51 protein-coding genes (2 of these 51 cut by a window edge) are annotated in these 56,706 nt (G+C 59.8%); 27 read left to right on the top strand and 24 right to left on the bottom strand.

The window, feature by feature from the left end; genetic code table 11:
* The 6 genes from ACYZT6_RS27140 to ACYZT6_RS27115 form a co-directional block, all read left to right on the top strand.
* Nucleotides 1–544, top strand: partial view of a glycosyltransferase gene (locus ACYZT6_RS27140; RefSeq protein ID WP_462029340.1) — the 3' end only. The gene continues 1,034 nt to the left of window position 1, outside the view; only the last 544 of its 1,578 coding nucleotides appear in the window; the start codon falls outside the window, past its left edge; its stop codon occupies nucleotides 542–544.
* A complete protein-coding gene (locus tag ACYZT6_RS27135; RefSeq protein ID WP_462029339.1) occupies nucleotides 538–1,836 on the top strand; it encodes a glycosyltransferase in 1,299 nt (432 codons plus the stop codon). The genes ACYZT6_RS27140 and ACYZT6_RS27135 overlap by 7 nt, the downstream gene beginning before the upstream one ends.
* Before the next feature lie 52 nt (nucleotides 1,837–1,888).
* A complete protein-coding gene (locus ACYZT6_RS27130) occupies nucleotides 1,889–3,046 on the top strand; it encodes an acyltransferase family protein (RefSeq protein WP_462029338.1) in 1,158 nt (385 codons plus the stop codon).
* Entirely contained in the window at nucleotides 3,040–3,867 is an 828-nt protein-coding gene (locus tag ACYZT6_RS27125; RefSeq protein ID WP_462029337.1) for a class I SAM-dependent methyltransferase, read from the top strand. The genes ACYZT6_RS27130 and ACYZT6_RS27125 overlap by 7 nt, the downstream gene beginning before the upstream one ends.
* A 199-nt stretch (nucleotides 3,868–4,066) precedes the next feature.
* The gene (locus tag ACYZT6_RS27120) at nucleotides 4,067–5,263 is read left to right on the top strand and encodes a DUF3142 domain-containing protein (protein WP_462029336.1); all 1,197 of its coding nucleotides are present in this window, start codon (nucleotides 4,067–4,069) and stop codon (nucleotides 5,261–5,263) included.
* Entirely contained in the window at nucleotides 5,250–7,370 is a 2,121-nt protein-coding gene (locus ACYZT6_RS27115; protein ID WP_462029335.1) for a hypothetical protein, read from the top strand. Before ACYZT6_RS27120 ends, ACYZT6_RS27115 begins: the two co-directional genes overlap by 14 nt.
* A 3-nt stretch (nucleotides 7,371–7,373) precedes the next feature.
* On the opposite strand, the gene ACYZT6_RS27110 is transcribed toward ACYZT6_RS27115, so the two are convergent.
* On the bottom strand, nucleotides 7,374–8,003 hold the full coding sequence (locus tag ACYZT6_RS27110) for a LysE family translocator (protein ID WP_462029334.1): 630 nt from the start codon (nucleotides 8,001–8,003) through the stop codon (nucleotides 7,374–7,376).
* A 145-nt stretch (nucleotides 8,004–8,148) separates the two neighbouring features.
* Here ACYZT6_RS27110 and ACYZT6_RS27105 point away from each other — a divergent pair, with 145 nt between their 5' ends.
* Nucleotides 8,149–8,622, top strand: coding sequence for an Lrp/AsnC family transcriptional regulator (locus ACYZT6_RS27105; protein WP_461956409.1), 474 nt, complete (start codon nucleotides 8,149–8,151; stop codon nucleotides 8,620–8,622).
* A gap of 72 nt (nucleotides 8,623–8,694) precedes the next feature.
* Here the strand turns inward: ACYZT6_RS27105 and lpdA are convergent, their stop codons facing one another.
* Complete coding sequence (gene lpdA / locus ACYZT6_RS27100) at nucleotides 8,695–10,095, bottom strand: dihydrolipoyl dehydrogenase (protein WP_462029333.1); 1,401 nt, start codon at nucleotides 10,093–10,095, stop codon at nucleotides 8,695–8,697.
* 216 nt (nucleotides 10,096–10,311) lie between these two features.
* On the opposite strand from lpdA, the gene hflK (ACYZT6_RS27095) reads away from it, so the two are divergent.
* The 5 genes from hflK (ACYZT6_RS27095) (at nucleotide 10,312) to cfaB (ending at nucleotide 17,654) form a co-directional block, all read left to right on the top strand.
* Nucleotides 10,312–12,270, top strand: a complete 1,959-nt coding sequence (gene hflK / locus ACYZT6_RS27095; protein ID WP_462030022.1) for a protease modulator HflK — start codon at nucleotides 10,312–10,314, stop codon at nucleotides 12,268–12,270.
* Entirely contained in the window at nucleotides 12,267–13,304 is a 1,038-nt protein-coding gene (hflC, locus tag ACYZT6_RS27090) for a protease modulator HflC (protein ID WP_462029332.1), read from the top strand. Before hflK (ACYZT6_RS27095) ends, hflC begins: the two co-directional genes overlap by 4 nt.
* Nucleotides 13,301–14,359 (top strand): protease modulator HflK, encoded by a 1,059-nt coding sequence (gene hflK / locus ACYZT6_RS27085; protein ID WP_462029331.1) that lies wholly within the window; start codon nucleotides 13,301–13,303, stop codon nucleotides 14,357–14,359. Before hflC ends, hflK (ACYZT6_RS27085) begins: the two co-directional genes overlap by 4 nt.
* Nucleotides 14,356–16,266, top strand: a complete 1,911-nt coding sequence (locus ACYZT6_RS27080) for a cation-translocating P-type ATPase (RefSeq protein ID WP_462029330.1) — start codon at nucleotides 14,356–14,358, stop codon at nucleotides 16,264–16,266. The genes hflK (ACYZT6_RS27085) and ACYZT6_RS27080 overlap by 4 nt, the downstream gene beginning before the upstream one ends.
* 206 nt (nucleotides 16,267–16,472) lie before the next feature.
* Nucleotides 16,473–17,654 (top strand): C17 cyclopropane fatty acid synthase CfaB, encoded by a 1,182-nt coding sequence (cfaB, locus tag ACYZT6_RS27075; protein ID WP_462029329.1) that lies wholly within the window; start codon nucleotides 16,473–16,475, stop codon nucleotides 17,652–17,654.
* Here the strand turns inward: cfaB and cls are convergent.
* Nucleotides 17,651–19,090 (bottom strand): cardiolipin synthase, encoded by a 1,440-nt coding sequence (gene cls, locus ACYZT6_RS27070; RefSeq protein WP_462029328.1) that lies wholly within the window; start codon nucleotides 19,088–19,090, stop codon nucleotides 17,651–17,653. The two genes, cfaB and cls, sit on opposite strands and share 4 nt — an antisense overlap.
* 131 nt (nucleotides 19,091–19,221) lie before the next feature.
* Here cls and ACYZT6_RS27065 point away from each other — a divergent pair, with 131 nt between their 5' ends.
* A complete protein-coding gene (locus ACYZT6_RS27065) occupies nucleotides 19,222–19,743 on the top strand; it encodes a DUF3617 domain-containing protein (RefSeq protein WP_462029327.1) in 522 nt (173 codons plus the stop codon).
* 73 nt (nucleotides 19,744–19,816) lie between these two features.
* Here the strand turns inward: ACYZT6_RS27065 and ACYZT6_RS27060 are convergent, their stop codons facing one another.
* The 7 genes from ACYZT6_RS27060 to folE2 are packed head-to-tail and all read right to left on the bottom strand — an operon-like array spanning nucleotide 19,817 to nucleotide 25,965.
* Nucleotides 19,817–20,722, bottom strand: coding sequence for a His/Gly/Thr/Pro-type tRNA ligase C-terminal domain-containing protein (locus tag ACYZT6_RS27060; RefSeq protein WP_462029326.1), 906 nt, complete (start codon nucleotides 20,720–20,722; stop codon nucleotides 19,817–19,819).
* Between the two features lie 31 nt (nucleotides 20,723–20,753).
* The gene (locus ACYZT6_RS27055; RefSeq protein ID WP_462029325.1) at nucleotides 20,754–22,091 is read right to left on the bottom strand and encodes a dihydroorotase; all 1,338 of its coding nucleotides are present in this window, start codon (nucleotides 22,089–22,091) and stop codon (nucleotides 20,754–20,756) included.
* A 2-nt stretch (nucleotides 22,092–22,093) separates the two neighbouring features.
* Nucleotides 22,094–22,654 (bottom strand): gamma carbonic anhydrase family protein, encoded by a 561-nt coding sequence (locus ACYZT6_RS27050; protein WP_077748526.1) that lies wholly within the window; start codon nucleotides 22,652–22,654, stop codon nucleotides 22,094–22,096.
* Nucleotides 22,651–23,526: a metal ABC transporter substrate-binding protein gene (locus ACYZT6_RS27045; RefSeq protein WP_462029324.1), complete on the bottom strand. Its 876-nt coding sequence runs from the start codon at nucleotides 23,524–23,526 to the stop codon at nucleotides 22,651–22,653. Before ACYZT6_RS27045 ends, ACYZT6_RS27050 begins: the two co-directional genes overlap by 4 nt.
* Nucleotides 23,527–23,537: 11 nt before the next feature.
* Complete coding sequence (locus tag ACYZT6_RS27040; RefSeq protein WP_462029323.1) at nucleotides 23,538–24,404, bottom strand: metal ABC transporter permease; 867 nt, start codon at nucleotides 24,402–24,404, stop codon at nucleotides 23,538–23,540.
* A complete protein-coding gene (locus tag ACYZT6_RS27035) occupies nucleotides 24,404–25,072 on the bottom strand; it encodes a metal ABC transporter ATP-binding protein (protein ID WP_462029322.1) in 669 nt (222 codons plus the stop codon). The genes ACYZT6_RS27040 and ACYZT6_RS27035 overlap by 1 nt, the downstream gene beginning before the upstream one ends.
* Nucleotides 25,069–25,965: a GTP cyclohydrolase FolE2 gene (folE2, locus tag ACYZT6_RS27030; RefSeq protein ID WP_462029321.1), complete on the bottom strand. Its 897-nt coding sequence runs from the start codon at nucleotides 25,963–25,965 to the stop codon at nucleotides 25,069–25,071. The genes ACYZT6_RS27035 and folE2 overlap by 4 nt, the downstream gene beginning before the upstream one ends.
* Nucleotides 25,966–26,050: 85 nt before the next feature.
* Here folE2 and ACYZT6_RS27025 point away from each other — a divergent pair, with 85 nt between their 5' ends.
* The gene (locus ACYZT6_RS27025; RefSeq protein WP_462029320.1) at nucleotides 26,051–27,247 is read left to right on the top strand and encodes an N-acetylmuramoyl-L-alanine amidase; all 1,197 of its coding nucleotides are present in this window, start codon (nucleotides 26,051–26,053) and stop codon (nucleotides 27,245–27,247) included.
* On the opposite strand, the gene ACYZT6_RS27020 is transcribed toward ACYZT6_RS27025, so the two are convergent.
* Nucleotides 27,244–27,621, bottom strand: coding sequence for a glutamine synthetase (locus tag ACYZT6_RS27020; protein WP_462029319.1), 378 nt, complete (start codon nucleotides 27,619–27,621; stop codon nucleotides 27,244–27,246). The genes ACYZT6_RS27025 and ACYZT6_RS27020 overlap by 4 nt on opposite strands.
* 143 nt (nucleotides 27,622–27,764) lie before the next feature.
* On the opposite strand from ACYZT6_RS27020, the gene zigA reads away from it, so the two are divergent.
* Both zigA and ACYZT6_RS27010 read left to right on the top strand, forming a co-directional pair.
* Nucleotides 27,765–28,973, top strand: a complete 1,209-nt coding sequence (gene zigA, locus ACYZT6_RS27015; protein WP_462029318.1) for a zinc metallochaperone GTPase ZigA — start codon at nucleotides 27,765–27,767, stop codon at nucleotides 28,971–28,973.
* Nucleotides 28,973–29,623, top strand: a complete 651-nt coding sequence (locus ACYZT6_RS27010) for a DUF1826 domain-containing protein (RefSeq protein WP_462029317.1) — start codon at nucleotides 28,973–28,975, stop codon at nucleotides 29,621–29,623. The genes zigA and ACYZT6_RS27010 overlap by 1 nt, the downstream gene beginning before the upstream one ends.
* Here ACYZT6_RS27010 and ACYZT6_RS27005 read toward each other — a convergent pair.
* Nucleotides 29,620–29,976 (bottom strand): NADH:ubiquinone oxidoreductase, encoded by a 357-nt coding sequence (locus tag ACYZT6_RS27005; RefSeq protein ID WP_462029316.1) that lies wholly within the window; start codon nucleotides 29,974–29,976, stop codon nucleotides 29,620–29,622. The two genes, ACYZT6_RS27010 and ACYZT6_RS27005, sit on opposite strands and share 4 nt — an antisense overlap.
* A 27-nt stretch (nucleotides 29,977–30,003) precedes the next feature.
* On the opposite strand from ACYZT6_RS27005, the gene ACYZT6_RS27000 reads away from it, so the two are divergent.
* Entirely contained in the window at nucleotides 30,004–30,969 is a 966-nt protein-coding gene (locus ACYZT6_RS27000) for a CobW family GTP-binding protein (RefSeq protein ID WP_462029315.1), read from the top strand.
* Here the strand turns inward: ACYZT6_RS27000 and ACYZT6_RS26995 are convergent.
* A complete protein-coding gene (locus ACYZT6_RS26995) occupies nucleotides 30,966–31,379 on the bottom strand; it encodes a DUF3301 domain-containing protein (RefSeq protein ID WP_462029314.1) in 414 nt (137 codons plus the stop codon). The genes ACYZT6_RS27000 and ACYZT6_RS26995 overlap by 4 nt on opposite strands.
* 120 nt (nucleotides 31,380–31,499) lie before the next feature.
* Here ACYZT6_RS26995 and pdxY point away from each other — a divergent pair, with 120 nt between their 5' ends.
* The gene (gene pdxY, locus ACYZT6_RS26990; RefSeq protein WP_461956386.1) at nucleotides 31,500–32,372 is read left to right on the top strand and encodes a pyridoxal kinase PdxY; all 873 of its coding nucleotides are present in this window, start codon (nucleotides 31,500–31,502) and stop codon (nucleotides 32,370–32,372) included.
* Between the two features lie 118 nt (nucleotides 32,373–32,490).
* Here pdxY and ACYZT6_RS26985 read toward each other — a convergent pair whose 3' ends face one another.
* On the bottom strand, nucleotides 32,491–32,973 hold the full coding sequence (locus ACYZT6_RS26985) for an acyl-CoA thioesterase (RefSeq protein WP_438659653.1): 483 nt from the start codon (nucleotides 32,971–32,973) through the stop codon (nucleotides 32,491–32,493).
* A gap of 204 nt (nucleotides 32,974–33,177) precedes the next feature.
* Here ACYZT6_RS26985 and ACYZT6_RS26980 point away from each other — a divergent pair, with 204 nt between their 5' ends.
* Entirely contained in the window at nucleotides 33,178–34,941 is a 1,764-nt protein-coding gene (locus ACYZT6_RS26980) for a cation:proton antiporter (protein WP_462029313.1), read from the top strand.
* A gap of 21 nt (nucleotides 34,942–34,962) precedes the next feature.
* On the opposite strand, the gene ACYZT6_RS26975 is transcribed toward ACYZT6_RS26980, so the two are convergent.
* The 3 genes from ACYZT6_RS26975 to uvrD form a co-directional block, all read right to left on the bottom strand.
* On the bottom strand, nucleotides 34,963–35,370 hold the full coding sequence (locus ACYZT6_RS26975) for an SMI1/KNR4 family protein (protein WP_007943369.1): 408 nt from the start codon (nucleotides 35,368–35,370) through the stop codon (nucleotides 34,963–34,965).
* Nucleotides 35,371–35,506: 136 nt separating this feature from the next.
* Entirely contained in the window at nucleotides 35,507–36,382 is an 876-nt protein-coding gene (locus ACYZT6_RS26970; RefSeq protein WP_462029312.1) for a Tim44 domain-containing protein, read from the bottom strand.
* A 300-nt stretch (nucleotides 36,383–36,682) separates the two neighbouring features.
* Nucleotides 36,683–38,866 (bottom strand): DNA helicase II, encoded by a 2,184-nt coding sequence (uvrD, locus tag ACYZT6_RS26965; RefSeq protein ID WP_462029311.1) that lies wholly within the window; start codon nucleotides 38,864–38,866, stop codon nucleotides 36,683–36,685.
* 258 nt (nucleotides 38,867–39,124) lie between these two features.
* Between uvrD and ACYZT6_RS26960 the strand changes: the two genes are divergently transcribed.
* From ACYZT6_RS26960 to ACYZT6_RS26950, 3 genes are all read left to right on the top strand, one after another.
* Nucleotides 39,125–41,998 carry a putative bifunctional diguanylate cyclase/phosphodiesterase gene (locus ACYZT6_RS26960; RefSeq protein WP_462029310.1) on the top strand — a complete coding sequence of 958 codons (2,874 nt, stop codon included), beginning with the start codon at nucleotides 39,125–39,127 and terminating at the stop codon, nucleotides 41,996–41,998.
* 281 nt (nucleotides 41,999–42,279) lie between these two features.
* The gene (hexR, locus tag ACYZT6_RS26955) at nucleotides 42,280–43,146 is read left to right on the top strand and encodes a transcriptional regulator HexR (RefSeq protein WP_008027445.1); all 867 of its coding nucleotides are present in this window, start codon (nucleotides 42,280–42,282) and stop codon (nucleotides 43,144–43,146) included.
* A gap of 217 nt (nucleotides 43,147–43,363) precedes the next feature.
* On the top strand, nucleotides 43,364–43,573 hold the full coding sequence (locus ACYZT6_RS26950; RefSeq protein WP_438659658.1) for a PA3496 family putative envelope integrity protein: 210 nt from the start codon (nucleotides 43,364–43,366) through the stop codon (nucleotides 43,571–43,573).
* On the opposite strand, the gene ACYZT6_RS26945 is transcribed toward ACYZT6_RS26950, so the two are convergent.
* The gene (locus ACYZT6_RS26945) at nucleotides 43,515–44,477 is read right to left on the bottom strand and encodes a LysR family transcriptional regulator (protein WP_131058980.1); all 963 of its coding nucleotides are present in this window, start codon (nucleotides 44,475–44,477) and stop codon (nucleotides 43,515–43,517) included. The genes ACYZT6_RS26950 and ACYZT6_RS26945 overlap by 59 nt on opposite strands.
* Nucleotides 44,478–44,667: 190 nt before the next feature.
* Here ACYZT6_RS26945 and ACYZT6_RS26940 point away from each other — a divergent pair, with 190 nt between their 5' ends.
* Entirely contained in the window at nucleotides 44,668–46,083 is a 1,416-nt protein-coding gene (locus ACYZT6_RS26940) for an acetyl-CoA carboxylase biotin carboxylase subunit (protein ID WP_046030798.1), read from the top strand.
* Nucleotides 46,084–46,094: 11 nt separating this feature from the next.
* Complete coding sequence (gene oadA, locus ACYZT6_RS26935; RefSeq protein WP_462029309.1) at nucleotides 46,095–47,903, top strand: sodium-extruding oxaloacetate decarboxylase subunit alpha; 1,809 nt, start codon at nucleotides 46,095–46,097, stop codon at nucleotides 47,901–47,903.
* Nucleotides 47,904–48,033: 130 nt separating this feature from the next.
* Here the strand turns inward: oadA and ACYZT6_RS26930 are convergent, their stop codons facing one another.
* Entirely contained in the window at nucleotides 48,034–50,466 is a 2,433-nt protein-coding gene (locus ACYZT6_RS26930) for an autotransporter outer membrane beta-barrel domain-containing protein (protein WP_462029308.1), read from the bottom strand.
* A 540-nt stretch (nucleotides 50,467–51,006) separates the two neighbouring features.
* Here ACYZT6_RS26930 and ACYZT6_RS26925 point away from each other — a divergent pair.
* Together ACYZT6_RS26925 and ACYZT6_RS26920 are read left to right on the top strand one after the other, a co-directional pair.
* Entirely contained in the window at nucleotides 51,007–52,359 is a 1,353-nt protein-coding gene (locus tag ACYZT6_RS26925; protein ID WP_462029307.1) for a HipA domain-containing protein, read from the top strand.
* Nucleotides 52,356–52,634 carry a helix-turn-helix domain-containing protein gene (locus tag ACYZT6_RS26920; protein ID WP_462029306.1) on the top strand — a complete coding sequence of 93 codons (279 nt, stop codon included), beginning with the start codon at nucleotides 52,356–52,358 and terminating at the stop codon, nucleotides 52,632–52,634. The genes ACYZT6_RS26925 and ACYZT6_RS26920 overlap by 4 nt, the downstream gene beginning before the upstream one ends.
* Before the next feature lie 78 nt (nucleotides 52,635–52,712).
* Here ACYZT6_RS26920 and ACYZT6_RS26915 read toward each other — a convergent pair whose 3' ends face one another.
* Both ACYZT6_RS26915 and ACYZT6_RS26910 read right to left on the bottom strand, forming a co-directional pair.
* Nucleotides 52,713–53,549, bottom strand: a complete 837-nt coding sequence (locus ACYZT6_RS26915) for an amino acid ABC transporter permease (RefSeq protein ID WP_462029305.1) — start codon at nucleotides 53,547–53,549, stop codon at nucleotides 52,713–52,715.
* Nucleotides 53,546–54,367, bottom strand: coding sequence for an ABC transporter substrate-binding protein (locus ACYZT6_RS26910; protein ID WP_462029304.1), 822 nt, complete (start codon nucleotides 54,365–54,367; stop codon nucleotides 53,546–53,548). Before ACYZT6_RS26910 ends, ACYZT6_RS26915 begins: the two co-directional genes overlap by 4 nt.
* A 112-nt stretch (nucleotides 54,368–54,479) precedes the next feature.
* Between ACYZT6_RS26910 and ACYZT6_RS26905 the strand changes: the two genes are divergently transcribed.
* Nucleotides 54,480–55,379, top strand: coding sequence for a homocysteine S-methyltransferase family protein (locus ACYZT6_RS26905; RefSeq protein WP_462029303.1), 900 nt, complete (start codon nucleotides 54,480–54,482; stop codon nucleotides 55,377–55,379).
* A 132-nt stretch (nucleotides 55,380–55,511) separates the two neighbouring features.
* Here ACYZT6_RS26905 and ACYZT6_RS26900 read toward each other — a convergent pair whose 3' ends face one another.
* The 3 genes in view from ACYZT6_RS26900 to ACYZT6_RS26890 are tightly spaced (at most 17 nt apart) and all read right to left on the bottom strand, a layout consistent with a single transcriptional unit that may run on beyond the window.
* The gene (locus ACYZT6_RS26900) at nucleotides 55,512–56,183 is read right to left on the bottom strand and encodes a GNAT family N-acetyltransferase (RefSeq protein WP_462029302.1); all 672 of its coding nucleotides are present in this window, start codon (nucleotides 56,181–56,183) and stop codon (nucleotides 55,512–55,514) included.
* Nucleotides 56,184–56,200: 17 nt separating this feature from the next.
* Nucleotides 56,201–56,647 carry a GNAT family N-acetyltransferase gene (locus tag ACYZT6_RS26895; protein ID WP_462029301.1) on the bottom strand — a complete coding sequence of 149 codons (447 nt, stop codon included), beginning with the start codon at nucleotides 56,645–56,647 and terminating at the stop codon, nucleotides 56,201–56,203.
* 9 nt (nucleotides 56,648–56,656) lie between these two features.
* Nucleotides 56,657–56,706 carry the 3' portion of an FMN-binding negative transcriptional regulator gene (locus ACYZT6_RS26890; protein ID WP_462029300.1) on the bottom strand. It continues 574 nt past the right edge of the window, so 50 of the gene's 624 nt are visible here — the last part of the coding sequence; its start codon lies off the right edge, out of view; the stop codon is at nucleotides 56,657–56,659.

Genomic DNA, 56,706 nt, shown 5'->3' with positions numbered 1-56,706 from the left:
TCTTTCGTCCTACTACGACGAGCTGATGACCTTGCTCGCGCAACTCTCGCCGTTCGCCTGTCGGGTGGTGGTGATGCACGGTTATCTGGACGATCCGCAATACGCCCGGCTGTACGAAGCGGCCAGTTATTACGTCAATGCATCGCGCTGCGAGGGTTTGTGCCTGCCGTTGATGGAGTTCATGGCCAGCGGTAAACCGGTGATCGCGCCGGACCACACCGCCATGGAGGATTACATCGATGAGCGCGTGGCGTTTGTGGTCAAGTCCAGCGAAGAGCTGACCATCTGGCCGCAGGACACCCGGATCATCTACCGGACCCTGCGTTATCGCCCGGACTGGGGTTCGCTGAAAACTGCCTACGAAAACAGCTACCGGATGGCCAAGGAGCAACCGCTGGAGTACCAGCGCATGTCTCGCGACGCGGTCGAGCGCATGCACGACTACTGCGCCTTCGCCCCGGTGCAAAAGCGCCTGGCGGATTTTTTCGGGCTGACGCCGCAGGCTTTGCCGGCAGCGGCCGTGACGGATAACGCCTCATGCTGATCATCATTCATTCGGAAACCAACCAGCACACGATTGCCCAGAACCTTGGCCGTTCGGAGTACAGCTATTACTTCGTGCTCAAGGAGTATCGGCCGGTGCTGGAGCGTCTGGGGCGCGTGGTGGAAGTCAGCGACCCGCAGACGGAAGTCGACGCCTTGTACCTCGACGCGCTGTCCCGCGGTGAAGACTGCGTGTTCCTGTCGTTCTCGCCGCCGCATTGCACACCCGTGCACTTCGCCTGTCCGACCTTGCCGGTGTTCGCGTGGGAATTCAGCACCATTCCCAACGAATCCTTTGCCGGTGAGCCGCGCAATGACTGGCGCACGGTTTTGCGCGACTCAGGTGCGGCGATTACCCATTCCGGCTACACCGTTAACGCCGTGCGCGAGGCGATGGGCGTCGACTATCCGATCGTCGCGGTGCCGGCGCCGGTATGGGATCGATTCTCGGCGCGTGGCGTCCAGTTGCAACGTCAACCCCTGGCCAGTCAGGTGCATCTGAAGATCAAAGGCTTGGTGGCGGACAGCCGCACGCTGGACTTGCGGGCTTTTGGGCCGGCGCAGTTGCGAGAGGGTGAGGGGATCGATTTTGAAGCGCCGCCCCGTGAGCTCGAGTTGGTACTCGACGGCGTGATCTACACCTCGGTGTTCAACCCGGGTGACGGGCGCAAGAATTGGGAAGACATGCTCAGTGCCTTCTGCGTGACGTTCCGCGAGGTGGATGACGCGACGCTGGTACTCAAACTGACCCACCACGACGCCGAAGAAGCGCTGACCGACATCCTTCACCATTTGTACAAAAACCAGTCCTATCGCTGCCGCATCGTGCTGATTTATGGCTACCTCGCGGATGCGGACTACGAGCAACTGGTGCAGGCGACCAGCTACGTGGTCAACACCTCCTACGGCGAAGGCCAGTGCCTGCCACTGATGGAGTTCATGTCCTGCGGAAAACCGGCGGTGGCGCCACGCACCACGGCGATGATCGATTACCTGGATGCCGATAACGCGTTCCTGATCGACTCCACCGACGAGCTGACAGCCTGGCCTCACGACCCACGCCGGGCGTTCCGAACCCTGCGTTACGTCACGAACTGGGCGTCGTTGTGCCGCGCTTATCAGGCCAGCTATGACGTCGCCAAAAACGATGCCGGGCGTTATGCGCAGATGTCCACGCATTCGGTGGCCAGCCTCGAAAAATTCTGCAGCCAGGCCATCGCCGAGCAACGATTGAAAGCCTTCTTCGCGCAGCTCCTCGAAACCCGCGTCGCTTTGGAGACCCCCGAAGCATGATCCGCGCCGTGTTGAATTGGGTGGACAACGGAGCAGCGTCCAGGAGGACGACATGAGTAACGACCGACGGATTATGGACATCGAGTTGCTGCGCGGCATTGCGGTGCTCGGTGTGTTGTTTCATCACCTGCACGACAGCCTGTTTGCGGCCCCGGTGCCGCTGTTGCAAGCCATCACCGCGTGGGGTCAGCCGTGGTGGGGCGTGGATCTGTTTTTTGCGATCTCCGGATTCGTCATCGCGCGCAGCCTGATCCCGGCGCTGCATGGTTGCAGCACGCGCCAGGAATACTGGCAGCAGACGCGCAATTTCTGGCTGCGCCGAGCCTTTCGATTGCTGCCGTCGGCGTGGTTGTGGCTGGCGCTGATGTTGCTGGCGTGTATTTTCCTCAATCGCTCCGGGGCGTTCGGGACGCTGCATGCCAACCTGCAAGCGACCCTGGCTGGGGTCGCGCAGTACGCCAACTTCCGCTTCGCCGACAGCTTCTATAACTACGAGTACGGCACCAGTTTCGTGTACTGGAGCCTGTCGCTGGAGGAGCAGTTCTACCTGCTGTTCCCGCTGTTGATTCTGATCTGTCGCAAGCATCTGGTCTGGGCCCTGCTGGCGCTGGTCGCGGTGCAATTGTTCACGGTGCGCACGCCGATCCTGATGATGGTTCGCACCGATGCGCTGGCCCTCGGCATCCTGTTGGCGATGTGGAGTGTGCAACCCTCATATCTGCGCTGGGAGCCGACGTTTTTGCGCCGTCCATGGGCCGGTGTGACGGCGCTGGTCGTGCTGTCGCTGGTGCTCAGTTTCATGGCGACGGATCGCTTCACCCTCACCCACTACCGCATCGGCGCGATTGCCGTGTTGTGCGCGGTGCTGGTGTGGATCGCTTCCTACCATCGCGATTACCTGATGCCACGGGGCGTGTTCAAGAACCTGATGACGTGGGTCGGCAGTCGCTCCTACGGGATCTACCTGATCCACATTCCGGCGTATTTGCTGGTGCGCGAAATTACTTTCCGTTTGCAGGCTGCCGGGCTGCCCAATCCGGCGGGTCACCCGATCCTGACGCTGATGATTGCTGGCGGGCTGATCGCCTTGTTGAGCGAACTCAACTACCGCTTTATCGAAATGCCCATGCGTAACCGCGGTGCCTCGCTGGTCACACGCCTGGGCACGTTCCGAACAGCCGCCCAAACCTCTGGAGCTACCTCATGCTGAGCCTTTTGAAGAAACTCACGACGGGTACGCCCGCTCCCGCGCAGCCGGTAGCGGACAAGGTCGAGAAGGTCGATCCGTACATGCTCGGCCTGCACGACGCGATGCTCAGTGGCTGGTTCAATCAGCAAACCGGCGAGCTGTTCACAGGGTTCCCGGTCACTGCCGAGGACACGCTGCTGGACGTCGGCTGCGGTGACGGCGGCAACGTGCATTTCTGCGGCATGCGCGGGGCAAAGATCATCATCGCCGACATCGACGCGGCCAAGGTCGAAGCCACCCGTCAGCGCCTGAGCGACACGCCGGCGCGGGACGTCGAATGCCACGTCACCGACTGCAATCCGCTGCCGATTGCCGATGCAACGGCCACCCGCGTGGTGTCCACCGAAGTCATCGAACACGTGGACGATCCGGCGCAGTTCCTCGCTGAATTGGTTCGAGTTGGCAAACCGGGCGCGCTGTATCTGCTCAGCGTCCCGCACCCAAGTTCCGAAGACCTGCAAAAAGACATCGCGGCGCCCGAGTATTTCCAGAAGCCCAACCACATTCGCATCATCAGTGAAGAACAGTTCAAGGCGATGGTCAGCGACGCCGGCCTGGAAGTGCTCAGCCACAGCCAGTACGGGTTTTACTGGTCGATGTGGATGCTGTTGTTCTGGGAAGCCAAGGTCGACTTCAGCAATCCCGACCACCCGTTGCTCAACCACTGGGCCGACACGTGGCAGGCCATTCTGGCGTCGCCGCGGGGTGCGCAGATCAAGCAGGCGCTGGACGCGGTCGTGGCGAAAAGTCAGGTGATCATTGCCCGCAAGCCACTGGTGTAGGCACTCTTTGTAGCAGCTGCCGAGCAGCGTGAGGCTGCGTTCGGTTCGGGCCGCGTTCGGACGAAGCAGTCGTAAAATCAGGCGACGCGGTTTTTCAGGTAAACCGTGCATTCAGGATTTACGACTGCTGCGTCCGAACGCGGCCCGAACCGAACGCAGCCTCGCGCTGCTCGGCAGCTGCTACAGAGAAAGGGGATTCATGGATTTTTTTGTTCGACTGGCGGCGGTGCTTGCCGCATTGGTGCTGCTCAACGGTTGTGAGCAAAAGGACGCGCCAGCGCTCGATCAGCAACTCTACGTCTGGCAACGGCAATGGACGTCGGCGCATGACGCTGCACTGCGGGACAGTCGCGCTGACTTCTCGACCTTGCGGGTACTGGCCTTGCAGGCATTTCCTCAGGCGGGCTGGAGCCGGGCGCGAATAGATCCGGCGCTGCTCAAACGTGATGGCCGACCGCTGATTGCGGTGATTCGTCTTGATGGCCAGCTCAAGGCACTGGATCAGGACGACGTCACGGCGCAAATCCAGCAAGTACTCAGCGATTGGCAAGGGCAGGGGCTGACGCTCTCCGGCGTGGAAATCGACCACGATGCGGGCAGCGCTCGGCTACCGGCTTATCGGGAATTTCTGATGCACCTGCGCGGCGCGCTGCCAGCCTCGTTGCCGCTGAGCATCACCGCATTACCGGCCTGGCTCGACAGCCCCGAGTTGCCGGCACTGTTGGCGACCGTCGACAGCAGCGTATTGCAGGTGCACGCGGTGAGCGATCCGCGTCGTGGCTTGTTTGACCCCGATCAAGCCAGGCAATGGGCCATGGCCTGGAGCCGTATCACCTCGAAACCCTTTTACCTGGCGCTGCCCGCCTATGGCGTGGCCCTGTTGCCGGGGGCCAGTGGAACCCCAGTCGTGGAAAGCGAAGTGCCTGTCGAGCGCACCGGCCAACGTCGAGAATTGCTGGCGGACCCCTTGCAGCTGAGCAAACTCGCCGCCGAGCTGCGCGCCGACCCACCGGCGCATCTGGCCGGCCTGATCTGGTTTCGCCTGCCGCTGGCGGGTGATCGCCGGGCCTGGAGTCTGGCCACGCTGAGTGCTGTCGCTCGCGGAGATTCGCTCGACAGTCGCTTGAGTTTGAAACTCAGCGCGCAAGACGACCTCTATGACATCAGCGTCAGCAATCAAGGCAACCTCGACAGCGCCTGGCCTGAACGCGTAACGCTGGCGGTTCGCGGTTGCGACGGTGCCGATGCACTGGCCGGTTATGCGTTGCAACAAAGCCCGGATCTGCTTACCTTCACCCGCCTGCGCGACGGCCGGATACCGGCCGGCGAGCAGCGCGCCATCGGTTGGGCACGCTGCGCACACATTGATCAAGGAGGTTCGAATGTTCACCCGTAACTGGCCCCGCCATTTTCTTTGCCTGAGCCTCAGCCTGCCGCTGGGTTCGGCGCTGGCCTGTGGGCCGGACTTCCCGATGCGCTTGCTGGACAACCGCGCCCAGTCGCTGGCGGAGCTGCCGGAAGGCAACTTCCAGTTCGAGATCAACCGACTCGGGCACATGATCGCAGGGCTCAAGAACGTCGAGGCGTCCCCTTACAGCATGGAGGCGATCGACTACGCAGAGCAGCGGGACAAGGCCGAGCAGGCCGGTTTGACGGAGCAGCAGCAAGCGCTGGTCAAACAACTGCGCGCGCTGACCGATGCCCATCAAGTCGAAACCGAGGGCGCGAGCCTGGCGGCCGAGCTCAGGTTCTATCTGGCGGGTGCGGTGGCGTTTAACGCCGGTGATCACGCACTGGCCGCCGAATATTTCCAGAAAGTACTGGCGCTGCCAGCGGATCAACGCGCATTGCGCAGCACTTGGGCAGCGTATTCGCTGGGTCGGGCGTTGTTTGCCATGAGCGCCGAAGCAGACGCAACGCCCGACCTGCTGGCGCAGTCGCGAAAGGCTTTCGAGCAGACCCGTCAGCTGAGCATCGACGGCTTCAGCGACCCGCTGGAACTGGGTGTCGCCAGCCTCGGCGAAGAAGCCCGCGTGGCACGCACCGCTGGCGACTGGAACCGCGCCATCAACCTGTACGCCACGCAAAATCGTCACGGCTCGGCGGTGGGTTACACCTCGCTAAAGCTGTTGATGGCGGATCTGCTGGCGATGCCTGAGGCTCAGTTGACCGAGTTGCTCAAGGGCAAACCGGTGCAGCAACTGGTGACAGCGTCGCTGATCAGTCGCCTGGGCTGGTCATTCGGTGATCAACCGCCAAACGAACTGAAACTGATCAAACTTTTGCAAAGCAGCACGCGCGGCAGTCTGGACAACGCTGACCGCTTGGCGGCGATGAATTATCAACAGGGCGATTACGCCAGCGCCAAGGCGTTCCTTGAACACGCCGGGGACGGTGGTCTGGCGTGGTGGCTGCGGGCGAAACTGGCGCTGCGTGAGGGCGACAAAAACGCAGCGGCTGCGGCGTATGCCAAGGCAGCCCAGGCCTTCCCGCAGAGCGAGTCATGGGGCGAGCGACGCACGCCCGATTACGATTTTGAAAGCCTCCAGCCCAAGTGCCGGGTCGAGGGTGAAAGCGCGATTCTGGCGCTGCAACGCGGGGATTATCTGCAAGCGTTCGATCAGCTTTATCGCAGCCAAAGCATCTATTGGTTCGATGCCGCGACCGTTGCCGAGCGCGTGCTGACCGTCGATGAACTCAAGCATTACGTCGACACCCAGGTGCCGGCGCCGCCAGCTCTCAGTCAGCAGGACCGCGACAATTACGTGCCGTTGCCGGTGGCGGCGCAACTGCGCAATCTGCTCGGGCGTCGGTTGTTGCGCGAAGAGCGCTACGACGAAGCGCTGGCCTACTTCGATAACCCGGATCTACAGAAAAAAGCCCGGTTGTATGCGCAACAGCGGCAGCTTGCCGATGCGGCGTGGTGGCCGACCACGCGCGCCGCTGCTCTATTCAATGCTGCCTGGACGGCACGCGAGTGGGGCATGGACATACTGGGTTATGAAATGGCCCCGGACTACGCCACGTTTGGCGGCAATTACAGCCTGGAGACGGCTGAACTCAAGGTAGGCCCGTTGGTGGCCGAAGGTGAGGTCCAGCGCCAACAGGCCAGTGCCGCCAAGCCCGACGAGCGCTACCACTATCGATTCGTCGCCACGGCCTTGGCCAGTCGCGCCGCCGATAACCTGCCTCACACCAGCCAGGCCTTTGCGGCGGTGTTGTGCTCGGCGGCGGGATGGAACAGCAGCCTTGAAGACCAAAGTGCGCTTTACCAGCGCTACGTCAAAGAGGGGCCGTACGTGGAGTGGGCGGTGGATTTCGGCCATCAGTGCCCGTATCCCGACTTCGAGAATGCCAGCAAACGTTATGTGACCCAGGCGACTGATGCCACCCGTACGGTTCTGCGGCCGTATAAATGGCCGTTGCAGATCGGTGGCGTCATCGCGGTGGCGGCAGCGGCGCTATTGCTGATCAACCGGCGCCGCCGTCGTAAGACGCAGTAAGGTTCAGGCCTGTTGAACAAAGGTCAGCCGCACAGCGAAACCGATCAACAGGCTGCCGAACAACCACTGTTGCAGGCGCTGGGCCGAGGGACTGCGTTGCAGCCAGCGGCCCAGAGCGGCGCCGGTCAAGGCGTAGGCGCTGTCGAAGAGCAAACCGACGCCGACCAGCAGCACGCCCAATACCGCAAATTGCGCGAGCACCGGTCCGGCGTGAGGGTTGATGAACTGCGGCAGCAACACTGAGCAGAACAGCAACGCCTTGGGGTTGAGCAGGTTGGTCAGCAAGCCACGCTGGATCGCGTCCTGCCAGCGAGGTTTTTCGAGGGCGGCGTCGTTGCCATTCAGGTTCGGCAACATCGTGGTTCGCAGGCACTGAATGCCAATCCACAGCAGGTACGCGGCCCCCGCCAGCCGCACCACGTCGAAGGTCCACGGCGCGGCTTTGAACAGCGCCGCCAGCCCCAACGCGGCCAACGCCACATGACAACCACGGGCAATGCCCAGACCCACCGCCGTCGCCAATGCCGCGCCTTTGCCCTGACGGGCGCCGGTTTGCAGCAGCAGGATCATGTCCGGGCCGGGCAACAGATACACCACCGCCAGCGCCATGAAAAATAGCCAGAGTCCTTCCACGTTGCACCCCATTCGTTGTCGATTCGGTAGCGCCAGTCTAGGGCTGAAGAGTGAGGCAGGTGCTTGCGTAGTCAGCTTCTAAAGGATCGATAATTGGCATAACCTGCCACTTCACGACGACCAAACCATCAGGATCTGCCAAACCATGAAACTGGACGCCTACGACCGGAAAATCCTCGCAGCCCTGCAACGGGACGGGCGCCTGAGCAATGTGCAACTGGCCGATGAGATCGGTTTGTCCGCTTCGCCGTGTTTGCGCCGGGTGCGGATGTTGGAGGAGGCTGGCGTGATTCGCGGCTATCAGGCCAATCTTGATCGGGATGAAGTGGGGCTTGGGTTGACGGTGTTTGTCGGGGTCAAGGTGGAGCGCCACAACGATGAACAGGCCGAAGCCTTTCGCCAGGCCGTGACGGCACTGCCCGAAGTGATTTCGGCGTTTCTGGTGTCAGGGGAATCGGATTTTCTGCTGCAAGTGGTGGTGCCGGATTTGCGCGGGTATGACCGCTTTCTTACGGAGCGATTGCTGAAACTGCCGGGCGTGAGCGACATCCGCAGCAACTTTGCGATTCACACGGTGAAGACGCCGGGGGCGTTGCCGTTGGGGCATTTGCCAGGTTGAGACCGAGTCGACCCCATCGCGAGCCTGCTCGCGATGGCGGCATGATGGGCGACAACAATTTGCCAGTCTGTCTTACATCTGCGTCGCCATCCCCTCAACATTCATCGCCGCCTGGCGCAACGCCTCGGACCGCGTCGGATGCGGATGGCACGTCAACGCAATGTCTTCCGCCGAAGCGCTGAATTCCATCGCCACGCAATATTCACCAATCATTTCACTGACACTCGGCCCCACAAGGTGCACGCCGAGTATCTCGTCGGTGCGCTCATCGGCTAGCACTTTGGCGAAACCTTCGGTCTCGTGGTTGATCTTCGCCCGGCTGTTGGCAGTGAAGGGGAATTTGCCGACTTTGTACGCGCGGCCTTCAGCCTTAAGCTGCTCTTCAGTCTTGCCGACGCTGGCCAGCTCAGGCTTGGTGTAAATGACGTTGGGAATCAGGTCGTAGTTGACCTCGCCCGCCTTGCCGACGATCTGCTCGATGCAGGCCATGGCTTCATCTTCGGCCTTGTGGGCGAGCATCGGCCCGGACGTGACGTCGCCGATCACCCACACGCCAGCGGCTTCGGTGCGGTGGCCCTTGTTGGCGAGCATGCCGCGCTTGTCGGTGGTGAGGCCGACGTTTTCCAGACCCAGACCTTGGGTATAAGGACGACGACCGATGGACACCAGCACGTAATCGGCCTCTATCGTTTCGGCCGTGCCACCGGCTGCGGGTTCGACGCTGAGCAGAACGCCGGTTGCCGAGGGGGTGGCACGGGTGACTTTTGAGCTCAATTTGAAGCCGATGCCCTGTTTGCTCAGCGAGCGCTGCAGGGTTTTGCCGGCTTCACCATCGACGCCAGGGCAGATCCGGTCGAGAAATTCGACCACCGTCACCTGAGCGCCCAGGCGCCGCCATACCGAGCCCAGTTCCAGGCCGATCACGCCGGCACCGATCACCACCAGGTGCTTCGGCACTTCGGCCAGTGACAGCGCGCCGGTGGAGTCGAGGATGCGCTTGTTGTCGATCTCGACGCCGGGCAGGGGAGTGGGCTCGGAGCCGGTGGCGATGATGATGTCCTTGGCGCTCAGTTCGGTCTTGCCACCCTGGTTATCGGTCACCGTCACTTTGCCCGGCCCGTCGATGTGCCCCCAGCCCTTGATCCAGTCGACTTTGTTTTTGCGAAACAGAAATTCGATGCCCTTGGTCAGCCCGGTCACGCTTTCATCTTTCTGTTTCATCATCTGGGCGAGGTTGAGGGTGGGTTTGACCTCGATCCCCAGGTTGGCGAATTCCGTGCCCATGGCCGCGTCGTAGAGTTCCGAGGCATGCAGAAGCGCCTTGGAGGGCATGCAACCGACGTTAAGGCAGGTCCCGCCGAGCGTCGCGCGACCTTCCACGCACGCCGCTTTCAGGCCCAACTGACCAGCGCGGATCGCTGCGTTGTATCCGCCGGGGCCACCGCCCAGAATCACGACGTCATAAGTGCTCATGGATGTACTCCTGGACTGAAAGGGAAATGGCTGGGTAACCGTAGCCTTTGATTAAAATTACGGACGTAATATGTGCGTTCCGGGCTATTTCGGTCAAGGCTTCAGCAAGGCGACAGGTTGAGCGTCTTTAGATAGAACGAATTAGTACAAAAATTTCACCGCTTTCGTTATATCGTAACGAACTTCGATGTGGCCAATGATAAGCACTGGGGTGGTATGCAAGTCGATCTCGAAGTCGATGAAACACAGGTAGCAGGGCTGCCGCGCTTTCAGCAGGCGGTCTTTCAAGGGCGGCGATTGCGGCAGTTCGCCATCGGCCTGGGCGCCTTGGCGGCGCTCGGTTTGCTGCTGGCGTTTTTCGTGGGGCTGTTTGCACCGCTGTCGCTGTGGGCTCCGTTGCTGGTCAGTCAGAGCGCCGGTTTGCTGGTGCTGATTGCCGGTCTGCAATCGGCGTGGTGGGTCACTCAGTGGCGCGCACGGGCGATGAGTCCGACGCTGCCGGTGGTGGTAACAGAAGAAGCCGTTGCTCCTGAAGGCTGGTATGAGCGCCTGCTGGAACGACTCAGTCAGCGCTGGGTGCGCATGCTCGGGCAGATCGGCACGTCGACCTTGTGGCTCGCTGGTTGGGCGCTGTTGACGATCTTCAGCATCAGTCAGTTCTGGAACCTCGCGTTGCCGCCCGCTGCGTTGGGCCTGTCGGCGAGCGTCGGCGCCGCGTTGTCGTTATTGCTGGCCTTCGGTTTGCTGGTACTTGAGCGTCAACTCGCCCAGGAAAACGTCGCCCAATGGCCAGAGGCGGGGCAGTTGGCGCAACTGAGCCGGGTGGCGATCATTTGCCTGGTGTTAAGCGCTTTGTGTCTGTTGTTCAGCAGCGAAGCATCGGTCTGGCCGGCGCGGTTGGCAGTGCTGATCGGCTTGCTACCGGGGCTGGTCGCGGTCGAGTTGCTGTTGCGCGCCGTGCTGTCGCTGTTCAGTCCTCGCCGTGAACAACTTGAACCGACGTTGCTGGCACGCAGCTTCGTCGCCGACATGCTGCGCTGGCCGCCACAACCGTTGCTGGCATTGCAGCATGAACTGCATAACCGCTTCGGCATCGACTTGCGGCAAATTTGGGCTTTCACCTATATGCGCCGGGCATTTTTGCCGGTGATGGCGGTGGTGGCGATTGTTGGGTGGTCGCTCACCGGCATTCACGAAATACCGCTGCAAGGGCGGGGCATCTACGAGCGTTTCGGCAAACCGGTGGAAGTGTTCGGTCCGGGTTTGCACGCCGGTTTGCCGTGGCCGTTGGGTCGGGTGTTGAGCGTTGAAAACGGCGTGGTTCACGAGTTGGCGACCAGCGTTGGCGAAACGTCGGCGCCGGTTGTGTTGGAGCCTGCGGAAGGCCCGGCACCGGCAATTGCCAATCGCTTATGGGACGCCAGCCATGTGAACGATAAATCCCAGGTCATCGCCAGCAGCCGTGCCGAAAAACAGAGCTTTCAGATCGTCAACATGGACGTGCGTTTTGTCTATCGCATCGGCCTGACCGATCAAGCGGCGTTGGCCGCGACGTACAACAGCGCCGATGTACCGACGCTGATTCGCAGCACCGCCAGCCGGATTCTGGTTCACGACTTTGCTTCGCGAACCCTCGATGGTTTGCTGGGCGAAGACAGGGTAGGGCTGGCCGAAGAGATCGGCCGCGCCGTTCAATCTGATCTGCAGAAACTCGACAGCGGCGTTGAGATTCTCGCCACGGTGGTTGAGGCGATTCACCCGCCGGCCGGTGCGGCCAATGCTTATCACGGTGTTCAGGCGGCGCAGATTGGTGCCCAGGCATTGATCTCACGCGAGCGCGGTGCGGCAGCGGAGGCGACCAATCAGGCGCAGTTGCAGGCCAGCATCGCTCGCGATCAAGCGACAGCCAGTGCGCATGAAATCAACTCCACCGCCCAAGCGGCGGATCTGAAATTCACAGCCGAACAAAAAGCGTATGCCAGTGCCGGCCAGGCGTTCGTGCTGGAACAGTATTTCAGCCAACTGACCCAAGGCCTGGCCAACGCCAAACTGCTGGTCCTCGATCATCGACTGGGTGGCAGCAACAATGCACCGACCATCGACCTACGTACTTTCACGCTGCCGGCCGATCCTGCGTCGCCGCGCAATAGCGCTCAGCCAGGAGCTGCCAATTGAGCCAGTCGCACACTCACGATCACGATGACCACGCCGGCCACGATCACGGCCATGGCGGACATCACCACGGTCACCACCATCATCACGGTGATCCCCAAGAAGCCGGCCCGTTCCCGTGGCGGCGCATGGGCTGGGCGGCGTTGCTCGTGGCATTCGCCATCGCGGCAGCGAGTCTGGTTCAAGTGCGCTCGGGGGAGGCCACGGTGATCACTCGCTTCGGCAATCCGTCGCGGGTGTTGCTGGAGCCGGGCCTTGGCTGGCGTTGGCCGGCACCGTTTGAGGCGGCCATTCCTGTCGATTTGCGGCTGCGCACCACCTCCAGCGGTTTGCAGGATGTGGGGACGCGCGACGGTTTGCGCATCATTGTTCAGGCGTATGTGGCGTGGCAGGTGCAGGGCGATCCGGACAACGTGCAGCGCTTTATGCGAGCCGTGCAGAATCAGCCGGACGAAGCGGCGCGGCAGATTCGTACGTTTGTGGGCTCTGCACTGGAAACCACGGCGAGCAGTTTCGATCTGGCAAACCTGGTGAACACCGACGCCAGTCAGGTCCACATTGCCGACTTCGAAGCGCAGCTGCGTAAGCAGATCGATCAGCAGTTGCTGACCACGTATGGCGTTCGAGTGCTGCAAGTGGGTATCGAGCGTTTGACCCTGCCGTCGGTGACGCTCACCGCCACCGTCGACCGCATGCGCGCCGAGCGTGAAACAATTGCCACGGAACGCACCGCCATCGGCAAGCGAGAAGCTGCGCAAATCCGCTCGGCTGCCGAACGTGATGCGCGCATCGTGCAAGCCGATGCGACGGTGAAAGCCGCTGACATCGAAGCCCAATCACGGGTCGAAGCTGCGCAGATTTATGGCCGTGCCTACGCCGGTTCACCGCAGCTCTACAACTTGCTGCGCTCCCTCGATACCTTGGGCACGATCGTCACCCCGGGCACCAAACTGATATTGCGCACCGATGCCGCGCCTTTCCGGGTGTTGGTGGATGGTCCGCCGACCCTCGATAACAAGTCCGGGTCGCAGCCATGAATTTAGTTCCACGTGGAACACATGAGTTAAGTAGCCCTTGGATTCAGGCCGGGCGATTGGCGTTTCTGGCGCTGTATGCGGTGACAGTTCTCGCCGCGTTGGCCTGGGCATTCTCCAATGTGCGGCAGATTGATCCACAGAATCGTGCGGTGGTTTTGCATTTTGGCGCTTTGGATCGCATCCAGAATGCCGGGTTGCTGCTGGCTTGGCCGCGTCCTTTTGAACAGGTGATTTTGTTGCCCGCAGCCGACCGGGTGATCGAGCGTCGGGTCGAAAACCTGCTTCGCAGCGACGCCGCATCGCAGGCTGATCGGTTGGCCTCTTTCGCTACACCGCTGAGCGATGCGCTTGCGGGGTCGGGTTATTTGCTGACCGGTGATGCAGGTGTGGTGCAGCTGGATGTGCGGGTTTTCTACAAGGTCACCGAGCCCTACGCGTTCGTGCTCCAAGGTGAACATGTGCTGCCGGCACTCGATCGGTTGGTCACTCGCAGCGCTGTTGCCCTGACTGCTGCGCGAGACCTGGACACCATTCTGGTGGCGCGACCCGAGCTGATCGGCACCGACAATCAGGCGGCCGAACGCCGCGAACGCCTGCGGGGTGATTTGGTGCAAGGCATCAATCAGCGTCTGGCAGAGCTGACCGCGACGGGGCAGGGACTGGGTATCGAAGTGTCGCGAGTCGACGTGCAATCGAGCCTGCCCGGCCCAGCGGTGAATGCGTTCAATGCGGTATTAACCGCCAGCCAACAAGCCGATAAAGCCGTCGCCAATGCGCGCACCGAGGCCGAGAAACTGACCCAGGCGGCCAATGAAAAAGGTGACCGAACGCTGCAAGTCGCCCATGCCCAGGCGAGCGAACGGCTGGCCAAAGCCTCGGCCGATACCGCCACAGTGTTGAGCTTGGCCAAGGCGCAACAACAGGGCACCGACCCGCAAATGTTGCTGCGCATTTACCGCGAACGGATGCCGAAGATTCTCGGCCAGGCCGGCTCGGTGACGACGGTCAACCCGAAAGACGATTCCCGCCTGATCATTCAGGGAGCAGCACAATGACCGCCCACACCGCCGCCGCACCGAGCCTGTTGTCCTCGGCTGAACAACGCAGCGCTGCACGCCAATTGACCCTGGCCATGCTCGCACTGGGCTTGCTCAGCCTCGGTTTGGTCTGGCGCTGGCTGTCGCCGGAGCAGACCGGCGTCAGTCAATTGCTGTTGGGTTTTGCTTCGTTACTGGTGGCCGTGCCGGTGATGCGTTCGGCGTGGTACAGCCTGCGTTATCCGAGCCTGCACGGGATCACCGATCAGCTGATCGCCCTCGCCATGCTCGGCGCCTGGGCCACGGGCGATCTGCTGACCGCCGCGCTGCTGCCGATCATCATGATCTTCGGCCACGTATTGGAAGAGCGCAGTGTGATCGGTTCCCAGGAAGCGATTCGTGCCCTCGGCAAACTGACACGCAGTCACGCGCGCAAGGTTGAGGCTGACGGAGCCATCGTCGAAGTCGACAACGGCACACTCAAGCCCGGCGACATTGTGGAAGTGCGTGCGGGTGATCGGGTGCCGGCCGATGGTCGGGTGTTGTCCGGTCAGGCGAGCCTCGACACGGCGTCGATTACCGGCGAGTCGGTGCCGATCGAGGCCGGCGTCGGCATGCAGGTGTTTGGCGGGGCAATCAACCTCGACGGTCTGCTGCGCATCGAAGTGACGCGCACCGGCAACGAATCGACCCTCGGTAAAGTCATTGCCCTGATGCAAAGCGCCGAGCGCTCCAAGCCGCCGATTACGCGTTTGCTCGAACGCTACGCCGGCAGCTACATGGTGCTGGTGTTGCTGTTGGCCGCGGTGACCTGGTTCGTCACCAACGATGCTCAGGCAATGCTCGCGGTGTTGGTGGCGGCGTGTCCTTGCGCGTTGGTGTTATCGGCTCCGGCCACGGCGATTGCCGGCGTGGCGGTGGCGGCGCGGCACGGGATTCTGATCCGCAGTTCGGCGTTTCTTGAAGAGCTGGCGGACCTGACTTCGCTGGTGGTCGACAAGACCGGAACCCTGACGTTTGGCACCTTGCGGTTGCAGTCCATCGACAGCCCGCTGGAGGACCGCAGCCACGTACTCAAACTCGCCGCCAGCCTCGGCTCGGCCAGCAGTCATCCGGTCAGCCGTGCGCTCGCCGGGTTGGTCCCGCAGGAACATTTTCTGCTGCTCTCGGACATCCGTGAACGCCAGGGTCTGGGCGTGGTGGCGATGACGGAGCAGGGCGAGGCAGCGCTCGGTCGTCCGGAATTGTTCGCGCAACTGGGCATCGCCACTTCGGCCGTTCCCGAACACGATGGCCCGATTGCCGGGCTTGCACTCAACGGTGAATTCCTTGCCTGGCTCTTGCTGGCCGACAGCGTCAAACCTGAGGCGCGTTTTGCCTTGAGCGAATTACGTGAGCTGGGTTTGGGTCGCCAGTTGCTGCTCACTGGAGATCGGCAAAGCGTGGCGCACACGCTGGCGCGCGATGTCGGTATCAGTGATGTTGAGGCGCAGGCCTTGCCTGAGGACAAACTCAATCGCGTACTGGCGGAAATCGGCAACGGGTTCCGGCCGATGGTGGTGGGGGATGGCATCAACGATTCGCTGGCACTCAAGGCCGGCGTGGTGGGTGTGGCCATGGGCGCGGGAGGTGCGGACATCGCATTGGCGTCGGCGGACATTGTGCTGATTGGCAGCGACCTGCGTCGTCTTGGAACCTGTGTACGGTTGAGTCGCCAATGCCGGCAGACCTTGCAGGTCAACGTGATCATCGGCCTGGGCTGGACCCTCGCGATTGTTGCCTTCGCCGCATTCGGCTGGCTCGGCGCTGCGGGGGCGATGATTGCGGCGTTGCTGCATAACCTCAGTACGTTGCTGGTGCTCGGAAACGCGGGGCGTCTGCTGCGTTTTCAGGAGCCATTATTGAAAATCAAAGACGAGGCTTGAAAGGCTCTAAACCAAGGAGATGAAGGCAACACTAACTTTTTAGAACTGCACTTCAAGTTCGTAGTCATCTAGGGTAAGGACCATCGCCCCCGACGGCTGGTTACGGCGCCGCGAGTTATACAAAAACGCTATTAAATCGATAGCCAGCTATTTTTCAAGGATGGTCTACCCTCAAATCAGACGTCTGAAACAAGGGGTGATTCTCTATGCTCGCGCAACTTCCACCGGCCTTACAGAATCTGCAGTTACCGTTACGCCTGCGACTCTGGGACGGCCATGAATTCAATCTGGGGCCGACGCCCAGCGTCACTATTGTGGTCAAGGACCCACAAATGGTTTCCCAGTTCACCCATCCAAGCCTGGACGCGCTTGGAGCGGCGTTCGTCGAAGGTAAACTTGAGCTCGAAGGTTCCATCAGCGACGTGATACGTATCTGTGATGAGTGGAGCCAGAAATTGCTCGGTGACCAAGACAGTCAGCCAGTGCGCACCGCCCATGACAAGGAAACCGACGCGAAGGCGATTTCCTACCACTACGACCTTTCCAATGCGTTTTACCAGCTGTGGCTCGACAGTGACATGGCGTACTCTTGCGCCTATTTCGAGACCGGCAGCGAAACGCTGGAGCAAGCCCAACAAGCCAAATTCCGCCACCTGTGTCGCAAACTGCGGCTGCAACCGGGTGAATACCTGCTCGATGTTGGTTGCGGTTGGGGTGGGCTGGCCCGGTTTGCGGCGCGTGAGTTCGGCGCGAAAGTATTCGGAATTACCCTGAGTAAAGCGCAACTGGATTTGGCCCGTGAAAGGGTCAGCGCCGAAGGCCTGGACGACTTGGTCGAACTGCAACTGCTCGACTACCGCGATCTGCCTCAGGACGGGCGCTTCGACAAAGTGGTCAGCGTCGGCATGTTCGAACACGTTGGCCACGCCAACCTGGCCGAGTACTGCAAAACGTTGTTCGGCGCGGTGAAAGAGGGCGGCCTGGTGATGAACCACGGCATTACCGCCAAACACACTGATGGCCGTCCAGTGGGACGCGGTGTCGGTGATTTCATCGAGAAGTATGTGTTCCCCAACGGCGAGTTGCCGCACCTGTCGATGATCTCCGCCGAGATCAGCGAAGCCGGGCTGGAGATCGTCGACGTCGAGAGTCTGCGCCTGCACTACGCACGTACCCTGGATCATTGGAGCGAACGCCTGGAGGACAATCTGGAAGCGGCTTCCAGACTGGTTCCGGAACAGGCGCTGCGGATCTGGCGGTTGTACCTGGCAGGATGCGCTTATGCGTTCGCCAGAGGCTGGATCAATCTGCACCAGATCCTGGCGGTGAAAGCCCACGCCGATGGCAGCCATGAACTGCCATGGACCCGAGACGACATCTACCTTTAGAGAATCGGTGAGATAAGCCGGGCGATCCGCATGCCGACCTGTTGCAGGCGGCGGGTCTCCCGGCTTTCTTCTTTGGCGATCTCGTGGGCCTGGGCGAAGTCATCGTTGAGCATTTGTTCCACCTCGGCGGCAAACGTGCTGTCGACGGTCAGCAACATCACTTCGAAATTGAGCCGGAACGAACGGTTATCCATATTGGCGCTGCCGATGGCGCTGATTTCGCTGTCCACCAACACCACTTTCTGATGCAGGAACCCCGGCTGGTACCGAAACACTCGCACGCCTGCGCGTACGGCTTCGAAGGCATAGAGGCTCGAGGCGGCGTAGACGATTCGGTGGTCCGGTCGTGAGGGCAGCAGCAGCCGCACATCAACGCCGCGCAGCACCGCCAGTCTCAACGCCGCAAACACTGCTTCGTCGGGGATGAAGTAGGGGCTGGTGATCCAAACCCGCTCTATCGCCGCATGGATGGCTTCAACGAAGAACAATGAACAGGTTTCGTAGGAATCGGCCGGGCCGCTGGCGAGTAATTGGCAGAGCACACCGTCGTCCGGATACACGTCCGGCAGGATCAGCGGTGGCAATGATCGCGCTGCCCAGAACCAGTCTTCGGCAAACGATTCCTGCATGCAGGCAACCACCGGCCCGCGCACACAGACGTGGGTGTCGCGCCAGGGCGCCAACGGTGGTTTCTCGCCCATGTATTCGTCGCCGACGTTATGCCCGCCGACGAAGCCCAGAATACCGTCGACCACGACGATCTTGCGGTGATTGCGGAAGTTGACCTGGAAGCGGTTGAGCCAGCCGCTGCGGGTGGCGAAGGCTTTGACCTCGACGCCGGCATCACGCAACGGTTGCACGTAACTGTGGGGCAGGGAATGGCTGCCGATGCGGTCGTACAGCAAGTGGATCGCCACGCCTTCGGCGGCTTTTTTCAGCAGCAGGCTTTGCAGGCGTTGGCCGAGACGGTCGTCGTGGATGATGAAAAATTGAATCAGCACCGCTTCCTTCGCGCTGGCAATGGCTTCGAAAATCGCATCGAAGGTGGCTTGGCCGTTGATCAGCAAGCTCACTTCATTGTTTGCCAGGCACGGCATGCGCCCCAGTTTCGGCATCGCCCTCAGGGACGCGTAAGCGTTGGAGGCGCGTGCGGTTAGTGCCTCTTCTACCCAAGGGCGCCAGTTAAGCTCGGAGATTGCCTTGCGCATCTCTTCGTTGGCCTGGCGCCGCGCGTTGATGTAACCATCGAAAGTGCTGCGGCCGAAGACCAGGTAGGGAATAAGCGTGAGGTAAGGCATGAAAATCAACGAGAGGGCCCAGGCGATGGATCCCTGGGCGGTGCGGACGGTGAGCACGGCGTGGATGGCAGCGATCAGGCCCAGCGTATGAAGCAGTGCGATGGTGTAGCCGAAAATGTGCGGTCCAAAGTAATCCATGGGGCAGCCTTGCTCCTGAAGATTCAATGCTTAACAGACCATGTTCCGTGCAGAATGTCGCTATTTAATTGGCCCATGAACTGAAGCCAATGGCTGACGTCTAACGGCCACTACTGATCAGGAGTTACTCGATGAACGTTCGTCTGCTGGGTTTGGCCGTGGCTTTTGGTTTAGCACTTCCTGTGGCCGCTCAGGCACAGATGCTGCAGCCGGGTTTGTGGGAATTGACCACCAGCAACATGAAGGTCGATGACCAGAACCTGCCGGACTTGCAGTTGATCCTTGGCCAGTTACAGGGCCAGATGACCCCGCAACAGCGTGCACAGCTGGAGAAGCAGGGCATCACCATGGGCGGAAAGGGGATTCGGGCGTGCCTGACTCCGGAACAAGTGAAGTCAGACAATATTCCGCTGACGGATCCGCAATCGGGCTGCAAACAGGAAATCACTGACCGTAGCGGTAATCAGTGGAAATTCCGTTTCAGCTGTCCGAAAGCGCAGGGTGCGGGTGTCGCCACCTTCCTCAGTGATCGTGAGTTCACCACCAAGGTCAACGGCACGTTCAACGCGACCGGCATTCAGCAGAAGGGTAGCCTCGATACCCGCGCCGTTTGGTTGGGGCAGGATTGCGGGACCGTTAAACCAAGAGCCTAAGAGCTTCGCGGAGCCTCGCTCCTACAGGGTTTACGCCGCCCTGTAGGAGCGAGGCTTGCTCGCGAAGGCGTCGTCAAACACCCGCAACACCTATCGACCTTAACCAGGCACACACCGCATCAACGTCCATCCTGCCGAAGTCCTCCCCGGTGCGGCTCCGCACACTGACAAACCCACCCGCTTTTTCTTTCTCACCGATCACCACCAGATACGGCACTTGCTGACTGTGCTCGCGGATCTTGTGTCGGACTTTCTCGTTGCGCAGATCCGCGCGTGCGCGCACGCCACTTCGGCGCAACGCTTCGGTCACCGATTGTGCGTAATCCGCCTGACGATCGTCCATGCTGACGATGATCACGTGCGGCGGTGCCCGCCAGTCTTCCAATTCCTGTTGGCAGGACCAGCACGTGCCATAGATCCGCTGTGGCGCGGTGCCGCTGATGTGATCGAGCGCGAACGCCTGCAACACTCGGGTAGCGGGAACATGCGGGCCCGCTGACACACACTCGAAGTCACCCATAAGGTAGGGCAATAACTTCTCCCCGGGCGTCGATGCGGATAACGGTTTGCGGCGCCGAATCGAATGATTGGTCGCCGCCAGGGTCTTCATGCGCGCTTCGATGGCAGCAAGGTCGACCAGGTTTAAAAGACGCTCAAACGCAAACTCATAAAAGAAGCCATCACCCAGCGCCGATCCGGTCTGCAATTGCGCTTTTGGATAGAGTTGTTTAAGGGCCACCGCCAGCATCAATGCGCAGGAGCGTCGCAAGATCTCCAGCCCATCGGGCTCTTGAGGCGTAACGATGTTGACGCGGGCGTCGGCCTCGATCATGAACTCACAGTCCACCAGGATTCCGTCCACCCGGCCGGCCACGGCTGCTTTGGCCAGCCCGGCGCCGATGCTCGCGGCGAACTCAAACACCGACAACGGTTGGTCGTATTCACGCAATGAACCATCGCTCAGGGTGATGTGAATCATGTCGGTGCTCTCGAGTGCTTATAAACGCGCGTTAGCGCATAAACCGTAGGGGTAAACCTTGGCAGTTGTCATTAAGACGTTTGTCGTGCCAGGCAATTTGCCCCGATACGATCGTGGTGCTGACGCTGTGGCGAAAACGCTGTCGGGCAAAGGGCGTCCAGCCGCATTGCGACAAGACCGGCTCCCTGGAAACGGCAACGCCATCCGGTTCGGGTTTGATCAGAACGAGATCGGCCCAGTAGCCTTCGCGCAGATAACCGCGGTCGGGAATAGCGAACAGATCAGCCACGCGGTGACTGGTCTTGGCCACGAGGGTAGTTATCGGCAGCACTTCATCAAGCACGAGTTCCAGCAGCGCGGGTAGGGCGTGTTGCACCAATGGCAAACCGGAAGGGGCCTGGTGGTAGGGCCGTTGTTTTTCCGCCCAGGTGTGCGGCGCGTGATCGCTGCCGATAACGTCCAGTCGATTACTCAGCAACGCATGACGCAAGGCATCACGATCAGCCTGGCTCTTGATCGCCGGATTGCACTTGATCAGGTTCCCGAGGCTCGGATAGTCGCGATCATCGAACAGCAAATGATGCAGGCAGACTTCAGCGCTAATGCGTTTCTGGGCCAGCGGTTTGTCTTCGAACAGCGCCAGTTCCCGCGCGGTGGTCAAATGCAAAACATGCAGTCGGGTGCCGTGCCGCTTGGCCAGGTCCACGGCCATTGAGGAGGAGCGAAAGCACGCTTCAGCGTCGCGAATCTGCGGGTGCACGGCGGCGGGAATGTGTTCCCCAAAACGCTCAAGCACCTTCGCGGCATTGGCTTCGATGCTCGGCGTGTGTTCGCAATGGGCCAGCAGAATGGTCGGCACCTCGGCGAACAATCGTTCAAGTGTCTGCGGATCGTCCACCAGCATGTTGCCGGTCGAGGCGCCCATGAATACTTTCACGCCGGCCACTTCGCAGGGATTGAGCGCCGCGACGGTGTCGAGGTTGTCGTTGCTCACGCCGAAGTGAAAACCGTAATTGGCGACGGAGTTGATCGCCGCCCGATGCTTTTTATCAGCGAGTGCCGCGAGGGTCAGGGTTGCCGGGTTTGTGTTGGGCATGTCCATGAAACTGGTGATGCCGCCGGCGACGGCGGCCCGCGACTCGGTATAGAAGCTGCCTTTTTCCGGCGCTCCGGGATCTCGGAAATGCACTTGGTCGTCGATCATGCCGGGCAGTAGCCACTGCCCTTGTGCGTCGATTTCGACGTCGGCATTTTCCCCGTCGATGCTGCTGGCTATCTTCACGATCCTGCCGTTGCTCACCAGCAGATCGCCCTCGAATTCCCGACCTTCATTCACCAATCTGGCATTGCGAATCAGCACGCTGTTCATGGTCAAAACTCGTTCTGCAGGGCTTTGTAGCCGCGCACCAGATCGACGTTGGTACGCGCCACGTCCTCGGAAAATTCCGAGGCACTGACGCTAACCGGTGGGAACTGCGAGAGGTCGGTGTTGGGGCCGATGCGGGTGGTGGAGGGCACGTAAAAATCTTCGGGCAAGTCGCGACCGTCGACCACCGAGTTGTGCCGCACCACACAGCCATCGCCGACCGCGCAGTTGAACAACACGCTGTTGAAACCGATGAACACCCGGTCGCCAACCGTGCACGGGCCATGAACGATGGAGCGGTGAGCGATCGAACTGAACTCGCCGATGGTCACCGCCGCGCCGGACTTGGAGTGGATCACCACGCCATCCTGAATGTTCGAATTGGCGCCGATGGTGATCGGCTCCATCTCGCCGGACGCATCCACTTCGTCAGCCCGAATGACTGCGTAGGGACCGACGAATACGTTTTCGCCAATCACCACTTTGCCGCAGATAATTGCGGTTTTATCCACGTACGCGGACTCCGCAATCAGTGGCAAATCACCTGATGGATTTTTGCGGATCATGGCTTGCTCAACGCGTCGTAGAGGGTGTTGAGGTTGTATTCAAACAAACCGGCAAAGGTGCTCGCCGGACCGCGTGCGGCCAGTGCATCGGAGTACAGCGTGCCGCCGATGTGAGCGCCGCTTTCGTCGGCAATCTGCTTGAGCAAACGGGCATCCTTGATGTTTTCCATGAACACCGCTTTGACCTTGGCCTGGCGAATCTGGGTAATCAGCGCGGCGACTTCGGCGGCTGAAGGTTCGCGTTCAGTGGACAGGCCTTGCGGCGCCATGAAGTCGATGCCGTAGGCCTGGCCCAGATAACCGAACGCATCATGGGAGGTGACGATCTTGCGGTTGCCCGGCGGCAGCGAACCGAGCTTGGCCTTTGCTTCGGCAAGCAGTGCGTAGATCTGTTTCAGGTAGGCCTGACTGTTGCGTTCGTAGTCGGCTTTATTCGCCGGGTCGGCGGCGATCAGCGCCTTGGTGATGTTGCTGATATACAGCTCGGTGTTGGCCAGGTTGTGCCAGGCGTGAGGGTCGGGCACGGTCTCGCCGTGTTCATCCAGGGAGCGCGGAATGACGCCGCGACTCGCGCTGATGACCGGGGCTTTGGTCTCGGTGCTGGTCACCAGGCGGTCCAGCCAGGGTTCGAAACCCAAACCGTTTTTGATGATGAGTCTGGCCTTGAGTAAGGCTTTGGCATCGTCCGGGGTTGGCTCGTACGTGTGGGCATCGGCGTCGGGACCGACCATGTTGGTGATCTGGATATGCTCGCCGCCAACCTGATGGGTCATGTCGGCGAGGATGCTGAAACTGGTGACCACCTGAAGTTTTTCCGCAGCGGACAGCGACATCGACAGCATCAAACTGAACAGCACGAGTAAAGCGCGCATCGAAAAACACCTCATTGGGATGTGAGCAAAGGCGGGCGGCGCAGCAAGCCGTGCACCGGACCGAACACCACTGACAGCAAATAGAATCCGCCCGCCACCAGCACGATCGCCGGCCCGCTTGGCAGCGAGTAGTAGAACGACAGCAACAAACCGAGCCACACCGATAGGCAGCCGAGCAGGGCGGCGATCGAAATCAACATGGGCAAGCGGCGACTCCAGAAGCGCGACGCGGCAGCGGGCAACATCATCAAACCGACCACCATCAATGCACCGATGGCCTGGAAGCCGATCACCAGGTTTAGTACCACCAGGGTCAGAAAGACGCCGTGTGCCAACGGACCGAGGCGGCTGACGGTTTGTAGAAAAAGCGGGTCGAGGGTGTCCAGCAACAACGGTTTGTAGATGAGCGCCATGGCGATCAGGCTGAACCCGGAGACCCACAGCATGCCTGTCAGCGTCGGCCCATCGACTGCCAGTGCCGAGCCGAACAACAGATGAAGCAGGTCCAGACGTTTGCCGGCGATGCCGAGAATCAGCACGCCGCTGGCGAGGGAAATCGGGTAGATCGCGGCGAGGCTTGCGTCTTCGCGCAACCCCGTCCGACGGGTGATCCACGCCGCGAGTCCGGCCATGCTCAGACCTGCGCCGAGTCCGCCGACCGTCAGTGCCGGCAGACTCAAACCAGCGAACCAGAACCCGAGCGCTGCGCCAGGCAGGATGCCGTGAGCCACCGCATCGCCGATCAGGCTCATGCGCCGAAGGATCAGAAACACGCCCAGCGGAGCCGTGCTGCACGCCAGGACCAATCCGCCAAGGAGTGCCCGGCGCATGAACACGAACTCGTGGAAGGGTTGCCAAAGATGAGCGGCTGCGAGCATCAAGCCACCTGCGTTTGCGGTTGTTGGTGGATCAGTTCGGTACTGGGTCCGAGGACGCATCCGCTGCTTTTGATCAGCAAGCTTTGAGGAATGTGTTGGCGAACAGCGGCCAGGTCATGACACACGACCACCAGAGTTCGACCTTCAGCGTGCCAGGCGTGGAGGTGTTTCCAGAGCAGAGCCTGACCGAGTTCATCGAGCGCGGCGTGGGGTTCGTCGAGCAACAGCAACGGCGCTTCGGCGAGACTCAGGCGGGCGAGCAGGGCGCGCTGCAATTCGCCGCCGGAGAGGGCCATCAACGGGCGCTGTTCCAAACCCGTGAGGCACCAGTTTTCCAGCACGGCTTTGAGGCGTTGGCTGCGTAGCTCTGGTGATTGTTTGCTGCCCCAGAAACCGGCAGCCACTAAATCCTGGAGGCTGATGGGGAATTGCCGGTCCAGATGTTGCTGCTGGGGAAGAAAGGAAAGCGAGCCCTTGCGTGGAACATCGAGGATGACTTTTCCGGTCAGTGGCTTTTGCAGCCCTGCGATGACTTTCAGCAGACTGCTTTTGCCCGAGCCATTGGCCCCGATCACGGCAGTCAGACTGCCTTTGGCTAATTCGAAATCCACGGGCGGCGTGAGCGGTTGCCCGGGTGCGCCCCAGCGCAAAGCGTGGCATCGGATCATGCATCCACCCAGTTCCATCGGCTCTCGGCGACGGCATCGTGGGCATGGAGGCTTTCGGCGTGGACGACGCGTATGTGGAAGGCGTTGATACCGGGCGAGCGTTTGAGGGCCAGATTCAAGCGGCGGGCGGCGTCCTCGCAGAACATCAAATTTTGACCATTGGCCAGGGCGAAGGCTTGTTCATCGGCGCGCTTTACAGCGGTTTGCACGGCGGTCCCCAGTGCCGCTTCGGCGTCATTGATGAACGCAATCAGCGGCAGGTCGTCCAGATAATCGTCCAGCCTTAACTTTAAAAGCGCGTTGCTGCGTTGGCTGTGAGGTGTCGCAACGATGCCTTTTGTAGAGCCAAGCCACGCCAATACATCGGCGTGTTGCAGGGACTTGTTGGCGAAGTCGTCGATGAATTGTTGCTGAATCAACTGCCGGGAAAGTGCTGCTGAACATGGGCAAGTTGAGGAATAAGGAACGTTGATTTTTAGTTCCACGTGGAACATCGCGTTTTTCAAACGCGCTTCGATGCTCACTGGATAGGTTTTCCAGCCCGCCAATGGGCTGATCAGCGCCGGCCTTTTGAGCAGTAAATCTGCACTAATTTTTAAGTAGGCGTTGTGGGACAGTCCTTCATGACTGTCGAGAAAACTTTGCAAAACTCGCCGCAACAGAGCGGGTGTCAGGTTTTCTCGCTCCAGCATTTCCAGCGCCAAATACAGCCGGGACATGTGAATGCCGCGTGCTTCTCCATCATCGAGGCTCACTCCTGCGTCAGCTTTTGCGCTCAGCCTTTGACCATCGAATAAAACAGGAAGAGCAATGCCGCACATGCCCACCCATTCGAGTGGCAGGGCTTGGCGTGAAGCCTGCGCGGCGATATCCGGCAGAGTCAGCGCATTCATGAGCAGGTCCATCGTGGGAGTTGATATCGCATGTTATGTTATTACATTAAAATCGACTACGCCTTTTTCACGAGCGGCTTTCAAAATGCACAGACGTCACTTGCTCAACTGGTTGCTGGCCAGCGCGGCCTTCGCGTTACCCTTTGGTGTTTCGGCTACGCAGATTCGCAACGCGCGGCTCTGGCGTTCGGATGACAAGCTACGTCTGGTGTTCGATTTGAGCGGGCCGGTGCAGTACAAGACCTTTTCACTGAGCACTCCCGAGCGGCTGATCATCGATCTGAGTGGTGCCAGCCTCAGCGGCGACTTCAGTCAGCTGGCGCTCGGCAATACGGTCATCCGTTCGATCCGCTCCGGGCATTTTGGCCAGGGCGATACGCGAATCGTCCTCGACCTCAGCGCGCCGGTGCAGCTCAACAGCTTTCTCTTGCCGCCGCAGGATGGCCAAGGCGATCGGCTGGTGCTCGATCTGAAGTCGGCAGCGCCTTTGCACATCGCAGTGGCGCCCGAGGCGAGCGTCCACAAGGCTCACCCCAAGCGCGATATCATCGTGGTGGTCGACCCGGGGCATGGCGGCAAAGACCCCGGCGCGGTGGGCGCCAAAGGGGCGCGAGAGAAAGACGTCGTTCTGTCGATCGCTCAGCTTTTGGCCAGGCGACTGAAACGTGAGAAGGGCTTCGACGTGAAACTGGTGCGCAACGACGACTTCTTCGTTCCGCTACGCAAACGTGTCGAGATTGCCCGCAAGCACAACGCCGATATGTTTATCTCAGTGCATGCAGACGCGGCGCCGCGTCTCACCGCTTCAGGCGCGTCGGTGTATTGCTTGTCTGAGGGAGGCGCCACCTCCGCCACGGCGCGTTTCATGGCGCAACGTGAGAACGGTGCGGACCTGCTAGGCGCCACCAGTTTGCTCAACCTCAAGGACAAGGACCCGATGCTCGCCGGGGTGATTCTCGACATGTCGATGAACGCCACCATCGCCGCGAGCTTGCAGTTGGGCAGCACCGTCCTCGGCAGTTTGGCGGATATCACCACGCTGCATCAGAAACGCGTGGAACAAGCGGCATTTGCGGTGCTGAAGTCGCCGGACGTACCGTCGATCCTGGTGGAAACCGGCTTCATGTCCAACGTCCGCGACAGCCAGCGGCTGGTGACCGCACGCCATCAGCAGGCTGTGGCTGACGGATTGTTCGACGGATTGCAGCGCTATTTTCAGAAGAATCCGCCGCTCAACAGTTACATCGCCTGGCAACAGCAGCAGAAAAAAGCGCAGGCCTAGCAGCCGGCAATCCGGCTGCAGGTGAATTTGGCGCTGCTGCCGCCGGAACTGGAGAATCGGTTGATCGTGGTCCAGCCAACCCGACGGTTGTAACCAACCCAAGCCTCGCCGTCAGAGGCGATTCCAGTGAAGAAGGTGAGTTGTCCGTAGCGGCTGTTGGTCTGCGCCCAATAGCGCTTGCCCGCCATTTCGAAACCGCGCAAATAAATTGTACTGCCGACGGTGTTGACGCTATAGGCATTGCCGTCGGCATCCGCGCAGGCGAGCAGATTGGCGCTTCGGGTGCATTTGGCCAAGGTCGGGATTTGCGCCCAGGCGTCTACGGCGATTAACAGCGAAAAGCTCATCAGCGCTGATTTCAGGGCAATACGCATGCGATTTCTCACGGACCGGAGGGGTTTCAGCATCTAGCCCTTTGCTGCCGTGGACAAGAGCGGGCTGGCTTGATTGCATCGTTATACTATAACATTGAAATCAGCCCGGCACTGCGATCGGGCATCTCTGTGAGGAATTCCTGATGCCCAATCGTCTCCCCGTGACCGTCCTGTCGGGCTTTCTCGGTGCCGGTAAAAGCACGCTGCTCAACTACGTGTTGCGTAACCGCGAGAATCTCCGTGTCGCGGTAATCGTCAACGATATGAGCGAGATCAACATTGATGGCAGCGAAGTCCAGCGCGATGTCAGCCTGAACCGCGCCGAGGAAAAACTCGTGGAGATGAGCAATGGCTGCATTTGCTGCACCTTGCGCGAAGACCTGCTCGAAGAAGTCAGCAAACTCGCCAGAGATGGGCGTTTCGATTACCTGTTGATCGAATCCACCGGCATTTCCGAGCCATTACCCGTGGCGGAAACCTTCACCTTCCGTGATGAAGAAGGGCAGAGCCTGGCCGACATCGCGCGGCTCGACACCATGGTCACGGTGGTCGATGGCATGAACTTCCTGCTCGATTATCAGGCCGCTGAAAGCCTCGCTTCCCGTGGTGAAACACTGGGTGAGGAGGACGAACGCTCGATCACCGACCTGTTGATCGAGCAGATCGAATTTGCCGACGTGATCCTTATCAGCAAGATTGATTTGATCAGCAGCCGTGAGCGTCAGGAGCTGATCGCGATCCTTGAGCGCCTCAACGCACAGGCGGAAATCATTCCGATGGTCATGGGCGAAGTCCCCTTGCAGAAAATCCTCAACACCGGTCGTTTCGACTTTGAAAAGGCTGCTCAGGCGCCGGGCTGGTTGCAGGAGTTACGTGGTGAACACGTGCCGGAAACCGAGGAATACGGCATCGCCTCGACGGCCTACCGAGCCCGCCGACCGTTTCACCCGCAGCGTTTTTTCAGCTTCATCGATCGGCCATGGGTGAACGGCAAACTGCTGCGCTCCAAAGGTTTTTTCTGGCTGGCCAGCAAGCACATGGACGCTGGTAGCTGGTCCCAGGCCGGCGGCTTGATGCGCCACGGTTTCGCCGGGCGCTGGTGGCGCTTCGTGCCGAAAACCCAGTGGCCACAGGACGAAGAAAGCACGGCCGGAATCATGGAAAACTGGACTGCTGCCACCGGCGATTGCCGTCAGGAACTGGTGTTCATCGGGCAGAACATCGACTTTGCGCAACTCACCGCCGAACTCGACAATTGCCTGCTGACCGATGATGAAATGGCCTTGGGTGCCGAGGGCTGGCGCTTGCTGACAGATCCGTTCGGCCCTTGGCACGAAGAGGTCGCCGCCTGATGTTGGCGCCCCGTCTGAAGCGCCAGCCGATCGTTCATCAGGTTCTAGGTGAAACGCCGCAAACCCTGACTCGAATTCTCGATGACGGGGTAAACCTCGCCGTCTGGCAGCGCCAGCTCCCGGCGCACATTGATGATTTCGGGCGCTTGCTGCTGTCCCTGAACGAACCGCTGGCCGAGTCGCTGGTCCTGGAGTTGCCCAGCGATGACGCCGAACCCAATCTGCATGGATTGGCCCCAGGATTCAGCGATCTCGAAGGGTATGCCGGTTTTATTGCCGATGTGTCCTGGCTGGTCAGCGCCTTCGCCTGTCTGTTGGGCGCCAAGCGCATCGGCCTGCGTGTGCGGGTTCTGGACAAGGCCATGTGCCCACGCTTTCATGTCGATCATGTGCCGGTGCGGTTGATCACTACGTATTCCGGCATCGGCAGTCAGTGGTTGAAAGAAGGGATGATGGATCGCCTGCAACTGGGCAGTCCTGCGGCCGAACCCACAGAAAATTCGCTGATCGGGCAAGTCACCAGCGGCGAAGTGGCGCTGCTCAAAGGCGAGAAATGGCACGGCAACGAAGGTTTCGGCCTGATCCACCGTTCGCCGCAACCCGCGCCGGGCGAGCGCCGTTTGATTCTGACCCTGGATTGGCTGGGTTAAGGCTTGAGCCAGTTGCCCTGACTCTGGCCTTCGCAAAACGGCTTCAGATACGCTGCATCGGTCGCCACGCCGTAATAGTGAATATCCTGCCGGTAAGGCATATTGGCGACTTGGGCGTTGCTGCACACACCGAACGCGCCGGTGGGACATTGGTCGACGTATTGCACCTCGACGTTCTGCCCGGGTAGGTTCGGTTGGCAGAAGCCGTCGGCGAAGAGCTTTTCCGGGATGTTGCGGTTCTGCTGGCAGACTTTCACGTCGAGTCGCTCGGCCGTGCTATGTACCACGCAAGCCTGAGCCAGAGCCTCGCCGGAACACAGCGCCAAGAGCAATGACAATCCCATCAACCGCATCCATTACCTCCTCAGAAAACATCGACCATGTTGCAGAACATTCCCACTCACGTCATTGCCGGCCCATTGGGCGCGGGCAAGACCAGTTTGATCAAGCACCTGCTGGCGCAACGGCCCGCGAACGAACGCTGGGCCGTGCTGATCAACGAGTTCGGCCAGATCGGCCTCGATGCAGCGCTGCTGACCCAGGACGCCGATGGTATCGCACTGGGGGAAGTGGCCGGGGGCTGTTTGTGTTGCGTGAATGGTGCGCCGTTTCAGATCGGCCTCGGGCGGTTGCTGCGCAAGGCGCGGCCGGATCGGCTGTTCATCGAACCTTCCGGATTGGGCCACCCGGCGCAGTTGCTCAGGCAATTGAGTGAGGCACCGTGGCAAGGTGTACTGGCGGTACAGCCTTGTGTGCTGGTTTTGGATGCCCAGGCACTCGTCGCTGGAAAGCCACTGCCGGAGGCGCAACAGGAGGCGTTGAGCAGTGCTGGTTTGTTGGTGCTGAACAAGGCGGAAGGTCTCGACGTCAATGAACGCCAGCGAATCGCTGCGCAGTTGCCATCTCGTCCCTTGTACTGGACGCAGCAAGCGCTCTTGCCGTTGAACAAATTACCGGGGCTTGGCGCTCGGGCTGCGGCGGGTGTGGATAACTTCATCGTGCCCAAGGGATTGGCGCAGATGCCGGCCATCTGGACCGATCCTGCGTTGCCGATTTGTTTGAGTCAGGCACAGGAGGGTGGCTGGAGCATCGGCTGGCGTTGGCATCCGACTCAGACCTTCGATGTGGCACGCGTTGGCCAGTGGCTTGAAAGCATTGCCTGGCGGCGGGCGAAGCTGGTTATCCACAGCGTCGACGGTTGGGTGTCGGCGAATGCGCTGGATAACTCGAAACTGGAATGGCAGCCCAGCGAATGGTGCCAGGATTCGCGGATCGAGTTGATATTCAGTGAGGCGCAGGATGTTGAATTACTGCAAGGAGCGTTGGACGACTGCCGGTCGGGTTAAGGACGCCACTTTGTGTGTTCTTGCCGCCACTGACTCAGTTCGATCACTTCTGCGCGAGGCTTGACCACGTCGCCCACTGCAGGCGTGTCGTCAAACGGCATCGGGTAGGGTGCCAGCTCGATCTGCGCACTGTGGGCGCCGAACTGAGTGATGGTGCCGTTGTGCCGAGTTTCGCCGGTCACGGTGAACTCGAAGTTATACACGCGCGCCAGGCGCCGCCGGTCGTTGGCGTCTTTGATGAACGCGATCTTTTTCAACGCCACGTTGCCGTCCAGCAGCTCGATCCCGAGCTTGGTGCAATGCAGCTTGACCCGCTCCAGTGCGCGCTCGCGCAAGCCGTGGTTGTGCCACAGCCACGCGCCGCCCGTGGCGAGCAGCATCAGCACGAAGATATTTCCGAGGGTCAGCATCAACAGGTTGCTCCAACAAGATAGTGCCAGCTTAACTGTGTCGCCGGTCTGTCGTACAGGCCGTGTTTAGTCGCATACTGCGCGGCTCGAATTTCAATCGTTTGACGGAAAACACACCGCATGAAACGTACGCCCCATCTGCTCGCCATTCAGTCCCACGTGGTGTTCGGCCACGCTGGCAACAGCGCCGCGGTTTTCCCGATGCAGCGGGTCGGGGTGAATGTCTGGCCGCTCAACACCGTGCAGTTCTCCAATCACACGCAGTACGGCCAGTGGACCGGCGAAGTGTTGGCTCCGCACCAGATTCCCGAGTTGGTCGAAGGGATCGCGGCGATAGGCGAGTTGGGCAACTGCGATGCGGTGCTGTCCGGTTACCTCGGCAGTGCGGCGCAGGGCCGGGCGATCCTGACCGGCGTGGCGCGGATCAAGTCGATGAACCCCAAGGCGCTGTACTTGTGCGACCCGGTGATGGGCCATCCGGAGAAGGGTTGCAGCGTACCCGCCGAAGTCAGCGATTTCCTGCTGGAAGAGGCGGCCTCGGTGGCGGACTTCATGTGCCCGAACCAACTGGAGCTGGACAGCTTCTCGGGGCGCAAGCCGCAGTCACTGTTCGATTGCCTGGCGATGGCCCGAGCGTTGCTGGCTCGCGGGCCGAAGGCGGTGCTGGTCAAACATCTGGCTTATCCCGGTAAACCGGCGGATGGCTTCGAGATGTTGCTGGTGACGGCTGAAGGTAGCTGGCACCTGCGTCGGCCGCTGCTGGCGTTTCCGCGTCAGCCGGTGGGCGTTGGCGACCTGACGTCGGGGCTGTTTCTGGCGCGTGTGCTGTTGGGCGACAGCCTGCTGGCGGCCTTCGAGTTCACGGCGGCGGCGGTGCATGAAGTGCTGCTGGAAACCCAGGCGTGTGCCAGCTATGAGCTGGAACTGGTGCGGGCTCAGGACCGGATTGCGCATCCGCGGGTGAAGTTCGAAGCGACTGCGATCAGCCTCTGAATCTACGGTGAGCCCAATCGCGAGCAGGCTCGCTCCCACAATTGAAATACGTTCCAATGTGGGAGCGAGCCTGCTCGCGATGGCTATCTAAAGCACACCATCAAACAGACTGTGCTGCTCAGGCATCACCCTTGATTTCCTGATACCGCTTCTCCAGCTCCTGACGAATCTGCCGACGCTGCTGGGCCTGGATGAAGCGGCGCTTGTCTTCGCTGTTCTGCGGTTGCAACGGCGGTACGACAGCCGGCTTACGGGCGTCGTCCACCGCCACCATGGTGAAGAAGCAGCTGTTGGTGTGGCGCACCGAGCGCTCACGGATGTTCTCGGTCACCACCTTGATGCCCACCTCCATGGAAGTGTTGCCGGTGTAGTTGACCGAGGCCAGGAAGGTCACCAGCTCGCCGACATGAATCGGCTCGCGGAAAATCACCTGGTCCACCGACAGGGTCACCACGTAGCGGCCGGCGTAACGGCTGGCGCAGGCGTAGGCCACTTCGTCGAGGTATTTGAGCAGGGTACCGCCGTGAACATTGCCAGAGAAGTTGGCCATGTCGGGGGTCATCAATACCGTCATCGACAGCTGGGCGTTTCCGGGTTCCATAGCGTTCTCACGGGTCAAGGCAGAATGTCGGAAGGGCGGCACCTCTGCGGGTGCCTGGTCGGTATTTTTCAAACCACAGTTATCGGGACGCCGGGCGGATGGTCGCCGTCACGCCGGATCGATCTGTTTCCATATATTGCACCGTCTTTCTGGCGGAAGTCGCGGTGTTAACCTCCGAAAGTCCACCTTAAGGAGCCCCACACCATGCATGCCATCAGTTTTATTCAGGACCTGGCAGTGATCATGCTGGTCGCAGGTGTGGTGACCGTGCTCTTCCACCGCTTCAAGCAGCCGGTGGTGCTGGGTTATATCGTCGCCGGGTTCATCATCGGCCCGCACACGCCGCCGTTCAGCCTGATCCACGACGAAGAAACCATCAAGACGCTCGCAGAACTGGGGGTGATTTTCCTGATGTTCTGCCTGGGCCTCGAGTTCAGCCTTCGCAAGCTGTTCAAGGTCGGAGCAACAGCATTTATCGCGGCGTTCCTGGAAATCGTGCTGATGATCTGGATCGGCTACGAAATCGGCCAATGGTTCGACTGGAACACCATGGATTCATTGTTCCTCGGCGCGATCCTGGCGATTTCCTCGACCACCATCATCGTCAAGGCGCTCAACGACCTGAAGATGAAGAATGAGCGCTTTGCCCAGCTGATCTTCGGTGTGCTGATCGTCGAGGACATCCTGGGTATCGGCATCATTGCCTTGCTGTCGAGCATCGCGGTGAGCGGCACCGTCAGTTCCGGCGAAGTTTTTTCCACGGTGGGCAAGCTTTCGCTGTTCATGGTCGTTGCGCTGGTCATTGGCATCTTGCTGGTGCCGCGTTTACTGGCTTACGTGGCGAAGTTCGAGAGCAACGAGATGCTGCTGATCACCGTGCTGGGCCTGTGTTTCGGCTTCTGTCTGCTGGTGGTCAAGCTCGAATACAGCATGGTCCTGGGTGCGTTCCTGATTGGAGCGATCATGGCCGAGTCGCGGCAATTACTGAAGATCGAGCGCCTGATCGAGCCGGTTCGCGACCTGTTCAGTGCAATCTTCTTTGTGGCCATCGGCTTGATGCTCGATCCAATGATCCTGCTGCAGTACGCGTGGCCGATCGCGGTAATCAGCGTGGCTGTTGTGCTCGGCAAAATGTTTTCCTGCGGTCTCGGGGCCTTTATCGCCGGCAATGACGGACGCACCTCACTGCGCGTGGGGATGGGGCTTTCGCAGATTGGCGAATTCTCCTTCATCATCGCTGCGCTGGGCATGACGCTGCAGGTCACCAGCAACTTCCTTTACCCGGTCGCCGTGGCAGTCTCGGTGATTACCACGTTGCTGACGCCGTATCTGATCCGCGCGGCTGATCCGCTGTCGATCAAGCTTGCCGCAGTGATGCCGCAGCGGCTGGCTCGAGTGTTGGGGATGTACGGCGAGTGGCTGCGCAGCATCCAGCCTCAGGGCGAGGGCGCATTGCTGGCGTCGATGATCCGGAAGATTCTGTTGCAGGTCGGGGTCAATCTGGCGTTGGTGATTGCGATCTTCTTTTCCGGCGCCTACTTCGCCAAACGAATGTCCGTTTACCTGGAAGACTGGATCAGCGATCCGAGCTGGCAGAAAGCACTGATCTGGGGTGGGGCGTTGCTGTTGTCGCTGCCGTTCCTGATCGCCGCCTATCGCAAGCTCAAGGCGCTGTCGATGCTGTTGGCGGAGATGGGCGTGAAGCCCGAGATGGCGGGGCGCCACACGCAGCGAGTACGCCGGGTGATCGCCGAAGTGATCCCGATCCTCTCGCTGCTGGTGATCTTCCTGCTGCTGGCAGCCTTGTCGGCCAGTATCTTGCCGACCAACAAGTTGCTGGTACTGATCGCCGTGGTCGCCGCCACGGTGGCGGCACTGCTCTGGCGCTGGTTCATCCGCGTGCACACGCGGATGCAGGTGGCCTTGCTCGAAACCCTGGACAACCACAAAGAAACGTCCGGGCATTGACCACGCGGCGCGTCAGACGGCTCAGCTTTCCAGCCAGACGTCCCGCGCCCAATGCCACACCGATTCCCAGGTTTCTTCGGCAATCAGTTCTTCTTCGGCCTGCCATAGCACCACGGTGCCATCTTCTTCGACGAGGTAGTAATCGTCACCGTCCTGGCAGATCGGGATCATGCTGCGGTCGACGCCAGCGTCCCAGGCGTTGGCAGCAACGTCCGGCAGGTAGGTGTGAGATTGCGGGTCGGTGACGGTCACCGGCTCCAGGCTGCCGTAGACGACGTCACTGACGGTCAGCAAAAACTCTCTGAAGACGAAGGGAATGTCGATGAACAGTTGTTCCTCGATTTCCACGATCTGGTCTTCGTCAGGCAACTCCAAGGGGACCGGTACCGGTTCGTTGGCTTCACGCAGTTGTTCGATGATTTCTTCCACGTCCGGGATCCTCTTGCTTGATGGCGCGGTTTAGTTGGGGCGGTTTATACAGTAGCTCGCTATAGATGCAACTGCGAAATAGAAAAACCCCGGCCAGGCCGGGGTTTTCATTACAGCATGCGTAACGCAGAGGGGATCAGCCGTTCTGGCGTATACCGGCCACCAGCCAAGGCTGGTTTTCGCCCTGCGGACGTTCCATGTTCCAGCTTTCGCTGAACACTTCGCCCTGGTCGAAACGCGAAGTCTTCGACACGCCGCTGAAGGTCAGGGTGGCGATGGTCTTGTCGGCACGATCATCCACGCCGTCCAGTTGTACATTGAGGTTATCAATGTAGGTGGACTGGAAAGCCTCGCCCAGGTCGGCACGTTCGCGTTTGAGGAACTCCAGCAGTTGCGGGGTCACGAACTCGGCGATCTTGTCCATTTCGTTGGCGTCCCAGTGTTGCTGCAGGGACTGGAAGTGGTTGCGGGCCGCTTCAACGAAGTTCTGTTCATTGAACCAGGCCGGAGCGTTGATCACCGGACGAGCGGCAGCAGGTGCTGCCGAGCCACCGAAGATCGAACCCATGGCTGTTGGCTTCTGCTCGAACACTTCACGCTGCATCGGCGCGCCGGCTGGAGCCATATGCTCCTGCTGCTTGCGACGACGAGCGGCGATGAAGCGGAAGACCAGGAAGGCAATGACCGCCATGATCAGAATGTCGAAGATCTGCATGCCCTGGAAGCCGTCGCCCATGAACATGGAAGCCAGCAGGCCGCCGGCAGCGATACCGGCCAGAGGGCCGAGCCAGCGCGAAGCACCACCGGCCTTGGCGGCAGCGCCAGCGGCACCGGCCGCACCCGCAGTGGCAGCAGCGCCACCAGCGGCAGAAGAAGGAGCCATTTGGCTGGTCTGATGAGTCGGCGCAGCGCCGGAGCTCTTGCCGCCACCAAATCGCTTGGCGGCATTGGCGTCGAGGCTCATCGTCAGGCCAATGCACAACGCCATGGCGATGCTAAGAAAACGTTTCATAAAGGGAATTCCCATTTGTGGAAGGCACGCGCGCCATGTTGCACAGCTGAAGTGTTACTGGCTAGCGGCAGAGTGTTTCGGGCTTTTGCCTGACAGGTTGCGTTCAGCTTCAGTCAGCGCAATAAGGCCTGTTAACTTTGGTCTGTAGGACGAGTGGATAAGTTCTGTAGGAAGGGTGTCCGGTCGGACGAACCCTGTGGGAGCGAGCCTGCTCGCGATGGGGATAACGCGGTCATCTAATTGACCGCGTTATCGTTCATCGCGAGAAGGCTCGCTCCCACATTCAATCAATGTCGGGCTTTAGATCGCTTCCAGCTTGGCGTAACCGAGCATCAGCCACTTGCTGCCTTCGCCGAAGTTCACCTGCACCCGGGCCTGAGCACCGGCGCCTTCGAAGTTCAGGATCACGCCGTCGCCAAACACCGAATGACGTACGGCCTGGCCGAGGCTGAACCCAGTGTCCGGAATCTCGCTGCCGCCAAACAGGCTGCTGGAACTTTGCTGCTGGCCACCGCCGAACGGACGGCTGACGCTGTTGGACAGCCGCACTTCCTGAATCAGGCCTTTCGGCACTTCACGTACGAAACGCGACACCTTGTTGTAGGTCTCGCTGCCGTACAGGCGTCGGGTTTCCGCGTAGGTCATCACCAGGTTCTGCATGGCGCGGGTGATACCGACGTAGGCCAATCGGCGTTCTTCCTCAAGACGGCCCGGCTCTTCCAGACTCATCTTGTGCGGGAACAGGCCTTCTTCCATGCCCACGAGGAACACGTAAGGGAATTCCAGACCCTTGGCGCTGTGCAAGGTCATCAGCTGAATGCTGTCTTCATGCTCGTCGGCCTGAGTATCCCCGGCCTCCAGCGACGCATGACCGAGGAATGCCGCCAATGGCGTCAGATCTTCGTCTTCTTCAGCGTTTTCGAAGTTACGCGCGGCGCTGACCAGTTCCTCAAGGTTTTCTACCCGGGCCTGGCCTTTCTCGCCTTTTTCCGCCTCGTGGTAGGCAATCAGCCCCGACTGTTCGATAACTGTCTGGGTCATCAGGTGCAGCGGCATTTCCATGCACTTGGCGGCGAGGTTCTCGATCAGCTCGATAAACGCGCCGAGTGCGCCGGCTGCGCGACCGGTCAGGCCTTTATTGGCGACCAGCAAGCGCATGGCTTCCCACATCGACACATCGCTGTGGCGCGCATGGTCGCGAATCGCTTCGACGGTTTTCTCGCCGATGCCACGGGCCGGGACGTTGATGACCCGTTCCAGCGCCGCATCGTTGCCGCGACCTTCCAGCAAACGCAGGTACGCCATGGCGTTCTTGATTTCGGCGCGTTCGAAGAAGCGCTGGCCGCCATAAATGCGATACGGAATGCGCTCGCGCAGCAACGCTTCTTCCAAAACGCGTGATTGGGCGTTGGAGCGGTACAAAATCGCGATATCGCTGCGGGCCAAGCCGGTTTTCAGCGCGCTTTCGATGGTTTCCACCACGTAGCGTGCTTCATCGTGCTCGTTGAACGCGGCGTATAGATTAATCGCTTCGCCTTCGCCGCCATCGGTCCAGAGCTCTTTGCCCATGCGCCCGGTGTTGTTGGCGATCAGGGCGTTGGCAGCCTTGAGGATGCCGGCAGTGGAGCGGTAGTTCTGTTCGAGACGAATGGTCTCGGCATCCGGGAAATCGTCGGAATACTGGTAAATGTTCTCGATTTTCGCACCGCGCCAGCCGTAGATCGACTGATCGTCGTCGCCCACTACCATCAGGCTGTCGCCGCCCTTGGCCAGCAGACGCAACCAGGCGTACTGCACGGCGTTGGTGTCTTGGAACTCGTCCACCAGAATGTGCCGGAAGCGCTTCTGATAGTGAGCCAGCAGGCCCGGGTGATCGCGCCACAGGTCCAGGGCACGCAGCAGCAATTCGGAGAAGTCGATGACGCCGGCGCGCAGGCAAGCGGCCTCGTAGGCTTCATAAATGCTGCGCATGGTCGCCAGGAACAGGTCGCCGCTGGCTTGAATGTGTTGCGGGCTCAGCCCTTCGTCTTTCTGCCCGTTGATGAACCACTGGGCCTGACGGGCCGGCCAGCGCTGCTCGTCCAGACCCAGCTCGCGGATCACTCGCTTGACCAGTCGTTGCTGGTCGTCGCTGTCGAGAATCTGGAAGGTCTGGCTCAGACCGGCTTCCTGCCAGTGCGCCCGCAGCAAGCGGTGCGCCAGGCCGTGGAAGGTGCCGACCCACATGCCGGCCGGGTTGATACCCATCAGCTGCTCGATGCGATGACGCATCTCGGCAGCGGCCTTATTGGTGAAGGTCACCGACAGGATCGAGTGGGGCGAGGCGTTCTCGACCTGGATCAACCAGGCGATACGGTGCACCAGCACTCGGGTTTTACCGGAACCAGCACCGGCCAGGACCAACTGACGACCCACGCGGGCAGCTACGGCCTGGCGTTGGGCATCGTTGAGGGAGTTCAGCAGAAGGGAGAGATCATCGCGCATCGGGGCATTCTAGGGTGCGCCGTCACACCGGGCAAACCGAGCTTTGCATTAGCCGATGAAAGAAGCACGAATGACGACCGGTCGGTCACTGGCTGCAAGCGTTGGCGGGGCTCGCTCGAAGGGTTTTCAGGGGGCGGCGGGGGCCGGAAATTTTGTCGAATTTATGATCTGGGGCAGTTTGGTAAGGGCATTGGCTTGTGTATGCTCCGTCCACGTTTCGGGCTCATGCTCATCATTATAAGAACAAGAACATTGCCTATGACCCTCAGCTCCGACCTGTCGGGCCCCTCTGTGGAGCCTCGGGTTATCCGCAAACAGTACGCCATGGAAATGGCGGTCGAGCGCACGCGTTTGCTCTACCAGGGCTCGCTGCTGCCTACGCTGTTCATGCTGACCAACGGTCTGGTCTGCGCCGGACTGCTCTGGAGTCCGCAGCGCTACTTCCTCGTCAGCGTCTGGCTGATCTGGTTATTGTCGCTGGTGGCCTTGCGGGTTATTCAAGTCGCAGCCTTCGATTCGGCCATTCCTAACCGCCAGGCCCATCCGGTCTGGCGTCGCATGTTCCTGCTGGGCTCTGCCATGACTGGCCTGACCCTGGCCGGTGCCGGCATCGCCTTGGTGCCCGCTGACAATTTCATGCAACAAGCCTGGGTGTTCGGCCTGATCGGCGCCGCCGCCCTGTCGGCCAGCGTCGCGTACGCGGTCAGCCTACCGGCGTTCCTGTCCTTTACCTTGCCCTGCCTGTTGCCGGCCATCGCCTATCTATTCTGGGGCGGCGATCAACAAGGCCAGGGTTGGGGCTGGTTCGGGCTGATTTTGCTGGGGGCGTTGAGCGTGGTGGCTTGGCAGGTCAATCGGCTGATCGACAGCGGCTTGCTGCGGCGCTTTCAGAATCAGGCCCTGATCGAACACTTGCAGCAGGCGCAGAGCTGCGGCGACCAACTCAATCACGAGTTGGCCAAAGAGATTGATCACCGCCGCTGCGCTGAAGATAAATTGCGTGAGGCCCAGGTCGAGCTGGAAAACCGTGTGGCTCAACGCAGCCTGGAACTGGACGCGGCCAATCAGGCCCTGAGCAAGAGCGAAGCGCGGCTGGCGCTGGCATTGAAGGCCAGTGAGCTCGGGCTGTGGGACTGGAACCTGCAAACCGACGAAGTCCACCACACCCAGCTTCAGGAGTTGTTCGGCCTGGAGCCGGAATTCGTGACCGCGATGCTCAGCCACCTCAAGCCGCGCCTTCACCCTGAAGACTTGCCGTCGCTGCGCCGTGCCCTGGTCGAGCATTTGAAAGGCCGCAGCGAGGATTACCAGATCGAATACCGCGTGCGGCATGGCGACGGTCACTGGGTCTGGATCGAGGACCGTGGACGAGCGGTCGAGCGCAGCGAAAATGGTCGGGTGATCCGCATGGTCGGCACTCGCCGCGACATCAGCGCGAGCAAAGGCCAGGAAGAGCAGCGCCAGCTGGCGGCGACGGTGTTCGAGGCGGCCAGCGAAGGCATCGTGATTTTCGACCCGAATTACGCACTGATTGCAATCAATCAGGCTTTCAGCCGCGTCACCGGCTACGACATCGAAGACATGATCGGGCGTAACGTCGTCGAGTTGCCGTGCAGCCGCGATGCGCGCCGGCATTACGTCGCGATTCATCAGGCGCTGGAGCAACACGGCACCTGGCAGGGCGAACTGGTGGAAACCCGCAAGAACGGTGAGCTCTATCCACAGTGGCTGCAACTGAACGCTGTTCGAGATGCTCGGGGAAATGTAAGCCATATTGTTGGCTTCTTCGCCGATCTGTCCGCGAGACGGGAATCTGAAGAGCGCATGCGCTATCTGACCCATTACGACGAACTCACTGGCCTGGCCAACCGTTCGTTGTTCCGCGAACGACTGCGTGAGGCTCATCAGCGAGTGCGTCAGGGCGGGCGTCGCAGCCTGGCGCTGCTGCATATCAATCTGGATCGCTTCAAGCTGCTCAATGACAGCCTTGGCCATGAAGTTGCCGACCAGTTATTGCAGAAAATGGCCCGGCGGCTGGTCAACGCACTGCCAGAGGCAGACACCATCGCGCGGCTTTCCGGTGACGAATTCGCGGTGATCTTCGATGCCTACGGCAACCTGTCGAGCCTGGCGCGCGTGGCGACCCGATTGTCGACCAAACTGCGTTTGCCGATTACCGTCGATGGTCATGAACTGGTGGTCAGCGCCTCCATGGGTATCAGCATGTTGCCGGACACCGCCCGGGAAGTTTCCGCGCTGGTCAGCCAGTCGAACATTGCCATGCAGCACGCCAAGCACTTGGGCGGCAATAACTTCCAGTTCTATACCGAGAGCCTGCAAGCCAGCACCCTTGAGCGCTTGCAGCTTGAGAATCAGCTGCGCAAAGCCATCGAAGAAAAGCAGCTCCAGGTGTTTTACCAACCGAAACTCTGCCTCGCCACCGGACGCCTGAACGCTGCCGAAGCCCTGGTGCGTTGGGATCATCCGACCATGGGCCGGGTGCCGCCGGGGGACTTTATCGGTCTGGCCGAGGAAACCGGGCTGATCGGTCCGATCGGCGAGTTCGTGTTGCGCCAAGCCTGTTGGCAGGCCTGCGAATGGCAGCGTCAGGGGCTCGATCCGATTCGCGTGTCGGTCAATTTGTCGGTGCATCAATTGCGCCAAGGCAAGCTCGTCAGCCTGGTGCGGCAGGTGCTGGAAGAAACCGGCCTGGCGCCGCACTTCCTGGAACTCGAACTCACCGAAAGCCAGTTACTGGACAGCGTCGAGCACATCATTGCGACCTTCCAGCAGTTGCGGGATCTGGGTGTGAAGCTGGCGATCGACGATTTCGGCACGGGCTATTCGTCCCTGAGCTATCTCAAACGCATTCCCGTGGATTACGTGAAGATCGATCAGGCGTTTATCCGCGGTCTGGGGGAGGGCAGCGAGGATGCAGCGATTACCCGGGCAATCATCGCCATGGCGCATGGCTTGTCGCTGAAAGTGGTGGCTGAGGGTGTCGAGCGGCCGGAGCAGCTGGAATTTTTGAAAGCCGAACGCTGCGATGAAGTGCAGGGTTACCTGATCAGCCGCCCAGTCGAGGCCAATGACCTGGCTACACTTCTACAACACGGCATGAATCCCCTGTAGCAGCTGCCGAGCTGCGCGAGGCTGCGTTCGAGGACGTAGTCCTCGCCAATATCTGTGCACGCGGTTTTCCTGAAAGACCCTGTTGTATGAACTTACGGCTGCTTCGCCGCCGAACGCAGCCTTCGGCAGCTGCTACAGGGGCCGCAGTGCTACATGGAGCGCATGTGGCGTGGAATGGGGACATCGAGTTACGCATTGAGCAGGCAAAAAGCCGATTCATGTAGTATAACTACAAGCTTGCTACATCTCCGGCACCTGCCAATAACAAAGAGTCCAGCCCTTTGAATCTGCTGCAACACATCGCCCAGTCACGCCACCTCTTACGCAAGTCGGAGCTCAAGGTCGCCGACCACGTGCTGCTTGATCCTGCGGCGGTGATGCACAGCTCCATGGCCGACCTGGCCCATAGCGTGGGCATCAGTGAGCCGACCATCGTGCGCTTCTGCCGCGCCATCGGTTGTTCCGGTTTCCAGGACTTGAAGCTGAAGCTGGCGCAGAGCCTTGCGGCTGGCGCGAGCTTTGGTCAGTTTGCGATCCATGAAGACGATTCGGTCGCCGACTACAGCCTGAAAATCTTCGACACCACCCTGCACACCCTGATGGAGGTTCGCGAGAAGCTCGATCCGGTGGAGTTGCAAAGGGCGGTGTCGCTCATGTCCCAGGCCCAACGCGTCGAGTTCTATGGCTTTGGTGCCTCGGGCGCGGTGGCGGCGGACGCCCAGCACAAGTTCTTCCGTTTGCTGCTGACCGCGGCGGCGTATTCCGACCCGCACATGCAGGCGATGTCGGCGGTCACCTTGAAGCCGACCGATGTGGCGATCTGTATTTCCCAGTCCGGGCGCTCCAAGGATTTGCTGATCACGGCGAACCTGGTGCGTGAGAGCGGCGCCTCGTTGATCACCTTGTGCCCGAGTCAGACGCCGTTGGCTGAACTGTCGACCGTCAATTTGGCGATCGATGTACACGAAGACACGGAAATCTACACCCCGCTGACCTCGCGTATCGCTCACTTGGTGGTGATCGACGTGTTGGCGATGGGCGTGGCCATGGCGCGCGGGCCGAGCCTGGTCAACCACCTCAAGAGCGTCAAACGCAGCCTGCGCAGCTTGCGGCTGTCGCCCAAGTCGGTGAAAGCCCTGGACGACTGACGTCGTCGTAAGGTCGTTCCGACCTTAATCGCGAGCAGGCTCGCTCCCACATTTGATCGAGTTGTCCTGACGGACGCGGTCCACCTGTGGGAGCGAGCCTGCTCGCGATGGCGCCCTCGAATACGGCAACATTCATCTGTCTGTAACGCACAAGCCGCCAAACCGTCATCCCGTGCGCCTATCTTGAAACTCCCGTAATCGCCTTGGGAGACTCGAAATGGCCCAGCCCTACGAAGAACGCAACAGCGCCGCCAAAACCCGTCGTCAGCAAGAAGATCAGCGCCGCATGGAATTTCGCCGCGCCATCGAAGATCGCTGCGAACGCCGTCAGCTGCTGGCAGAGATCGGTGATTTCCCCGAGCTGGAGCTCAACTACTGGCAGGCAGCTCCCGCAACTTCCCGTCGAAACGCTCAACCAGCGCGCTGATCTGCACCCGCTCGCTGCGGATAAACGCAAGGAACGCGTGCGCCACTGGCGACAGCCGTTTCGCCTTGGCTTGCACCAGGCACCAGCTGCGATACAGCGGCAGCTCTTCGACCGGTAACTCGATCAGTCCACCGGTCGCCAACTCAAGGTTCAGGGCGTGGCGCGTCAACAGCGCGACGCCCAGACCCGCCAGTACACATTCACGCTGGGCTTCCGCCGAGGCGACCTCTTGGGTCTGGTTGAAGTGCACGCGCTTCTCCTTGAAATACTCCTCGCAAGCCATTCGTGTACCGGAACCGGGTTCGCGCAGCAGCAGTGTGTACGGTTCAAGGTCCTGCAAGCGCAGCGGCCCCATATGGCACAGAGGATGGTCCGGTGGCGCGACGGCAACGATCGGGTTGTTGAGGAACGGCAAAAATTCCAGGCCCATGTCCTGCGGCACCATCGACATGATCACCAAGTCGTCGCGGTTATCAGACAGTCGACGGATCACCTGCCCTCGGTTGACCACCGTCAGTTGCAGATTCACTTCCGGATGCTGACGCTTGAATGCAGCAAACAAGTGCGGGACGAAATACTTGGCGCTGGATTCCACCGCCAGTTTCAGTTGACCCTGCAGCGATCCCTGCATGTCCGAAAGCTGCATGTCGAGGTTTTCCAGGCGCCCGAAAATGTCCCGACTGGCACGCTGTAGTGCTTCGGCGGCCTCAGTCATGTAGAGTTTTTTGCCGACGTAATCGAATAAAGGCTGACCAATCAGCTCTTCAAGTTGACGAATCTGTAGGCTCACGGCAGGTTGTGTGAGCGACATTTCGTCGGCCGCTCGGCTGTAGGATCGCAAATCACAGACCTCATTGAAGATCTGCAATTGACGCAATGTCATACGCATCAATGACTTACGCATTTTCCAAGCACTCTCGCCACAGACTGATCAATCAACTATAAGTCTTTACTTATGGCTAACCCAATTATTATTCATTTTTGTTAATCCCTTGTGGGGGCTAGTGTGGGGCTGCGACTAAATCGAAACATTTAGTCACGCGTCGACCTGGTCTAGCAGGTCGTGGGTACCACCGGCTCAAGGGAACCTCCAAGTGATAAAAAAGATCCTGATCGCCAACCGTGGTGAGATTGCCGTACGAATCGTGCGTGCCTGCGCCGAGATGGGCATTCGCTCGGTCGCGATCTATTCCGACGCCGACCGCCATGCCTTGCATGTGAAACGCGCGGACGAGGCCCACAGCATCGGTGCCGAGCCACTGGCCGGTTACCTGAATGCGCGCAAGCTGGTGAACCTGGCTGTGGAAACCGGTTGTGATGCGTTGCATCCCGGCTACGGATTCCTCTCGGAAAACGCTGAACTGGCCGACATCTGCGCCGAGCGCGGCATCAAGTTCATTGGTCCATCGGCTGAAGTCATCCGCCGCATGGGCGACAAGACTGAAGCACGTCGCAGCATGATCAAGGCCGGCGTGCCGGTCACGCCGGGCACCGAAGGCAACGTAGCGGACATCGCCGAAGCCTTGGTCGAAGGTGATCGTATTGGTTATCCGGTGATGCTCAAGGCCACTTCCGGTGGTGGTGGTCGTGGTATCCGTCGCTGCGACAGCCGCGAAGAACTCGAACAGGCTTTCCCGCGGGTAATCTCCGAAGCCACCAAGGCGTTTGGTTCCGCGGAAGTGTTCCTGGAAAAATGCATCGTCAATCCGAAACACATCGAAGCGCAGATCCTCGGCGACAGCTTTGGCAATGTGGTGCACCTGTTTGAGCGTGATTGCTCGATCCAGCGCCGCAACCAGAAACTCATCGAAATCGCTCCGAGCCCGCAACTGACCCCGGAACAGCGCGCCTACATCGGCGACCTGTCGGTGCGCGCAGCCAAGGCCGTGGGCTACGAAAATGCCGGCACCGTGGAGTTCCTGCTCGCCGAGGGCGAGGTGTACTTCATGGAGATGAACACACGGGTGCAGGTGGAACACACCATCACCGAAGAAATCACCGGGATCGACATCGTCCGTGAGCAGATCCGCATTGCGTCCGGCCTGCCGCTGTCGGTGAAACAGGAAGACATCCAGCACCGCGGTTTCGCGCTGCAATTCCGGATCAACGCCGAAGACCCGAAAAACAACTTCCTGCCGAGCTTCGGCAAGATCACCCGTTACTACGCACCCGGCGGTCCCGGCGTACGCACCGACACGGCGATCTATACCGGCTACACCATTCCGCCGTTCTACGATTCCATGTGCCTGAAACTGGTGGTGTGGGCGCTGACCTGGGAAGAAGCGATGGACCGTGGTTTGCGCGCCCTCGACGACATGCGTCTGCAAGGGGTCAAGACCACCGCCGCGTACTACCAGGAAATCCTGCGTAACCCGGAATTCCGCAGCGGTCAGTTCAATACCAGCTTCGTTGAAAGCCACCCTGAACTGACCAACTACTCGATCAAGCGCAAACCCGAAGAGCTGGCCCTGGCCATCGCCGCCGCCATCGCCGCCCACGCAGGCCTGTGAGGAATATTCCAATGTCCAAGAAAATCCACGTTACCGACACAATCCTGCGCGACGCCCACCAATCGCTGCTCGCGACACGCATGCGCACCGAAGACATGCTGCCGATCTGCGACAAGCTCGACAAAGTCGGCTACTGGTCGCTGGAATGCTGGGGCGGCGCGACCTTCGACGCCTGCGTACGCTTCCTGAAAGAAGACCCGTGGGAGCGTCTGCGCCAATTGCGCGCCGCGCTGCCTAACACTCGCCTGCAAATGCTGCTGCGTGGCCAGAACCTGCTGGGCTACCGCCACTACAGCGACGACGTGGTCAGAGCTTTCGTCGCCAAGGCAGCGGTCAACGGAATCGACGTGTTCCGTATCTTCGACGCCATGAACGACGTGCGTAACCTGCGTACGGCCATCGAAGCGGTGAAAGCAGCGGGCAAACATGCCCAGGGCACCATCGCGTACACCACCAGCCCGGTGCATACCATCGACGCGTTCGTGGCCCAGGCCAAACAGATGGAAGCCATGGGTTGCGACTCGGTGGCGATCAAGGACATGGCCGGCCTGCTGACTCCGTACGCCACGGGCGAATTGGTCAGGGCTTTGAAATCCGAGCAGTCGTTGCCGGTCTTCATCCATTCCCACGACACCGCAGGCCTGGCCACGATGTGCCAACTCAAAGCTATCGAAAACGGTGCCGACCACATCGACACTGCGATCTCCAGCTTCGCGTCGGGCACTAGCCACCCTGGCACCGAGTCGATGGTCGCCGCCCTTAAAGGCAGCGAATTCGACACAGGCCTGAACCTCGAACTGCTGCAAGAGATCGGCTTGTACTTCTACGCCGTGCGCAAGAAGTACCACCAGTTCGAAAGCGAATTCACCGCCGTCGACACCCGTGTGCAAGTCAATCAGGTACCGGGCGGGATGATTTCCAACCTGGCCAACCAGTTGAAAGAGCAGGGCGCCCTGAACCGCATGGCAGAAGTGCTGGCCGAAATCCCGCGGGTTCGTGAAGACCTCGGCTTCCCGCCGCTGGTGACCCCGACCTCGCAAATCGTCGGCACCCAGGCGTTTTTCAACGTGCTGGCCGGTGAGCGCTACAAGACCATCACCAACGAAGTGAAGCTCTACCTGCAAGGCGGCTACGGCAAGGCGCCGGGCATCGTGAACGAGAAACTTCGTCGTCAGGCGATCGGCAGCGAAGAAGTGATCGACGTGCGTCCAGCTGATCTGCTCAAGCCGGAAATGACCAAACTGCGTGCCGAAATCGGCGCTGTGGCCAAGTCGGAAGAAGACGTGCTGACCTACGCCATGTTCCCGGACATCGGCCGCAAATTCCTCGAAGAACGTGCTGCCGGCACCCTGACGCCAGAAGTGCTGCTGCCGATTCCTGAGGCGGGCGGTGTGGCCTCGGCCGGTGGCGAAGGCGTACCGACCGAGTTCGTCATCGACGTCCACGGTGAAACCTACCGCGTCGACATCACCGGTGTCGGCGTCAAGGCTGAAGGCAAACGTCATTTCTACCTGTCCATCGACGGCATGCCGGAGGAAGTGGTGTTCGAACCGCTCAACGAATTCGTCAGCGGCGGCAGCAGCAAGCGCAAGCAAGCCACGGCACCAGGCCACGTCAGCACCACCATGCCGGGCAACATCGTCGATGTGCTGGTCAAGGAAGGCGACACCGTGAAAGCAGGGCAAGCCGTGCTGATCACCGAAGCGATGAAGATGGAAACCGAAGTCCAGGCAGCCATCGCCGGCAAAGTCACCGCCATCCACGTGGCCAAGGGCGACCGGGTGAATCCGGGCGAAATCCTGATTGAGATCGAAGGCTGAATTAACAGCCTCGATACACCGTTTTAAACCTCGGGGGGGCATGTGCTCCCCTTTTTTTTGTCCTGAGTTTCGCGTGGCAAATGTGGGAGCAAGCTCGCTCCCACAGGGACTGCGGTGTGTCAGTGGTAGATCAGAATGTCATGCGCCACTGACCCATTACGCCGTGATTGCGGCTGTCAGTGCCGATCTCACCATTCAGGCCGACTCCCAGCGTATGTTTCGCTGACAAGCCAAGGTCGAGACCTGCATCAACCAGCAGGCTGTCACGGTCCAGAGGCGCACCGGAAACCGTGAAGTTTTTCCCACCCGTTACCAGCCGTTGACGGGTGTCGCTGTCGATATCCCCGTAAGTGTGTTTCCAGCCGGCACTGAACCGCGGCGTCAGTTGCATGCCGTTATCCAGCATATTGATCTTCGCCAGTCGCAGGCCGAAAGTGCTGTTGAGATTGGCTTGGGTTTGGCCGTGGACTTTCAACGCTGCCGCGCCACCTTTTTCCGTGTAGCCGTCGCGCTGATAGCGTTGATAGCCAAGGCTGGCAAACGGTTCGATGCTTACATTCGCCCGACCCATGTTGTAACCCACTTCCGCAAAGGCTTGCTGGGTGCTGGCATCGTAACGACCTTCGGGGCGGTCGCTGAAACCGTTGAAGGCAACCCGTCGTTTAGTGCTGCCGTCGTGACTGCTGTAAGTCGCGCCCAGGCGCAGCGACATCGGTCCGTTCTGGCGCAGGGCATAGGCGCCCAAGTGCCAGCTGTCGAGATCGCCGTCGAGATCACGGCTGTCCAGGCTAGTGTCGGACTTGCCGCCCATCACACCGATGCGCCACTCCTCATCGACGCTCCAATCCGCGCCCAGAACGAGACCTTTGGTAGAAGTTTGCAGAGCATCGTGGTCGCGATCCAGCGTTCCGCCGTGACCCAAGGCTTGTAGCCACACTCTGCCGTTGTCTTCGCTGCCGGCGGCCAGGCGTGGTGCACTTTTCTGATTGCCAAAGCCTGCTGCGCTGTCCAGTTGGCGCATAGCCGAGAGCAGGGTGGCGCTGACGGGGCTGTCACTGTTCAAGGTTGCCTTGGCGAGGTTGGCGTTGCTGTCACCGGTCAGTTGTTCGAGAGCGTAGGTGGCTGTGGCTTTATCGGTGGTGAGCAGGGCGGTCACGGCCGCATTGGTCTCGCTGGTTTTAGCCGCCGGATCTTCGACGCTTCGGCCAAACTCACGAGCATTGTCGTCTGCGGCAAAATCTTCGATCGGCACTCCATTGCGAGCGTAGTTAAGAGCCACTTCAGTTTTGGTGTAAGACAGGGTCGGCGTCATGTACGCCAGGTTACTGGTGACGCGGCCGAATTCACCTTCCACCTGGCCAGCTTTGAGCACCTTGTAATCACTGCTATCGGGATAGTCGCCCGGCAATGCAGAAACCTCCAGTGAGGCATCCTCCAGCGCTGCAATACCCTCGACGATGATGGTGGGGGAATTACCAGCAGCCGTTACAGCGTAGGATAGCGTGGCGTCCTTTGTGAACGTCAGGTTTCCTTTGATGCGTGGGGCACCAAGCGGCTCACTGACTAGCAATGTACCTTCTACGTAAAGATCGCGTACCTCGCCTTGGCCGCCGTAGCGACCACCTTCGTAAACAATGGCATCACCCGCAATACTGCCCATATTGAACAGCGTTGCGCCAGCCAACACCTCGGCTCCGCGGTCGAAGTCGTCTTTGCCCGTCAAGGACCAAGCTCCTTGCGCTACTCGCAACCCTAAAAAGTTACTGGTTTTGTCGAGTGTGCCGCCATCGGGGGAGTCGAGCAGTATTACGTTTTTCCCGCCACCCCCCTGAATTTCCCCAGCAAAGCTGACACCGTGGTTGACGATAAAAAGATCATCTTCCTCCCCCAGTTTCAGCGAGACGCCGTCGATGGTTTCATACCGCTTTTCTGCAAGGGTGCGCGTGGTGCTATCGGCATTCGCGAAGTTGTCGAACGTGATCGGTAATTCATCCTCAACCGTTTCGACTGGGTCGTCAGCGGGGTCGGGGAACTCGTAAAGGTGTGCCGCTGAATCAATAGGTTCTGCAGTTGCAGTCAAGGGTGGAGCGGGGGGCACTGCTACTGCTGGCGTAATCGGGTTGGGTTCGACGGCGTATTCCATCGGGCCAATGAAGTTCTCAACTGCTAACAGATCATCATTGACCGGCCAAGCGGCTACATCTTCCGCGGGTGTTTCGGGCATTTTCGGTTGTAGCGAATCTGCGGAAGTTTCGGGGAAGTCGTAGAGATGGGCTGCAAGATCTACGGGTTCCGGAGCAGCCGGAACAGACGGCAACTGAGTCACCGGTTCTGGAGGCTTAAGCGATGCGGGTTTAACGGCGTGCTCCATCGGGCCAATGAAATTCTTGATCGACAAAAGATCATCTTTTTTCGGCCAAGCGGCTACTCGAACTTTCTTGGCGGGTGCTTCGACAGCGGTATCAACCACTGCTTGCTGAGCCATCGTTATATCGATGCAGCCAAGAGAGAGGGCGATCGCCAAAGCGAGTTGATGCGGACGATGAATAGACGGTGTGGGCATTGAGTTCAACCTCGTTTTTCAGAAGGTCGAACTCTAGGAGGGAGCACTGGTGCTTGAATGCCGGGCGTTTCCGGCAGTTTTGCAGGGCCTTGGAAATTCGGTTGTAGCAAAAATTCTACTTTGCCCCGTACGTGTGCTTCGGCCTTCACCCGTTGGAATATTTGCCTACAACCTTTCAGGATTGGTCTGTTTTTTTCAGATCAAAAACTCATCTGCCACTGCCCAATCACCCCATGATTACGGCTGTTACTCCAGCCCCCTCGCCTGCGTCTGGAACGCCGACAGGCCTTCGCCGAATTGGAAAGCGGTGCCGAGACGCTAAGCGATTAAGGAGGCCGTCTTGTACAGCGTAGGGTTTTACAGAATGATGTCGGTGCGTCACCTCAATCTGCATTATTTTGCGTTTTTAGTCTGTTAGAGATCCTCCATATGCATTTTAATGCGTAGAAGAAGATGTTTAGGGCCTCACGCATGCACTATATTGCAATCGAAGTTTGAAAAATCCGCAAAAAAATGCATTTAAATGCAGGTGATGACGGCATGTACAACCTGACTTTACAGATTTTCATTACCGGGAAATGGCACGACGCCATGGTCTTGAGCTTCGACAGCCCTGAAAAAGGCTTCGAAAGCCGATGCAATTTCGGCTACGAAACACCCTATCTTGTCGAAAACATTGAGGATATCGGAGCTCCATTTGCCAAGGCAGTGAGTGCGAGGTTTCCTCTGGAATGGGAGGGTAAGCGATCCAATGCACCCGCATTTCTTCACGATATTGCACCTGCCGGTGCCGCTAGGAAATTTCTGCTGACACACATAGGTCGAGACAAACCTGCTGACGTCAGTGCCGACTTCTATTTATTGGCCAGAAGCACTCCTGCACCGATTGGCAATATGCGCATAAAGGAATCCGCTGAGGCAGTAGATCAACGCGAGCCTATAGGGTTTAAACGCCAGGACGTCATCAGTCGTGATAACCGGTTTCTCGAATATGCCTATGAGCAGGGCGCCGCAATTGGTGGGGCAACCGGAGCGGGTGGCGAGGCGCCCAAACTTTTGTTAGTTCAGGGTAAGGATGGAAATTTATACCCCGACGCAGTATTGGACGACGCAGACGCTGCCCAACACTGGTTCGTGAAGTTCTCTCGCAACAAAGGGAACAGGAACGATCAAGACATTCTCAGAAGCGAATACCACTACTACAAAGCACTCCAAAAACTAGGCATCGAAACGGTGGCAGAACAGGGCTTGGCGTTGGAAGAGGCGACCAAGCCTAGTCTGTGGATGCAGCGTTTTGATCGACAAGTGACCCCTCTGGGTGTTGAGCGTTTTGCCGTGGAGTCGATCTACTCTTTGGCACAAGTAACCACGCCCGGTAGCCCTATGGACCACATGGAAGTTATCCGGCTACTTGCGAGACTCTGGCGTGAAGCGGGGCAGGCGGACCAAATCCCGAATCTTGTTGCTGACTACCTGCGTCGGGATCTGCTCAATAAAATCCTCGGCAACTCAGATAACCATGGCCGCAACACCGCAATCATTCGGGACACCGCGTCGTTTCGTTTAGCACCGATCTATGATCTGGCGCCTATGGTGATGGACGACGAAGGTGTGACACGCACTACCAAGTGGCCAAAAGAGCTGGAGAGAGCAGGTGACGTTGATTGGCGTGGCGTATGTCGAGCATTGGCCGACATTGCCGATCCTAATGATCCATTAGCTGCGTTGAGTGGCGCGCCGAACTCTTTCGAACGATTGCGCGAGGATGCCGAACGTCTGGCAGCACTCCCCGACATTTTGACCGCCAGTGGTTTGCCTGACGCCACAATGAATCACCCACGAATTGCCTTGAAAAATCTGGAGCAACGTTTGAAAGAGTGGGACCTGAAATGAGCATGACCGTTGCTGAACGCACTGTGCTCATCGAAAGCATCCAGGAAGCGCTGGCTCAAGGCACTCTTGAGATAAGCGAGGCGGTCCGTCGATTGCGAGTCGAGGTCACAGGACTTCACCAGACCCAATTCGCAAAAATGTGCAAAATCTCGGTGCGCACGCTGGTGCATATCGAGCATGGGGAAGGAAATCAGACGCTGAAATCGCTGAATGCAGTATTCAGACCGTTTGGATTGAAGATGGGCGTGGTGCGGATTCGACGCGAATTGAGCTGATTCTGCACCGTTTACGGGCGCTCCATTAAAGATGGCATCTACAGGGATTTACGGTTATTCGGAGGCAGCGATCCTTCACTAACTCCGACTCAAATACGCCTTCCCATAATGCCGTTCCATCCTCGCCTGAATCAGCTCCAGCCCAATCGACATCACCCAGTAAATAATCGCCGCCGTGGTCAGCATCTCGATATACCGATAGCTCGAGCGTCCATAGGATTGCGCCAGGAACATCACCTCCCAAACCCCCATCACCGAGATCAGCGACGAGTCTTTGAGCATTGAGATGAACTGGTTGGTGGTCGGCGGAATGATGGTGCGCATGGCTTGGGGCAGGGTGACGCGCCAGAAGATCACGGTTTCGCGCATGCCCAGTGCCAGTGAGGCTTCGCGTTGTCCGTGGGGGACGCCGAGGATGCCGGCGCGGAAGATTTCGCTGAGGTAGGCGCCGTAGTTCAGTGACAGGGCGATGATGCCGGCGGTCACTGCGCCGGGGACGACGCCCAGTTGTGGCAGGCCGAGGTAGATCAGCAGGATCTGGATCAGCAGCGGCGTGCCGCGAAAGAAAGAGGCATAGAAACTGGCGATGCCGAAGGCCACGGCGCTTTTTGACAGCCGCGCCAGGGCGGTAATGAAGCCCAGTAGCGACGACGTCACGATTGAGGCCAGGCACAAAAACAGCGTCAGCGCCGCGCCCTGCAGGAAGCCGTTCGGTGCCAGGTGCAGGCCGATCAGATTGGGCAGTTTGTCGAGGATGATCGAGAACTTCAGGTCGAAGCTCAGGAAGAAACTGGCGAACAAACCAAGCATCGCCGCCCACGTCAGGTACAGCCGCGTGCGGAAGCCAAAGATTCGTTGCAGTTTCGACTCAGCCACCGGTTGCGGCGGCTGAGGAGGTTTCGGGAAAGAAGTCATTGACTGATGTCGGCGCCAATCCATTTTTGCGAGAGCTTGCTCAAGGTGCCGTCCTGTTTCAGTTGAGCGAAGACGTCACGTACCTTGGCGTCCCATTGGGCGTCGCCTTTTTCGATGGCCACCGAGTTCGGCTCCGAGTACAGCGGCTCGCCGGCCAACTTGAAGCGGTTGTCTGCGGTCAGGCGCGGTTGCGCGGTGACGAGGTTGGTGAGGATCGCATCCAGTCGCACGCCGGCGCCCAGGCCCAGGTCCTGAAACGCCACGTTGTCGGTGTCATACGGCGCGATCTGCACCTCCTCGAACGGGTATTGCAGTTGGGTGTCTTCAGCGCCTTCGATCACCAGATTTTTGTTCAAGTAGCTTTCGTAGCTGGAGGCGCTGGTGAGGCCGACTTTCTTGCCGCTCAGGTCCTTGGCGCTGTGAATGCGATCATCCTTGGCATTGACCACGATCACGGCTGGCGAGGCGTAGTACTCGACCGGGAAATCGAAGACTTCGGCGCGCGCCTTGCTCGGCGTCATCGAGCAGACGCAGATGTCATAACGGCCGCTCCAGCGACCGGCGGCGATGACGTCCCAGGACGGCGTTTCCAGATGCAGTTTGACGCCCAGTTTGTCCGCCACGGCTTTGGCCACATCGACGTCAAACCCGTCGAGCTGGTTCTGGTCGTTGAGAAACGAGAACGGTGGATAGCTTTCCATCAACACGCCCACCAGTTCTTTCTTTTGCTCGATGCGGTCCAGGGTGGCGCCGCCAAAGGCTTGGGTGGAGGCAGCCAGAATCGTCAGGCCCAAGGCCACTAGCGGTTGAATTTTCACAGTCGATCCCTGATAAAAAAGTGGTTGTTATTAACCGGATGGTGCGTATTAAATAGTTATAAGAACTACGTTGGTAGTGAGTTATTTTCATAAGCATATGAGTGAAAAGCATATGAGCGCAGCAAGCACAGTAATTCTGGATGGCGGCATGGGGCGTGAGCTGCAGCGCGCAGGAGCGCCGTTCAGGCAGCCCGAGTGGTCGGCGCTGGCCTTGAGCGAAGCGCCGCGAGCCGTAGAGGCTGTACACGCGGCTTATATCGACAGTGGCGCCAACGTGATCACCACCAACAGTTACGCGGTGGTGCCGTTTCACATCGGCGAAGAGCGTTTTGCAGCAGAAGGGCAGGCCCTCGCTTCGCTGGCCGGTGAGTTGGCGCGACGGGCGGTGGATGCTTCGGGCAAGCCCGTGCGGGTGGCCGGTTCGTTGCCACCGTTGTTTGGCTCCTATCGTCCAGACTTGTTTGACGCTGCGCGGGTGACTGAATTGCTGGCGCCGTTGGTCAAGGGGCTGGCGCCTCATGTCGACCTGTGGCTAGCCGAAACACAGAGTTCAATCGTTGAGGCGCGGGCGATTCACGCCGGTCTGCCAAAAGACGGAAAGCCGTTCTGGCTGTCATTTACCTTGAAGGATGAAGACACGGACGAAGTGCCGCGTTTGCGCTCCGGTGAGCCTGTGTCTGAGGCCGCTGCGGTGGCTGCCGAGCTGGGTGTCGAGGCATTGCTGTTCAACTGCAGTCAGCCAGAAGTGATCGGCGCTGCGATTGATGCGGCGCGGGAAACCTTTCAGCGTTTGGGGGTGACGATTCACATCGGCGCGTACGCCAATGCCTTCCCGCCACAACCGAAAGAGGCCACGGCCAACGACGGTCTGGACCCGCTGCGTGAAGATCTTGATCCGCCGGGTTATCTGCAGTGGGCGGCCGACTGGAAAGCGCGCGGCGCCAGTCATTTGGGCGGGTGCTGTGGGATTGGGCCGGAGCATATTGCGGTGCTTGCCCAAAAGTTAGCGTGATGCCCATCGTCGGAGCGCCGCCCGGAGCCGGCTCGCTCCCACACGGGTTATGTGTTGATCACAACAGTGTGGTCAACCGAAAACCTGTGGGAGCGGGCTTGCCCGCGAAGGCGTCCGTCCAGGCGCCGAAAATTAGCCGCGGCACTCGGCCAGTGTTTTCACCTGCCCGGAATCTGTATGGTTTTCACCGGATAGCCACCGCTCAAACCCCGCGCCAATCGCCGGCCATTCTGAATCCAGAATCGAATACCACGCCGTATCCCGGTTCTGCCCCTTCACCACCATGTGCTGACGGAACACGCCTTCAAAACTGAACCCCAACCGCTCTGCCGCATACTTGGAGCGGGCATTGCCGTTGTTGCACTTCCACTCCAGACGCCGGTAGCCCAGCGCAAACGACTCCTTGGCCAGCAAGTAAACCGCCTCGGTACTTTTTGGCGAACGCTGCATCGGCGCACCGAAGGTGACGTGACCGATCTCGATACGACCTTGCGCGGGGACAATCGACATCAGACTGAGAATGCCCTGCACCTCACCGCTGGCACGGTCGATCACTGTGAAAAAATACGGGTCGCGATTGGCCGCATGGTTGTTCAGCCAATCGTTGAAAGCGCTGCGCTCCGGGAAAGGACCGTACGGCAAATAGTCCCAGAGTTTCGGGTCCGATCCCGGGCCTTGAAGGGCTTTCCACAACCCTTCGGCGTGGCGCGCCGGGTCGAGTTTTTCCAGGCGGATGAAACGCCCTTCGATGGTTTGAACCGAAGGCGCCGGGACGCCTTTCCAGTCTGCGAGTGAAGTCGACATGCTGTTCTCCTTGAACGTTAAAGGGCTTTGCGAAACTGGATGAAACCTGGGCGTTCGGCGATGCGCTCGTAGAGCTGGATCGCGGTGGCGTTGGTTTCGTGGGTCAGCCAGTGGACCTTGCAGCAACCATCCGCTTTGGCGGTGGCATACACGTATTCGATGAGCTTGCGGCCGATGCCTGTGCCGCGAGTTTCTGGCGTTACCAACAAGTCTTGAAGGTAGCAGGAGTTTTCGATGCTCCAGTTCGAGCGATGGTAGATGAAATTCACCATGCCGACCGCTTCGCCATCGACCCACGCCAACGCCGAATGAGTCGGTTCATTGCGGTCGAGCATGCGCTGCCACGTGCTGTCAGTGACAGCTTCGGGCAACTCGGTGTTGTAGAAGCGCAGGTAGGCCTGCCACAGCGGCAGCCAGGCAGCGTGATCGTTGGCAGTGACCTGGCGGATTTCAATCTGACTCATGTTCATTCCTTAACGCATCAAGTGGGCGAGGGCCTGATCGTGCACATCCGGGCTGGCGG

This window comes from Pseudomonas sp. RT6P73, from assembly GCF_054897715.1.
Note: the sequence above shows the minus strand (reverse complement) of the source record. Positions and strands in the feature narration are given on the sequence as shown.

Coding starts and splice junctions, on each gene's coding strand:
- ACYZT6_RS27020 (WP_462029319.1), bottom strand. CDS start 27,621: ATGCGTATTGCCCTGAAATCAGCGCTGATGAGCTTTTCGCTGTTAATC.
- hflK (WP_462029331.1), top strand. CDS start 13,301: ATGAATTTAGTTCCACGTGGAACACATGAGTTAAGTAGCCCTTGGATT.
- ACYZT6_RS27005 (WP_462029316.1), bottom strand. CDS start 29,976: ATGCGGTTGATGGGATTGTCATTGCTCTTGGCGCTGTGTTCCGGCGAG.
- uvrD (WP_462029311.1), bottom strand. CDS start 38,866: ATGCGCGATGATCTCTCCCTTCTGCTGAACTCCCTCAACGATGCCCAA.
- ACYZT6_RS27105 (WP_461956409.1), top strand. CDS start 8,149: ATGAAACTGGACGCCTACGACCGGAAAATCCTCGCAGCCCTGCAACGG.
- ACYZT6_RS26920 (WP_462029306.1), top strand. CDS start 52,356: ATGAGCATGACCGTTGCTGAACGCACTGTGCTCATCGAAAGCATCCAG.
- ACYZT6_RS27130 (WP_462029338.1), top strand. CDS start 1,889: ATGAGTAACGACCGACGGATTATGGACATCGAGTTGCTGCGCGGCATT.
- ACYZT6_RS27115 (WP_462029335.1), top strand. CDS start 5,250: ATGTTCACCCGTAACTGGCCCCGCCATTTTCTTTGCCTGAGCCTCAGC.
- ACYZT6_RS27125 (WP_462029337.1), top strand. CDS start 3,040: ATGCTGAGCCTTTTGAAGAAACTCACGACGGGTACGCCCGCTCCCGCG.
- ACYZT6_RS27040 (WP_462029323.1), bottom strand. CDS start 24,404: ATGCTCGCAGCCGCTCATCTTTGGCAACCCTTCCACGAGTTCGTGTTC.
- ACYZT6_RS26995 (WP_462029314.1), bottom strand. CDS start 31,379: ATGCTGACCCTCGGAAATATCTTCGTGCTGATGCTGCTCGCCACGGGC.
- ACYZT6_RS26945 (WP_131058980.1), bottom strand. CDS start 44,477: ATGCGTAAGTCATTGATGCGTATGACATTGCGTCAATTGCAGATCTTC.
- ACYZT6_RS26900 (WP_462029302.1), bottom strand. CDS start 56,183: ATGTCGACTTCACTCGCAGACTGGAAAGGCGTCCCGGCGCCTTCGGTT.
- ACYZT6_RS26960 (WP_462029310.1), top strand. CDS start 39,125: ATGACCCTCAGCTCCGACCTGTCGGGCCCCTCTGTGGAGCCTCGGGTT.
- ACYZT6_RS27135 (WP_462029339.1), top strand. CDS start 538: ATGCTGATCATCATTCATTCGGAAACCAACCAGCACACGATTGCCCAG.
- ACYZT6_RS26925 (WP_462029307.1), top strand. CDS start 51,007: ATGTACAACCTGACTTTACAGATTTTCATTACCGGGAAATGGCACGAC.
- ACYZT6_RS27055 (WP_462029325.1), bottom strand. CDS start 22,091: ATGAACAGCGTGCTGATTCGCAATGCCAGATTGGTGAATGAAGGTCGG.
- ACYZT6_RS27000 (WP_462029315.1), top strand. CDS start 30,004: ATGTTGCAGAACATTCCCACTCACGTCATTGCCGGCCCATTGGGCGCG.
- zigA (WP_462029318.1), top strand. CDS start 27,765: ATGCCCAATCGTCTCCCCGTGACCGTCCTGTCGGGCTTTCTCGGTGCC.
- ACYZT6_RS26970 (WP_462029312.1), bottom strand. CDS start 36,382: ATGAAACGTTTTCTTAGCATCGCCATGGCGTTGTGCATTGGCCTGACG.
- ACYZT6_RS27035 (WP_462029322.1), bottom strand. CDS start 25,072: ATGATCCGATGCCACGCTTTGCGCTGGGGCGCACCCGGGCAACCGCTC.
- ACYZT6_RS27045 (WP_462029324.1), bottom strand. CDS start 23,526: ATGCGCGCTTTACTCGTGCTGTTCAGTTTGATGCTGTCGATGTCGCTG.
- ACYZT6_RS27010 (WP_462029317.1), top strand. CDS start 28,973: ATGTTGGCGCCCCGTCTGAAGCGCCAGCCGATCGTTCATCAGGTTCTA.
- ACYZT6_RS27065 (WP_462029327.1), top strand. CDS start 19,222: ATGAACGTTCGTCTGCTGGGTTTGGCCGTGGCTTTTGGTTTAGCACTT.
- ACYZT6_RS26915 (WP_462029305.1), bottom strand. CDS start 53,549: ATGACTTCTTTCCCGAAACCTCCTCAGCCGCCGCAACCGGTGGCTGAG.
- ACYZT6_RS27120 (WP_462029336.1), top strand. CDS start 4,067: ATGGATTTTTTTGTTCGACTGGCGGCGGTGCTTGCCGCATTGGTGCTG.
- ACYZT6_RS26985 (WP_438659653.1), bottom strand. CDS start 32,973: ATGGAACCCGGAAACGCCCAGCTGTCGATGACGGTATTGATGACCCCC.
- ACYZT6_RS26905 (WP_462029303.1), top strand. CDS start 54,480: ATGAGCGCAGCAAGCACAGTAATTCTGGATGGCGGCATGGGGCGTGAG.
- hflK (WP_462030022.1), top strand. CDS start 10,312: ATGCAAGTCGATCTCGAAGTCGATGAAACACAGGTAGCAGGGCTGCCG.
- ACYZT6_RS26980 (WP_462029313.1), top strand. CDS start 33,178: ATGCATGCCATCAGTTTTATTCAGGACCTGGCAGTGATCATGCTGGTC.
- ACYZT6_RS27080 (WP_462029330.1), top strand. CDS start 14,356: ATGACCGCCCACACCGCCGCCGCACCGAGCCTGTTGTCCTCGGCTGAA.
- ACYZT6_RS26950 (WP_438659658.1), top strand. CDS start 43,364: ATGGCCCAGCCCTACGAAGAACGCAACAGCGCCGCCAAAACCCGTCGT.
- cfaB (WP_462029329.1), top strand. CDS start 16,473: ATGCTCGCGCAACTTCCACCGGCCTTACAGAATCTGCAGTTACCGTTA.
- folE2 (WP_462029321.1), bottom strand. CDS start 25,965: ATGAATGCGCTGACTCTGCCGGATATCGCCGCGCAGGCTTCACGCCAA.
- oadA (WP_462029309.1), top strand. CDS start 46,095: ATGTCCAAGAAAATCCACGTTACCGACACAATCCTGCGCGACGCCCAC.
- ACYZT6_RS27050 (WP_077748526.1), bottom strand. CDS start 22,654: ATGATCCGCAAAAATCCATCAGGTGATTTGCCACTGATTGCGGAGTCC.
- ACYZT6_RS26930 (WP_462029308.1), bottom strand. CDS start 50,466: ATGCCCACACCGTCTATTCATCGTCCGCATCAACTCGCTTTGGCGATC.
- lpdA (WP_462029333.1), bottom strand. CDS start 10,095: ATGAGCACTTATGACGTCGTGATTCTGGGCGGTGGCCCCGGCGGATAC.
- ACYZT6_RS27025 (WP_462029320.1), top strand. CDS start 26,051: ATGCACAGACGTCACTTGCTCAACTGGTTGCTGGCCAGCGCGGCCTTC.
- cls (WP_462029328.1), bottom strand. CDS start 19,090: ATGGATTACTTTGGACCGCACATTTTCGGCTACACCATCGCACTGCTT.
- pdxY (WP_461956386.1), top strand. CDS start 31,500: ATGAAACGTACGCCCCATCTGCTCGCCATTCAGTCCCACGTGGTGTTC.
- ACYZT6_RS27060 (WP_462029326.1), bottom strand. CDS start 20,722: ATGATTCACATCACCCTGAGCGATGGTTCATTGCGTGAATACGACCAA.
- ACYZT6_RS26895 (WP_462029301.1), bottom strand. CDS start 56,647: ATGAGTCAGATTGAAATCCGCCAGGTCACTGCCAACGATCACGCTGCC.